The 57056-nt window shown below is 67.7% G+C and carries 55 protein-coding genes, 3 tRNA genes and 2 pseudogenes (1 of these 60 running past the window's edge); 34 read left to right on the top strand and 26 right to left on the bottom strand.

Annotation, left to right across the window (positions count from 1 at the left end; translation table 11 throughout):
- The 6 genes and pseudogenes from LI92_RS00845 to LI92_RS00870 all read left to right on the top strand — a co-directional run.
- Positions 1 to 1227 (top strand): annotated as a pseudogene (locus tag LI92_RS00845) (murein biosynthesis protein MurJ); the annotation flags it as partial.
- A 90-nt stretch (positions 1228 to 1317) separates the two neighbouring features.
- Positions 1318 to 1890 carry an RNA polymerase sigma factor SigM gene (gene sigM, locus LI92_RS00850; protein WP_046314989.1) on the top strand — a complete coding sequence of 191 codons (573 nt, stop codon included), beginning with the start codon at positions 1318 to 1320 and terminating at the stop codon, positions 1888 to 1890.
- Positions 1891 to 1966: 76 nt separating this feature from the next.
- Positions 1967 to 2476, top strand: a complete 510-nt coding sequence (locus tag LI92_RS00855) for an RsmA family anti-sigma factor (RefSeq protein ID WP_052740669.1) — start codon at positions 1967 to 1969, stop codon at positions 2474 to 2476.
- A gap of 85 nt (positions 2477 to 2561) precedes the next feature.
- Positions 2562 to 3563 carry a thioredoxin-disulfide reductase gene (gene trxB / locus LI92_RS00860; RefSeq protein WP_046314990.1) on the top strand — a complete coding sequence of 334 codons (1002 nt, stop codon included), beginning with the start codon at positions 2562 to 2564 and terminating at the stop codon, positions 3561 to 3563.
- Positions 3560 to 3889 carry a thioredoxin gene (gene trxA, locus LI92_RS00865; RefSeq protein WP_046314991.1) on the top strand — a complete coding sequence of 110 codons (330 nt, stop codon included), beginning with the start codon at positions 3560 to 3562 and terminating at the stop codon, positions 3887 to 3889. Before trxB ends, trxA begins: the two co-directional genes overlap by 4 nt.
- A gap of 167 nt (positions 3890 to 4056) precedes the next feature.
- On the top strand, positions 4057 to 5277 hold the full coding sequence (locus LI92_RS00870) for an N-acetylmuramoyl-L-alanine amidase (protein WP_046314992.1): 1221 nt from the start codon (positions 4057 to 4059) through the stop codon (positions 5275 to 5277).
- A gap of 1 nt (position 5278) precedes the next feature.
- On the opposite strand, the gene LI92_RS00875 is transcribed toward LI92_RS00870, so the two are convergent.
- From LI92_RS00875 to rpmH, 9 genes are all read right to left on the bottom strand, one after another.
- Positions 5279 to 6016 carry a hypothetical protein gene (locus LI92_RS00875; protein ID WP_046314993.1) on the bottom strand — a complete coding sequence of 246 codons (738 nt, stop codon included), beginning with the start codon at positions 6014 to 6016 and terminating at the stop codon, positions 5279 to 5281.
- Positions 6017 to 6240: 224 nt separating this feature from the next.
- Positions 6241 to 7239, bottom strand: coding sequence for a ParB/RepB/Spo0J family partition protein (locus tag LI92_RS00880; RefSeq protein WP_046314994.1), 999 nt, complete (start codon positions 7237 to 7239; stop codon positions 6241 to 6243).
- 69 nt (positions 7240 to 7308) lie between these two features.
- Positions 7309 to 8340, bottom strand: a complete 1032-nt coding sequence (locus tag LI92_RS00885; RefSeq protein ID WP_082109476.1) for a ParA family protein — start codon at positions 8338 to 8340, stop codon at positions 7309 to 7311.
- Positions 8337 to 9053 carry a 16S rRNA (guanine(527)-N(7))-methyltransferase RsmG gene (rsmG, locus tag LI92_RS00890; RefSeq protein ID WP_046314996.1) on the bottom strand — a complete coding sequence of 239 codons (717 nt, stop codon included), beginning with the start codon at positions 9051 to 9053 and terminating at the stop codon, positions 8337 to 8339. The genes LI92_RS00885 and rsmG overlap by 4 nt, the downstream gene beginning before the upstream one ends.
- Before the next feature lie 71 nt (positions 9054 to 9124).
- Positions 9125 to 9679, bottom strand: a complete 555-nt coding sequence (locus LI92_RS00895) for a Jag family protein (RefSeq protein WP_046314997.1) — start codon at positions 9677 to 9679, stop codon at positions 9125 to 9127.
- A 56-nt stretch (positions 9680 to 9735) separates the two neighbouring features.
- Positions 9736 to 10761, bottom strand: coding sequence for a membrane protein insertase YidC (gene yidC / locus LI92_RS00900; RefSeq protein WP_046315047.1), 1026 nt, complete (start codon positions 10759 to 10761; stop codon positions 9736 to 9738).
- 43 nt (positions 10762 to 10804) lie between these two features.
- Positions 10805 to 11119 (bottom strand): membrane protein insertion efficiency factor YidD, encoded by a 315-nt coding sequence (gene yidD / locus LI92_RS22095; RefSeq protein ID WP_082109478.1) that lies wholly within the window; start codon positions 11117 to 11119, stop codon positions 10805 to 10807.
- Complete coding sequence (gene rnpA, locus LI92_RS00905) at positions 11119 to 11502, bottom strand: ribonuclease P protein component (RefSeq protein ID WP_046314998.1); 384 nt, start codon at positions 11500 to 11502, stop codon at positions 11119 to 11121. The genes yidD and rnpA overlap by 1 nt, the downstream gene beginning before the upstream one ends.
- Before the next feature lie 17 nt (positions 11503 to 11519).
- A complete protein-coding gene (gene rpmH, locus LI92_RS22100) occupies positions 11520 to 11663 on the bottom strand; it encodes a 50S ribosomal protein L34 (protein ID WP_082109479.1) in 144 nt (47 codons plus the stop codon).
- Positions 11664 to 12281: 618 nt separating this feature from the next.
- Here rpmH and dnaA point away from each other — a divergent pair.
- From dnaA to LI92_RS00950, 9 genes are all read left to right on the top strand, one after another.
- Positions 12282 to 13748 (top strand): chromosomal replication initiator protein DnaA, encoded by a 1467-nt coding sequence (dnaA, locus tag LI92_RS00910; protein ID WP_046314999.1) that lies wholly within the window; start codon positions 12282 to 12284, stop codon positions 13746 to 13748.
- Positions 13749 to 14281: 533 nt separating this feature from the next.
- The gene (gene dnaN / locus LI92_RS00915; RefSeq protein ID WP_046315000.1) at positions 14282 to 15478 is read left to right on the top strand and encodes a DNA polymerase III subunit beta; all 1197 of its coding nucleotides are present in this window, start codon (positions 14282 to 14284) and stop codon (positions 15476 to 15478) included.
- A gap of 28 nt (positions 15479 to 15506) precedes the next feature.
- Positions 15507 to 16667, top strand: a complete 1161-nt coding sequence (gene recF / locus LI92_RS00920; protein ID WP_046315001.1) for a DNA replication/repair protein RecF — start codon at positions 15507 to 15509, stop codon at positions 16665 to 16667.
- Entirely contained in the window at positions 16664 to 17242 is a 579-nt protein-coding gene (locus tag LI92_RS00925; RefSeq protein WP_046315002.1) for a DUF721 family protein, read from the top strand. Before recF ends, LI92_RS00925 begins: the two co-directional genes overlap by 4 nt.
- A gap of 230 nt (positions 17243 to 17472) precedes the next feature.
- Positions 17473 to 19488 (top strand): DNA topoisomerase (ATP-hydrolyzing) subunit B, encoded by a 2016-nt coding sequence (gene gyrB, locus LI92_RS00930; RefSeq protein WP_046315003.1) that lies wholly within the window; start codon positions 17473 to 17475, stop codon positions 19486 to 19488.
- A gap of 69 nt (positions 19489 to 19557) precedes the next feature.
- Positions 19558 to 22053: a DNA gyrase subunit A gene (gyrA, locus tag LI92_RS00935; RefSeq protein WP_046315004.1), complete on the top strand. Its 2496-nt coding sequence runs from the start codon at positions 19558 to 19560 to the stop codon at positions 22051 to 22053.
- A gap of 55 nt (positions 22054 to 22108) precedes the next feature.
- Positions 22109 to 23020, top strand: a complete 912-nt coding sequence (locus tag LI92_RS00940; RefSeq protein WP_046315005.1) for a DUF3566 domain-containing protein — start codon at positions 22109 to 22111, stop codon at positions 23018 to 23020.
- An 85-nt stretch (positions 23021 to 23105) separates the two neighbouring features.
- A tRNA-Ile gene (locus tag LI92_RS00945) sits at positions 23106 to 23179 on the top strand.
- Positions 23180 to 23191: 12 nt separating this feature from the next.
- Positions 23192 to 23264: transfer RNA gene (locus LI92_RS00950), tRNA-Ala, on the top strand.
- 56 nt (positions 23265 to 23320) lie between these two features.
- Here LI92_RS00950 and cwsA read toward each other — a convergent pair.
- The gene (cwsA, locus tag LI92_RS00955) at positions 23321 to 23746 is read right to left on the bottom strand and encodes a cell wall synthesis protein CwsA (RefSeq protein WP_046315006.1); all 426 of its coding nucleotides are present in this window, start codon (positions 23744 to 23746) and stop codon (positions 23321 to 23323) included.
- A gap of 57 nt (positions 23747 to 23803) precedes the next feature.
- Between cwsA and LI92_RS00960 the strand changes: the two genes are divergently transcribed.
- Positions 23804 to 24334 carry a peptidylprolyl isomerase gene (locus LI92_RS00960; protein ID WP_165757896.1) on the top strand — a complete coding sequence of 177 codons (531 nt, stop codon included), beginning with the start codon at positions 23804 to 23806 and terminating at the stop codon, positions 24332 to 24334.
- Between the two features lie 2 nt (positions 24335 to 24336).
- Here the strand turns inward: LI92_RS00960 and LI92_RS00965 are convergent, their stop codons facing one another.
- Positions 24337 to 24786 carry a PH domain-containing protein gene (locus tag LI92_RS00965; RefSeq protein WP_046315007.1) on the bottom strand — a complete coding sequence of 150 codons (450 nt, stop codon included), beginning with the start codon at positions 24784 to 24786 and terminating at the stop codon, positions 24337 to 24339.
- 130 nt (positions 24787 to 24916) lie between these two features.
- The gene (gene crgA / locus LI92_RS00970; protein ID WP_046315008.1) at positions 24917 to 25201 is read right to left on the bottom strand and encodes a cell division protein CrgA; all 285 of its coding nucleotides are present in this window, start codon (positions 25199 to 25201) and stop codon (positions 24917 to 24919) included.
- 92 nt (positions 25202 to 25293) lie between these two features.
- On the opposite strand from crgA, the gene LI92_RS00975 reads away from it, so the two are divergent.
- A complete protein-coding gene (locus LI92_RS00975) occupies positions 25294 to 26055 on the top strand; it encodes a DUF881 domain-containing protein (RefSeq protein WP_046315009.1) in 762 nt (253 codons plus the stop codon).
- 35 nt (positions 26056 to 26090) lie between these two features.
- Positions 26091 to 26774, top strand: a complete 684-nt coding sequence (locus tag LI92_RS00980; protein ID WP_046315010.1) for an aminodeoxychorismate/anthranilate synthase component II — start codon at positions 26091 to 26093, stop codon at positions 26772 to 26774.
- A gap of 36 nt (positions 26775 to 26810) precedes the next feature.
- Here LI92_RS00980 and pknB read toward each other — a convergent pair whose 3' ends face one another.
- From pknB to LI92_RS01015, 7 genes are all read right to left on the bottom strand, one after another.
- Positions 26811 to 28685 carry a Stk1 family PASTA domain-containing Ser/Thr kinase gene (gene pknB, locus LI92_RS00985; protein WP_046315011.1) on the bottom strand — a complete coding sequence of 625 codons (1875 nt, stop codon included), beginning with the start codon at positions 28683 to 28685 and terminating at the stop codon, positions 26811 to 26813.
- Entirely contained in the window at positions 28682 to 29917 is a 1236-nt protein-coding gene (locus tag LI92_RS00990; RefSeq protein WP_046315012.1) for a protein kinase domain-containing protein, read from the bottom strand. Before LI92_RS00990 ends, pknB begins: the two co-directional genes overlap by 4 nt.
- On the bottom strand, positions 29914 to 31392 hold the full coding sequence (gene pbpA, locus LI92_RS00995; protein WP_046315013.1) for a D,D-transpeptidase PbpA: 1479 nt from the start codon (positions 31390 to 31392) through the stop codon (positions 29914 to 29916). Before pbpA ends, LI92_RS00990 begins: the two co-directional genes overlap by 4 nt.
- Positions 31389 to 32804: an FtsW/RodA/SpoVE family cell cycle protein gene (locus tag LI92_RS01000; protein WP_046315049.1), complete on the bottom strand. Its 1416-nt coding sequence runs from the start codon at positions 32802 to 32804 to the stop codon at positions 31389 to 31391. Before LI92_RS01000 ends, pbpA begins: the two co-directional genes overlap by 4 nt.
- A 50-nt stretch (positions 32805 to 32854) precedes the next feature.
- Positions 32855 to 34312, bottom strand: coding sequence for a PP2C family protein-serine/threonine phosphatase (locus LI92_RS01005; RefSeq protein WP_046315014.1), 1458 nt, complete (start codon positions 34310 to 34312; stop codon positions 32855 to 32857).
- A complete protein-coding gene (locus tag LI92_RS01010) occupies positions 34309 to 34776 on the bottom strand; it encodes an FHA domain-containing protein FhaB/FipA (protein ID WP_046315015.1) in 468 nt (155 codons plus the stop codon). Before LI92_RS01010 ends, LI92_RS01005 begins: the two co-directional genes overlap by 4 nt.
- 154 nt (positions 34777 to 34930) lie before the next feature.
- Positions 34931 to 36427, bottom strand: coding sequence for an FhaA domain-containing protein (locus LI92_RS01015; RefSeq protein WP_046315016.1), 1497 nt, complete (start codon positions 36425 to 36427; stop codon positions 34931 to 34933).
- Between the two features lie 268 nt (positions 36428 to 36695).
- On the opposite strand from LI92_RS01015, the gene LI92_RS01020 reads away from it, so the two are divergent.
- The 6 genes and pseudogenes from LI92_RS01020 to LI92_RS01040 all read left to right on the top strand — a co-directional run bounded on the left by LI92_RS01020 (position 36696) and on the right by LI92_RS01040 (position 44248).
- A tRNA-Leu gene (locus LI92_RS01020) sits at positions 36696 to 36778 on the top strand.
- 262 nt (positions 36779 to 37040) lie between these two features.
- On the top strand, positions 37041 to 38495 hold the full coding sequence (locus LI92_RS01025) for a type I restriction-modification system subunit M (RefSeq protein WP_046315017.1): 1455 nt from the start codon (positions 37041 to 37043) through the stop codon (positions 38493 to 38495).
- On the top strand, positions 38492 to 39604 hold the full coding sequence (locus LI92_RS22105; protein WP_082109480.1) for a restriction endonuclease subunit S: 1113 nt from the start codon (positions 38492 to 38494) through the stop codon (positions 39602 to 39604). Before LI92_RS01025 ends, LI92_RS22105 begins: the two co-directional genes overlap by 4 nt.
- A gap of 8 nt (positions 39605 to 39612) precedes the next feature.
- Positions 39613 to 43026 carry a DEAD/DEAH box helicase family protein gene (locus LI92_RS01030; RefSeq protein ID WP_046315018.1) on the top strand — a complete coding sequence of 1138 codons (3414 nt, stop codon included), beginning with the start codon at positions 39613 to 39615 and terminating at the stop codon, positions 43024 to 43026.
- 413 nt (positions 43027 to 43439) lie between these two features.
- Positions 43440 to 43745: pseudogene (locus LI92_RS01035) on the top strand (type II toxin-antitoxin system TacA family antitoxin); the annotation flags it as partial.
- Complete coding sequence (locus LI92_RS01040; protein ID WP_046315019.1) at positions 43742 to 44248, top strand: GNAT family N-acetyltransferase; 507 nt, start codon at positions 43742 to 43744, stop codon at positions 44246 to 44248. The pseudogene LI92_RS01035 and the gene LI92_RS01040, both read left to right, overlap by 4 nt.
- A 45-nt stretch (positions 44249 to 44293) precedes the next feature.
- Here the strand turns inward: LI92_RS01040 and LI92_RS01045 are convergent, their stop codons facing one another.
- Together LI92_RS01045 and LI92_RS01050 are read right to left on the bottom strand one after the other, a co-directional pair.
- The gene (locus LI92_RS01045; protein WP_046315020.1) at positions 44294 to 44716 is read right to left on the bottom strand and encodes a tautomerase family protein; all 423 of its coding nucleotides are present in this window, start codon (positions 44714 to 44716) and stop codon (positions 44294 to 44296) included.
- A gap of 13 nt (positions 44717 to 44729) precedes the next feature.
- Positions 44730 to 45431: an SDR family oxidoreductase gene (locus LI92_RS01050; protein ID WP_046315021.1), complete on the bottom strand. Its 702-nt coding sequence runs from the start codon at positions 45429 to 45431 to the stop codon at positions 44730 to 44732.
- Between the two features lie 94 nt (positions 45432 to 45525).
- Between LI92_RS01050 and LI92_RS01055 the strand changes: the two genes are divergently transcribed.
- Positions 45526 to 46011, top strand: a complete 486-nt coding sequence (locus LI92_RS01055; protein WP_046315022.1) for a winged helix-turn-helix transcriptional regulator — start codon at positions 45526 to 45528, stop codon at positions 46009 to 46011.
- A 16-nt stretch (positions 46012 to 46027) separates the two neighbouring features.
- On the opposite strand, the gene LI92_RS01060 is transcribed toward LI92_RS01055, so the two are convergent.
- Positions 46028 to 46879: an LLM class flavin-dependent oxidoreductase gene (locus LI92_RS01060; protein WP_046315023.1), complete on the bottom strand. Its 852-nt coding sequence runs from the start codon at positions 46877 to 46879 to the stop codon at positions 46028 to 46030.
- A complete protein-coding gene (locus LI92_RS01065; RefSeq protein ID WP_046315024.1) occupies positions 46876 to 47505 on the bottom strand; it encodes a TetR/AcrR family transcriptional regulator in 630 nt (209 codons plus the stop codon). The genes LI92_RS01060 and LI92_RS01065 overlap by 4 nt, the downstream gene beginning before the upstream one ends.
- Positions 47506 to 47604: 99 nt before the next feature.
- On the opposite strand from LI92_RS01065, the gene fadD1 reads away from it, so the two are divergent.
- From fadD1 to LI92_RS01080, 3 genes are read left to right on the top strand one after another with little or no spacing between them, the layout of a single operon-like run.
- A complete protein-coding gene (gene fadD1 / locus LI92_RS01070) occupies positions 47605 to 49209 on the top strand; it encodes a fatty-acid--CoA ligase FadD1 (protein WP_082109481.1) in 1605 nt (534 codons plus the stop codon).
- A 2-nt stretch (positions 49210 to 49211) separates the two neighbouring features.
- A complete protein-coding gene (locus tag LI92_RS01075; protein WP_192829951.1) occupies positions 49212 to 49988 on the top strand; it encodes an SDR family NAD(P)-dependent oxidoreductase in 777 nt (258 codons plus the stop codon).
- Between the two features lie 4 nt (positions 49989 to 49992).
- A complete protein-coding gene (locus LI92_RS01080; RefSeq protein WP_046315025.1) occupies positions 49993 to 51018 on the top strand; it encodes an alcohol dehydrogenase catalytic domain-containing protein in 1026 nt (341 codons plus the stop codon).
- A gap of 34 nt (positions 51019 to 51052) precedes the next feature.
- Here the strand turns inward: LI92_RS01080 and LI92_RS01085 are convergent, their stop codons facing one another.
- Positions 51053 to 52033: a pirin family protein gene (locus LI92_RS01085; RefSeq protein ID WP_046315026.1), complete on the bottom strand. Its 981-nt coding sequence runs from the start codon at positions 52031 to 52033 to the stop codon at positions 51053 to 51055.
- Positions 52034 to 52094: 61 nt separating this feature from the next.
- Entirely contained in the window at positions 52095 to 52511 is a 417-nt protein-coding gene (locus LI92_RS01090) for a WhiB family transcriptional regulator (protein ID WP_046315027.1), read from the bottom strand.
- A gap of 145 nt (positions 52512 to 52656) precedes the next feature.
- Here LI92_RS01090 and LI92_RS01095 point away from each other — a divergent pair, with 145 nt between their 5' ends.
- The 5 genes from LI92_RS01095 (at position 52657) to LI92_RS01115 (ending at position 56359) form a co-directional block, all read left to right on the top strand.
- Positions 52657 to 53424, top strand: a complete 768-nt coding sequence (locus LI92_RS01095) for a helix-turn-helix domain-containing protein (RefSeq protein WP_046315028.1) — start codon at positions 52657 to 52659, stop codon at positions 53422 to 53424.
- Positions 53421 to 54260, top strand: a complete 840-nt coding sequence (locus tag LI92_RS01100; protein WP_046315029.1) for a C40 family peptidase — start codon at positions 53421 to 53423, stop codon at positions 54258 to 54260. The genes LI92_RS01095 and LI92_RS01100 overlap by 4 nt, the downstream gene beginning before the upstream one ends.
- 126 nt (positions 54261 to 54386) lie before the next feature.
- Positions 54387 to 55727, top strand: a complete 1341-nt coding sequence (locus LI92_RS01105; RefSeq protein WP_046315030.1) for a DUF4226 domain-containing protein — start codon at positions 54387 to 54389, stop codon at positions 55725 to 55727.
- 3 nt (positions 55728 to 55730) lie between these two features.
- Positions 55731 to 56048 (top strand): type VII secretion target, encoded by a 318-nt coding sequence (locus LI92_RS01110; RefSeq protein ID WP_046315031.1) that lies wholly within the window; start codon positions 55731 to 55733, stop codon positions 56046 to 56048.
- On the top strand, positions 56045 to 56359 hold the full coding sequence (locus tag LI92_RS01115; RefSeq protein WP_046315032.1) for a DUF2694 family protein: 315 nt from the start codon (positions 56045 to 56047) through the stop codon (positions 56357 to 56359). The genes LI92_RS01110 and LI92_RS01115 overlap by 4 nt, the downstream gene beginning before the upstream one ends.
- On the opposite strand, the gene LI92_RS23630 is transcribed toward LI92_RS01115, so the two are convergent.
- On the bottom strand, positions 56356 to 56523 hold the full coding sequence (locus LI92_RS23630) for a hypothetical protein (RefSeq protein ID WP_192829952.1): 168 nt from the start codon (positions 56521 to 56523) through the stop codon (positions 56356 to 56358). The two genes, LI92_RS01115 and LI92_RS23630, sit on opposite strands and share 4 nt — an antisense overlap.
- A 138-nt stretch (positions 56524 to 56661) precedes the next feature.
- On the opposite strand from LI92_RS23630, the gene LI92_RS01120 reads away from it, so the two are divergent.
- Positions 56662 to 57056, top strand: the start of a protein-coding gene (locus tag LI92_RS01120) for a DUF5631 domain-containing protein (RefSeq protein WP_046315033.1). 967 nt of this gene lie beyond the right edge of the window; 395 of the gene's 1362 nt are visible here — the first part of the coding sequence; its start codon is at positions 56662 to 56664; its stop codon lies off the right edge, out of view.

Raw genomic sequence — 57056 nt, forward strand, 5'->3', positions numbered from 1 at the left:
GACGTGGTGCGCGTCGGTGCGGGCGGACTGGTGGTCTCCGAATGGGTGCGGGGCGCCTCGCTGCAGGAGGTCGCGGGTACGGCGCCGTCACCGGTCGGCGCGGGCCGCGCGATCCGATCGTTGGCCGGCGCCGCCGAAGCCGCCCACCACAACGGCGTGGCCCTGTCCATCGACAACCCGGCGCGGGTGCGGGTCAGCATCGACGGCGACGTCACCCTGGCCTTCCCTGCCACCCTGCCCGACACCAAACCCGAGGACGACATTCGCGGAATCGGGGCCACCCTCTACGCACTGCTGGTCAACCGTTGGCCGTTGGCCGACGCCGGGACGGGTTCCGAAGGCGGCCTGCAACCGGCCGACCGTGACGAGCACGGCAACCCGATCCCGCCGGACGCGATCAACCCGGACATCCCCTTCCAGATCGCCGCGGCCGCCAGTCATGCCATCGCACCCGACGGCGGGATCCGTGGCGCTTCGACGCTGTCCAACCTGCTGCAGCAGGCCACGGCCCTGCACGAGCAGACCGAGCTGCTGGGCCCGGTCGCCGACGAGCCGCCCCGCCCGGCCCCCGCGCCGCCGGACGACGAGACCCGCGCCGACCGGCGCCGGCGGGTGCTGATCGGACTGGGCATCGGTGGCGCCGTCATCCTGGTGGCGCTGCTGGTGCTGGCCTCGGTGCTCAACCGCATCTTCGGTGACGTCAACGGCTTGGACAAGACCGAACTGGGCCTGAGCAGCCCGTCGGCGTCGGCCCTGCCCGGCGCAGCCGGGCCCAGTGGTGTGGTGAAGCCGATACAGGCGACGGTGTTCTCGCCCGGCGGCGAGGCCGACCGGCCCCAGGACGCCGGTCTGGCGATCGACGGGGACCCGGCCACCGCCTGGTCCACCGACACCTACTCCGATCCGGTGCCCTTCCCGAACTTCAAGAACGGCGTGGGCCTGATCCTGCAGCTGCCCAGCCCCACGGTGATCGGCAGCGTCTCGCTGTACGTGTCCAGCACCGGCACCCGGGTCGAGCTGCGCTCGGCATCGACACCCAAACCGTCGCGGCTGGAGGACACCACCCTGCTGGCGCCGGCGAAGACGCTGCACCCCGGTTCCAACAAGATCACCGCCGACTCGGCCACCCCGACGTCGAACCTGCTGGTCTGGATCACCACGATGGGCAACACCGGTGGGGAGAGCCGCACGCAGATCTCCGAGATCACCGTGCAGGCGGCGTCCTAGCCGGTCGCCGTCCGCGCCCCCACCCGGTGCCTGTGGACAAGGTGATCGGGTGAAGTGCCGACCGGGTCGCCGCTGATTACTGTCCGGCCCATGGGCCACCCGGAGCGCAGTGACGCCGAACTGCTGGCCGCGCATGTCGCCGGGGACCCGTACGCCTTCGGCGAGCTCTACGGGCGCCACCATCGGCGGCTGCGCCGCCTGGCCCGGCTCACCACCGGCTGCCCCGAGGAGGCCGAGGACGCCCTGCAGGAGGCCATGCTCTCCGCGCACCGGGCGGCCGGGTCGTTTCGCCACCACGCCGCCGTGGGCAGCTGGCTGCACCGCATCGTGGTCAACGCCTGCCTGGACCGGCTGCGCCGGCACCCCGTGACCCACATCGAACTGCTCGCCGGCCACGCCACCGTCGGCGATGGCACCGCACAGGTCGATACCGCGCTGCTGGTGCGTGCCGCGTTGCGCCGGCTGCCGGCCGCCCAGCGGGCCGCGGTGATCGCGGTGGACATGCACGGCTATTCGGTGGCCGACGCCGCGCAGGCGTTCGGGGTGGCTCCGGGAACGGTCAAGAGTCGCTGCGCCCGCGGACGGGCCCGGCTGGCCGCGCTGCTGGAACGGTCCGCCCCGCTGGACCCGGCGCTGCGGTGCGCAGGCCCGACGGGCGGATAACCTTGGCGCCCGAGGGGGTCAGCAGGTCGGCGCGACGACGGTGCGCGACGACACGACAACGAGCGGAAGCCGCGGCATGCCAGTCGAAGCGGGTGAGGAACAGCCCCGGGGCCACAGTGGACCACCGGCGCACGCGAGCCGGCCCCTGCCCCGGTTCAACCGGATCGCCGCCTGGGTCGGCGGCATCGCTGCGGTGCTTGCCGTCGGGCTCGGCACGGCCGCCCTGGTGCGGTTCCCCGGCGACACCACCAGCGGGCGCCGCTCGTTCGACGCCATCACGGTGGAGTCCGCACCCACCGCGGTCCTGCCGCTGTCGGAACCGGAGATCCTCGAACTGCTGGACCGCCGCCCCGAGTACGGTCCGCTTGCCGATCCGGCGCGCCGGGCGGGCTGCCTGACCGGTTTGGGCTATCCGGCTTCCACCCCGGTGCTGGGCGCCCGCGAGATCACCATCAACGGTCGCCCCGGGGTGGTGCTGCTGCTTGCGGGTACAGCACCCGGCACGATCAACGCGCTGGCGGTGGCGCCGCACTGCAGTTCGGTCGACACCGGCCTGCTGGCCGACACCACCGTGCGGCGCCCCTAGGCCCGGCCCCAGCGGTTCGGGAACAATCGCCGCCTACGCTGACGTTGCAAGCCCGTGAAACCCGATCCCAGCGGAAAGGCCATCGATGTCTGAGACACCCTCCACCCACCAGGTGATCATCATCGGCTCGGGTCCGGCCGGGTACACCGCCGCGATCTACGCCGCCCGCGCGCAGCTGGCCCCGGTGGTGTTTGAGGGGACCGCGTTCGGCGGCGCCCTGATGACCACGACCGAAGTGGAGAACTTCCCCGGCTTCCGCAACGGAATCATGGGCCCGGAGTTGATGGACGAGATGCGTGAGCAGGCCCTGCGCTTCGGCGCCGACCTGCGGATGGAGGACATCGAGTCGGTCGATCTGGAGGGTCCGGTCAAGACCGTCGTCACCGCCGACGGCGAGACCCTGCAGGCCCGGGCTGTCATCTTGGCCATGGGCGCCGCCGCCCGCTACCTCAACATCCCCGGCGAGCAGGAGCTGCTGGGCCGCGGGGTGAGCTCGTGTGCCACCTGCGACGGCTTCTTCTTCCGTGACCAGGACATCGCCGTGATCGGCGGCGGTGACTCGGCGATGGAGGAGGCCACCTTCTTGACCCGCTTCGCCCGCAGTGTGACCCTGGTGCACCGCCGCGACGAGTTCCGCGCCTCGAAGATCATGCTCGCCCGCGCCCGCGAGAACGACAAGATCCGGTTCCTGACCAACAGCGTTCCCGTCGCGGTGGAAGGCGAGCAGACCGTGACCGGCCTGCGGGTGCGCGACACCCTCAGCGGTGCGGAGACCACCCTGCCGGTGACCGGCGTGTTCGTCGCTATCGGCCACGACCCCCGCTCGGCGCTGGTGCGTGACACCGTCGAGCTGGACGCGGACGGCTACGTCCTGGTCCAGCAGCCCGGCACGCGCACCTCGGTGGAGGGCGTGTTTGCGGCCGGCGACCTGGTGGACCGTACCTACCGGCAGGCGATCACCGCCGCCGGAACGGGCTGCGCGGCCGCCATCGACGCCGAACGTTGGCTGGCAGAATCGCATGACGACACCGACGCAGCAGATGCCCACGACACCGGTACCGAGACCCTGACGGGAGCAACACGATGACCGACCACAGCACGGTAACCGTCTCCGACGCCACTTTCTCCGCCGATGTGCTGGCCAGCACCAAACCGGTGCTGGTGGACTTCTGGGCCACCTGGTGCGGTCCCTGCAAGATGGTGGCCCCGGTACTCGAGGAGATCGCCGCCGAGCAGGCCGGCCAGCTCACCGTCGCCAAACTCGACGTGGACGCCAACCCCAACACCGCGCGGGACTTCAACGTGGTGTCGATCCCCACCCTGATCCTGTTCAAGGACGGCCAGCCGGTGAAGCGGATCGTCGGCGCCAAGGGCAAGGCCGCGCTGCTGCGGGAGCTTGCCGACGCCACCTAGCGACGTCGGGCACTGCCCGGCCTGCTTGTGAGGCTGCGCTCTGTAGGCCCGTTTGTGGCCGCTCCGTTTTCGAAAATTGCCCGGGGATCTGAGACAATTTTCGCTAACGTGCTGGCAACATGAGCGGCGGCTCCAGTGCCAACAGCGACAACCGGAGGGTCTCAGTAATGTCGGGTCGGCATCGCGGCGCCCAAGAGGGCCTGCGTCGTGGCGACCGTAGCGGCGCGGTGGTGGAGATCCGGGCGGCGCTTGCCGCCCTGGGCCTCGTGGACAGCCCCGACGCGGACCTGAGCACCGGCAAGCATGTGGCGCTCGACGTCTTCGACGCCGAACTCGACCAGGCGGTGCGGGCCTTCCAGCAACAGCGCGGTCTGCTGGTGGACGGGGTGATCGGCGAGGCCACCTACCGGGCACTCAAGGAGGCGTCCTACCGCCTGGGTGCACGCATCCTCAATCATCAGTTCGGGGCTCCGATGTACGGCGACGATGTCGCCACGCTGCAAGCCCGGCTGCAGGATCTGGGTTTCTACACCGGTCTGGTGGACGGCTATTTCGGCATCCAGACGCACAACGCCCTGATGTCCTACCAGCGTGAGTACGGCCTGTACGCCGACGGCATCTGCGGGCCGGAGACGTTGCGCTCCTTGAACTTCCTGGCTTCCCGGGTGAGTGGCGGTTCGCCGCATGCAATCCGTGAAGAGGAACTGGTGCGACGCTCGGGCCCCCGGCTGTCCGGGAAGCGGATCGTGATCGACCCGGGCCGCGGCGGCCGGGATCACGGGCTGATCACCCAGACGCCGTCGGGTCCGATCAGTGAAGCAGATATCTTGTGGGACTTGGCAAGCCGTTTGGAAGGCCGGATGACGGCCATCGGGATGGACACTTTCCTGTCCCGCCCCAGCGGCCGCAATCCCTCCGACGCCGAGCGCGCGGCCACCGCCAACGCCGTGGGCGCCGACCTCATGATCAGCCTGCGCTGTGGCACCCACGTCAGCCCGGCGGCCAACGGGGTGGCGTCTTTCCACTTCGGCAACTCGCATGGTTCGGTGTCCACCATCGGCCGTAATCTGGCTGACTTCATTCAGCGAGAGATCGTGGCCCGCACCGGGTTACAAGACTGCCGCGCGCACGGCCGGACATGGGACCTGCTGCGGTTGACCCGGATGCCCACCGTCGAGCTGGACGTCGGCTACATCACCAGTCCCGGTGATCGCGCGATGCTGGCCTCCCCCGCCACCCGCGACGCCATCGCCGAAGGCATCCTGGCCGCGGTCAAGCGACTGTATCTGCTCGGCAAGAACGACCGGCCCACCGGAACCTTCACCTTCGCCGAGTTACTGGCCCACGAGCTGTCGGTGGAGCGGACCGGCCAACTCGGCGGTTCCTGACCTAAACCGCACTCCCCGACGCCGGCGCGCACGCGCCGATCGGTGCCTCGAGCCGCGCGCTTTCCAGCAACCGCTCGAGCGCGGCTTCGACTTCCGCCTTCCAACCCAGGCCCTTGTCGAGTTCCAAGCGAAGCCGGGGAAAGTACCGGTGCGGCGCCACCACGGTGAAGCCGACATCGGTCAGGAAATCCGCGGCGATGATGCAGTGTTCGACTGAGCAGTCACCGACCGCTTCCAACACCGGCGCCACGTCGGGCGGTGCGCTCGCGGTGTCCAGCAGCTCCGAGACCTCCGGCGTCCGGCCGAAGGCCTCCAGTGCGCGGACCCCTCGCCGCATCAGCTCCTCGACCACCCGGGCGATCAGTTCCCGGGGCAGCCCGTCGGCCAGCGGAGCCGGATCGACCCCGATCGATGTCAGCAGCACCGCGTCGGCGGAAACCGGCCCGGTGGGAAACCGGTGCGCACGCGGGACGGCGCGCGGGGGCGCGTAGAGCGCGTAGCCCAGACATGCGGGGTCGGCGATGCCGCGTGCGGCGGCCGAAGGGGTGGCCACCTGGCCGCAGGTCCCCCACTCCAGCATCACCATCGACAACCAGGCTTCCTTCTCGAACTCCGGGTCCGACAGGTGCTCGTCGCCGCCGAGGGTCGCCGGATCCACCTCCCAGAAGACGCAGCGCCGTGCGTGCTTGGGAAGCTGCTCGAAACCCTCCAGCTTCAGGGGTGCGATTCGGACAGACACTGGACTCCCGGTCTCAACCCGTGCTGTCGCCCACGACAGCCCTTTAAGGATAGGAGGGACGAGCCGCCGGATGCCACCCTCGGTGCCCTTTGGCCGGCCGCCCCCTGGAAAAATCGAAAGCTGCTGTCCTTCAACATCATTGGAAGCCACCTCGGTTCCGGGATCGCCGTACCGTCACAGTGACGTAACGGCCCGGTAGCCCTGCACGTTGGCGGATCACGGCCTTAAGAGGTTTTCCGGTCCATCATCTCGACAATGCGCTGCAGGTCGTCGACCGACCCGAACTCGACCACGATCTTGCCCTTGCGCTTGCCCAAACTGACCATCACCCGGGTGTCGAAGGTCGTCGACAGCCGCTCGGCGATGTCCTGCAGGCCGGGCATCTGGATCGGCTTGCGCCGCGGCGCGACCGGGTTCGCGGGCCCCGCACGGTTGGCCAGGGTGACGGCCTCCTCGGTGGCGCGCACCGACAGCCCCTCGGCCACGATCCTCGCCGCGAGCTCCTCCTGAGCCTCGGCTCCCCCCTCCAGGGAGAGCAACGCCCGCGCGTGCCCGGCCGACAGCACCCCGGCGGCGACTCTGCGCTGCACCGCGATGGGCAGCCGCAGCAGCCGGATCATGTTCGTCACCAAGGGACGAGAGCGTCCGATGCGTGTCGCCAACTCGTCGTGGGTGACCCCGAACTCGTCCAGCAATTGCTGATAGGCCGCCGCCTCTTCCAAGGGGTTGAGCTGGACGCGGTGGATGTTCTCCAGCAGCGCGTCGCGCAGGAGGTTGTCGTCCTCGGTCTCCCGCACGATAGCCGGGATGGTCTCCAGACCTGCCTGTTGCGACGCACGCCAGCGCCGCTCCCCCATCACCAGCTGGTAGCGCGACGAGCCCGGTACCTCCCGGACCACGATCGGCTGCATCAAGCCGAATTCCCGGATGGAGTGCACCAGTTCCGCGAGCGCCTCGTCGTCGAACACCTGCCGGGGCTGGCGCGGGTTGGGCTCGATGTCGGCCGGCCTGATCTCCCGGTAGACCGCTCCCACATCCGGCGCTGCCGACGGCGCTGCGGTGCCCAGGCCGCCGAGGACGACGTCCGCGGCCGCATCGCCCATACGCGGGCCCAGGCCTGCTGCCCGGTCGCCCGGTGCGTCGCTGCCCTCGCCCGGTCCCGTCGGGATCAGCGAGGCCAGGCCGCGGCCCAGGCCGCCTTTCTTACGCGACGGTCCGGTCATCGGTGGCGCTCCTCCCTATCCCTGTGCCCACGGTGGCTGACTCCTCGGTGGCTCGGTCCAGCAGGCGGGTCACTGCCTGCCCCCGCCGTGGCCGTCCGCCAGATCCCGCTCGACCAACTCCCGGCTGGCGTCCAGGTAGCTCATGGCTCCCCTTGAGCCGGGGTCGTACTCGATGATCGTCTGGCTGTATCCCGGTGCCTCCGAGACCTTGACGCTGCGCGGGATCACCGTGCGCAGCACCCGGTCTCCGAAGTACCGGCGGACCTCGTCGGCAACTTGATCCGCCAGTTTGGTCCGCCCGTCGTACATGGTCAGCAGCACGGTGGTCACCGCCAGCCGTGGGTTGAGGTGTGCCTTGACCATCTCGATGTTGCGCATCAACTGCGAGACCCCCTCCAGCGCGTAGTACTCGCACTGGATGGGGATCAGCACCTCCGGCGCCGCGACCAACGCGTTGACGGTCAGCAGGCCCAGGGAGGGCGGGCAGTCGATGAAGACGTAGTCGAAGTCGAAGCGGTCGAGGTCGGCCAGGGCGTTGCGGAGGCGGTTCTCCCGCGCCACCATGCTCACCAGTTCGATCTCCGCGCCGGCCAGGTCGATCGTGGCGGGGATGCAGTACAGCAGTTCGTTGTGCGGACTCTGCTGCAGTGCGGTGGCTGCCGGGATGGCGCCGATCAACACTTCGTAGGAGGACGGCGTGCCGGACTTGCGGTCCGCAATGCCCAGGGCGGTGCTGGCGTTGCCCTGCGGGTCGAGATCGATCACCAGGGTTTTGATTCCCTGCACCGCCAGGGCGGAGGCGAGGTTGACGGCCGTGGTGGTCTTGCCGACGCCGCCCTTCTGGTTTGCAACGGTGAACACCCGCCGACGCCGGGGCCGGGGCAATCTGTTGTTGGTGTGCAGCACCTGCATGGCGCGCTCGGCAGCGGCTCCGATCGGGGTGTCGACGAAGTCCGACGATGTTTCACGTGAAACCGCGGCGCCCGATGTTTCACGTGAAACCGCGGCGCCCGATGTTTCACGTGAAACCGCGGCGGGGGCGGGCCGCGCGCCCTTGGCGGACGGCCGCGGCGTGACATCCGGCGGGACTGGTCTGCTCATATCTGCCTCCTGGTTCCCCGTCGCGTCGCGCCCCTCCGAGCCCGGGTGGGCTCGCCCCGCAGCGCCACCACTACGGTCGCGGGCGGGGTTAAATAGTTCACGCCACATCTCACCACCCTTACGTCCTTCGCGCCTAGTCCCGCCATGGTCGCACGGTGCTCGTCCACCTCGGCTTGGGCTCGCTCCCCCTTCATCGCGAGCATTCGCCCGCCGCCGCGCAACAGCGGAAAGCTCCATCGGCTGATCTTGTCGAGACTCGCGACCGCCCGCGACAAGACGGCGTCGCGATCGCCGGCCTCGTCCCGAACGGACCGGTCCTCGGCGCGGCCACGCACGACGTCGACGTTGGCCAAATCCAGCTCGGCGACGGCCTCCCGGAGAAACTCGCTGCGGCGCAGCAGGGGCTCCACCAACGTCATCGCGATATCGGGACGCACGATCGCCACCGGGATTCCCGGCAACCCGGCGCCGCTCCCGATGTCCGCAACGCGCTCCCCCGCCTCGAGGAGCTCGCCGACCGCCGCGCAGTTCAGCAGATGCCGATCCCACAACCGCTCCACTTCGCGGGGACCGATGAGGCCCCGTTCGACACCGGCGCCGGCCAGCAGCGCCGCGTATCGGCGGGCCAGGGGCAGGCGGTCGCCGAAGACTTCGGCCGCCGCCGGGGGTGGTTCCGGTGCCGGTGCTCCCTCGACATGTTTCACGTGAAACATTCCTCCGGCTTCCCGGGAATGAACCGCGGGCAGGGAATCACACGGATGTGATTCCCTGCCCTGAAGCCTCGTCAGTCGCGCCGAACCACGACCCGGCGCGACGGCTCGACACCCTGACTCTCGCTGTGCACGCCGGCAACGGCGGCCACCGCATCGTGGACGATCTTACGTTCGAACGGGCTCATCGGGGCCAGTTCCTCATCGGCTCCGGTCTCCAAGACCCGCCGCGCCACCTCGTCGCCGAGTGCCGTCAAGTCGTCCCGGCGCCGGCGCCGCCAACCGGCGATGTCGAGCATCAGCCGGCTGCGCTCGCCGGTCTTCTGGTGCACCGCCAAGCGGGTCAGCTCCTGCAGGGCGTCGAGCACTTCGCCCTTGCGCCCCACCAGCTTGGTCAGATCCGCGCCGCCGTCGATGCTGACCACCGCACGCCGGCCCTCCACATCGAGGTCGATGTCGCCGTCGAAGTCCAGGAGGTCGAGCAGCTCCTCCAGGTAGTCACCGGCGATCTCGCCTTCGGCCACCAGGCGGTCCTCCAGGTCCACCGCGGGGGCGGCGTTACCCTCCTGGGCCTCGGTCTCCGGCGTCGCCTCGCGCTCCGTGGTGTCCGAATCCGTCGTGTCAGTCATCTCGTCTCCCTCCGTGTCCGGCGGCTCATCTGCACCGGTTGGCTTGTTGCGGTGGTTTACCGCTTGCGTTTCTTCGGCTTGGCTCCTGCGCCGGGGCGTCCGCCCCGTGCAGCGGGGCGGCCCGGGTTGCGTTTCACCGCATCCGCGCTGCCACCGGTTTTCGGCTCGGGCACATCGGACTCAGGCGCTTCGGCTTCAAGGGCATCGGCAGTTGCCGCCCGGGCCGTCCGCTTCGGCTTAGCTCCGGGAGCCGGGGCGTTGGCGGCACGCCGGCGCAACGCCTCCTCCTTCTTGGCCTCGTCTTCCTTGGCGATCAACCCGAAGACGTAGTGCTGCTGCGCGAAGGTCCAGATGTTGTTGGAGAACCAGTACAAGATGATCGCCAGGGGCAGGAACGGGCCGCCGACCACCACGCCGAGCGGGAACACGTACAGCGCCAGCTTGTTCATCATCGCGGTCTGCGGATTGGCCGCGGCTTCCGGACTCTGCCGGGCCACCGAGGCCCGGCTGTTGAAGTAGGTGGCGATGCCGGCGGCGAGCATGATCGGCACCCCGACGGCGATCACCGACACCCGGTTGAATTCGGCGAAGGCGTCCAGGCCGGTCCGCTGAATCATCGTCGCGCCCAGTGGTGCCCCGAACAGGTTCGCGTCCAGGAAGTTGCCCACGTCCTCGGCGCTGAAGAAGTAGTTGCCCAGCTGGCGGTTCAGATCCGGCGACAGACCGAGCTGGCCGATCCCGGTGCTGGTGCGGTTGAACGACCGCAACACATGGAACAGACCCAGGAACACCGGGACCTGAGCCAGCATCGGCAGGCAACCCAGGATGGGGTTGAAGCCGTGCTCACGCTGCAGCTTCTGCATCTCCAGCGCCATCTTCTGGCGGTCCTTGCCGTACTTCTTCTGCAGGGCCTTGATCTGGGGTTGCAGCTCCTGCATCTGCCGGGTGGTCCGGATCTGTTTCACGAACGGCTTGTACAGCAGTGCCCGCAGCGTGAACACCAGGAACACCACCGACAAGGCCCAGGTAAAGAAGTTCGCCGGTCCCAGCAGAAGGCCAAAAGCCTTGTACCACAACCACATAATGCCCGACACCGGGTAGTAAACGTAGTCCAGGCTGCCCGGATCAAAGGACACCGTATTCACCCTCCGCTCGTTCTTGAGAGGCGTTCTCGCCAGGGCAGCAGCCCTCGCCAGCGCCCTGGGAGCGCTCGGGAATAGGGTCCCAACCGCCTTGATGCCACGGCCCGCACTTGGCCAGCCGTACCACTGCCAACCAGCTTCCCCGAATCAATCCATATTCGCTCAGGGCGTCCACCGCATATTGGCTGCAGGTCGGCATGAATCGGCAGCTCGGCAGACGCAGCGGCGAGACCATATTGCGGTACAGCTGGATGAGGAAGATCAGTCCGCGTACCGGCGCAACCGCGATCCCGTGCATCAGCGCACCGTCCCGGCGGTCCGGCGGATCGATTGCAGGCCGGCGCGCAGCTGGGCACCCAGCGTCGCCGAAGTCGCATCCCTGCTGCCGGGCAGTGCCCGGATCACCAGCCGCTCGTCGGGTTGCAGGTCCGCCAACAGCGTGCGGGCCACATGGCGCAGACGCCGCGCCACCCGGTGCCGCTCGACGGCGGACCCGACCGTCTTGGCGATGATCAAGCCCACCTGGGGCGGAGTTGGGGTGGCGGCATCCGGCGTCGACGTCTCGGTAGGTTCGGTCCGCCGGTCATAGATCACCAGGTCGGGCTGTACTGCCCGTCGGCCATGTTTGACCGTCGCACCGAAGTCGGCCGATCGTCTCATCCGGTGTTGAGCCGGGAGCACCGCCGAACTGCCTGTGCTCAGGCAGTCAGCGAGCTGCGGCCCTTGCGACGCCGGGCGGTGACGATGGCCCGGCCGGCACGGGTCCGCATCCGCAGACGGAACCCGTGGACACGGGCCCGACGACGGTTGTTGGGCTGGAAGGTCCGCTTGCCCTTGGCCACGGCACACTCTCCTTGTTGCGTCTTGCGTCGCGCCTGCCCGACACACCGGAATCCCGATGTGCCTGCCGCACGCGACGCACTCGGTAAGCTCGGTGAACTTCTGCGTCTTGCTCGTAACCGGCGCGGGCTCCGGCCAGTGGCCGATCGCTGCCGTATCGCCGACGTTCGGGCGACTGTTCGAGGGTACTGATGCGCGTTCGCCGGGTCAAACCCTGCCCTGTGGCATCCCCGGCCGCCAGTTCGGCCCGACATTTCAGCGGCCCAATATTCACAGTGGTCACACGCGTATCGACTCGCCGCGAGACAGCAATTTTCCTTTGAATCATCTGACTGAAAGGAGTAGTCCTACACTCCGAAACCTGTTAACTTGCTTGCCAGCGCCGTTTCGCTACCGGAGCGGTTTTTCGACCACGAACCGAAGATCAAGAAGCGGATCACGCTTCAGATATCGCGTCTGTTGTCTGGAGTGTCCGTTGCTGAGCAACCGGCCCAGGGGGCCTCACCGCGGAATGCGCACCTCATCCACATCTGTGGATAACTGTGTGGATAGCATGACCCGGTACGGCACCCGCGCACCACGGTGCCAACCGGACGGCGTCGAACCAGGGGGATGGGGCTTTGAGTGAGGACCCCGGATCTGCGTTCCTCAGTCTCTGGGACGAGGTGGTAGCCGAACTCAACGGCGACGCGCCCTCATCCAACGGTTCCGCACCGGCGCTGACTCCCCAGCAGAAGGCCTGGCTCAAACTGGTCCACCCGCTGGCCATCGTCGAGGGCTTCGCGCTGTTGGCCGTTCCCAACAGCTTCGTGCAGAACGAGATCGAACGGCATCTGCGCACGCAGATCACCGACGCGCTCTGCCGGCGTCTGGGCCACGAGGTCGAGCTCGGTGTGCGGATCGCGCCGCAGCCGGTCGAGGATCCGACTCCTGCCGCATCCGACACCGGCACCGAAACCCGGACCGAGGACGAAGACGACGACACCACCGACGTCGAATACGACTGGCCCAACTACTTCACCGAACGCCCCAGCGACGACTCCCCGACCGCTGACGGGGCCAGCCTCAACCGGCGTTACACCTTCGACACGTTCGTTATCGGTACCTCCAACCGCTTCGCGCACGCCGCCGCCCTGGCCATTGCCGAAGCCCCGGCCCGCGCCTACAACCCCCTGTTCATCTGGGGCGAGTCCGGACTGGGCAAGACCCACCTGCTGCACGCGGCCGGCAACTACACCCAGCGGCTCTTCCCCGGAATGCGCGTTAAGTACGTCTCCACCGAAGAGTTCACCAACGACTTCATCAACTCGCTTCGCGACGATCGCAAAGTTGCGTTCAAGCGCAGCTACCGCGACATCGATGTGCTGCTCGTCGACGACATCCAGTTCATCGAGGGTAAAGAAGGTATCCAGGAGGAGTTCTTCCATACCTTCAACACCCTGCACAACGCCAACAAGCAGATTGTGATCACGTCCGACCGCGCGCCCAAACAGCTCGCCACGCTCGAGGATCGGCTGCGAACCCGATTCGAATGGGGCTTGATCACCGACGTTCAGCCCCCGGACCTCGAGACCCGGATCGCCATTTTGCGCAAGAAGGCCCAGATGGACCGCCTCGACGTGCCCGGCGACGTGCTCGAACTCATCGCCACCAGCATCGAGCGCAATATTCGCGAGCTCGAAGGGGCGCTGATCCGCGTCACCGCGTTCGCCTCCCTGAACAAGACCCCGATCGACCGGGCCCTTGCCGAGATCGTCCTGCGCGACCTGATCGCCGATGCCAGCACCATGCAGATCAGCGCCGCGATCATCATGGCCGTCATAGCCGAGTACTTCGACACCTCCGTGGAGGAACTGCGCGGCCCGGGTAAGACCCGTCCCCTGGCCCAGTCGCGCCAGATCGCCATGTATCTGTGCCGCGAACTGACCGACTTGTCGCTACCGAAGATCGGCCAGGCTTTCGGCCGCGACCACACCACGGTGATGTACGCCGAGCGCAAGATCCGCGGTGAGATGGCCGAGCGTCGTGAGGTCTTCGATCAAGTCAAAGAGCTCACCACCCGGATCCGGCAACGCGCCAAGCGCTGATCTGCCCGTTCTCGTCACTCCGCTTACAAAAAACTTTGGACCCTTGCGTACCAGCTGTCACGCTCCGAGCCTGTGGATACAGCTGCGGACAACATGTCCATCGTCGGCCCACTGATGCTCGGTAACTACACAACGTCGCCGTCATCCACAGTCGCGGCGCCGGCGCCGGGCGTGTCATTCACCGCTGTTCCCCAGCCCGCCGCCCCCGCCCAGCAGCACCGATGCCCGGCTGTACCCACTATCCACAGGACTTACTACTAATACTGGGAGTTATCTCTGGTTTCTCTTTCAAAACAGGTCGTTGGGGATTCGGCATCAGCGGGCCTGTTCACAACGGGAGTGATGTCGGCGCCAGCACGTCCCTGCCCGGTGCACCAACTGTCGATGTTTAACTTTCAAGAAGGCGCGCCAGGCTCTACGGTTGTGGCCTACCGCTCTATCGCTTCGGCATGGGGCGTTACACGGCCGCGGGTGGGAGTGTTCACCAGACAGGCGCAGGGTAGAGCTCGATATCGGGATGACGAGAGGACGCTATGGACGCGGCGACCACGAACGCGGGTCTGACCGACTTGAAGTTCCGCCTGGACCGGGATGACTTCGCTGACGCGGTGGCGTGGGTAGCGAAATCCCTGCCGGCCCGGCCCACCGTGCCGCTGCTGGCCGGGGTGCTGCTGACCGGCACCGACAATGGACTGACCGTGTCCGGATTCGACTACGAAGTGTCCGCGGAAGTTCAGTTGGCCGCTGAAATCGCTTCTCCCGGAGCTGTTTTGGTCTCCGGACGGTTGTTGTCCGATATCACCAGGGCGCTGCCCGCCAAGCCGGTCGAAGTCAGTGTCGAGTCCACCCGGGTGGCGTTGACCTGCGGAAATTCGCGATTCTCGCTGCCCACGATGACGGTCGAGGATTACCCCACGCTGCCGACCCTGCCCGAGGAGACCGGGGTGTTGTCGGCCGACGTGTTCGCCGAGGCCATCAGCCAGGTGGCCGTTGCCGCCGGCCGCGACGACACCCTGCCGATGCTGACCGGTATCCGCGTCGAAATTTCCGGTAACACAGTTGTTTTGGCTGCTACCGACCGGTTCCGGTTGGCGGTGCGCGAGCTGACCTGGTCGGCCGCGCCGGGGACCGAAGCCGCGGTGCTGGTTCCGGCGAAGACCCTGGCCGAAGCGGCCAAGGCCAGTACCGACGGCAACGAGGTGCACCTGGCACTGGGGGCCGGCTCGGCTGTGGGCAACGAAGGCCTGCTGGGCATCACCAGTGGCGGAAAGCGCAGCACAACGCGGCTGCTCGATGCCGAGTTCCCGAAGTTCCGCCAGCTGTTGCCCTCCGAACATCTGGCTGTCGCCACGATCGGTGTGGCAGAGCTCACCGAGGCCATCAAGCGTGTGGCTCTGGTCGCCGACCGCGGTGCCCAGGTGCGCATGGAACTCTCCGAGGGCACGCTGCGGCTGTCGGCCGGTGCCGAGGACGTGGGCCGCGCCGAGGAAGACCTGCCGATCGACTTCGTGGGCGAACCGTTGACCATCGCGTTCAACCCCACCTACCTCACGGACGGCCTGAGTTCGCTGCACAGCGAAAAGGTGTCGATGGGTTTCACCGATCCGAAGAAGCCGGCAGTGCTGCGCCCGGCCAGCGCCGACGACCCGGCACTGATCGGCTCCGGCCCGTTCCCGGCGGTGCCCTCGGATTACGTATACCTGTTGATGCCGGTCCGCCTGCCCGGCTGATTCGGCGACGGGAGGGGTTGGTTTCTCGGTGTATGTCCGCCATCTGGGCCTGCGGGATTTCCGGTCCTGGGCGCACGTCGATCTCGAATTGGAACCGGGTGCGACGGTGCTGGTCGGACCCAACGGCTTCGGGAAGACCAATCTCGTTGAAGCACTCTGGTATTCGTCCACATTGGGTTCGCATCGGGTGGCCACCGACGCACCCCTGATCCGCTCGGGCGCCACGCGCGCCGTGGTCTCGACCATCGTGGTCAACGAGGGCCGCGAACTGGCTGTCGATCTGGAGATCGCCGCCGGTCGCGCCAACAAGGTGCGCCTGAACCGGGCACCGGTGCGCCACGCCCGCGAGGTGGTGGGCGTCTTGCGTGCCGTGTTGTTCGCACCCGAAGACCTGGCCCTGGTGCGCGGCGACCCCGGCGAGCGTCGTCGCTACCTCGACGAACTCGCCAGTGTGCGCCGCCCGCGGATCGCCGGGGTGCGCGCGGACTACGACAAAGTGCTGCGTCAGCGCACCGCACTGCTCAAGAGCGCGCCGGGTGCGCTGCACCGCGGCGACCGGGCGGTGCTCGACACCCTCGATGTGTGGGATTCCCAGCTGGCACTGCACGGCGCCGAACTCATGGCCGCGCGTATCGAGCTGGTCAATCAATTGGCGCCCGAAGTCGAAAAGGCCTACCAACTGCTGGCACCCGGAACCCGCAGCGCTGCGGTGGCCTACCGGCCGAAACTCGAGGTGAACCTCGGCGAACAGCTGCTGACTCCGGCCGACCTGCAAGAGGCATTGCTGGCCGAGCTCGCTCGCCGGCGCAGTGCCGAGCTGGACCGTGGCGTGTGCCTGGTCGGGCCGCACCGCGACGAGCTGGAGTTGCGCCTGGGCGAAAGCCCGGTGAAAGGCTTTGCCAGCCATGGGGAGTCATGGTCGATGGCGTTGGCCCTACGGTTGGCCTCTTATGAGCTGCTGCGCGGCGAAGGGGCAGAACCCGTCCTGTTACTCGACGATGTCTTCGCCGAGTTGGACACCGCACGGCGCCGCGCGCTGGCCGGTGTCGCCGCCGGCGCCGAACAGGTCTTGATCACCGCGGCCGTTGCCGATGACATTCCGGCCGACTGGCAGGCGCGTCAGATCCGCATCGAGGTCACCGAAGGCGATGAGGGCAGGATGTCCGGGTTGATCGGACAGGGCCAATGACCGCCGGCGAGGGGACGCCCGAGGACGCGGAGGTGTCACCACCGGCGCACCTGGCCGGGCTCAAGGGAATGGATCTGGTGCGCCGGACCCTGGCCGAAGCCCGGGAAGCGGCCCGCAGCCAGGGCAAAGACGTGGGTCAGGGCCGCCGCGCGCCACTGCGCCGCAGCTCGTCGGGCCCCGCCCGGGGCCGGCGCAGCTGGTCCGGGCCCGGGCCCGATGTTCGCGATCCGCAGGTCCTGGGTGCGGCCACCCGCGACCTGGCGCAGTCTCGAGGCTGGTCGGCCCAGGTGGCCGAGGGCACCGTGCTCGGCCAGTGGCGCTCGGTGGTCGGCGACGACATCGCCTCGCACGCGACACCGACGCGGCTGGCCGACGGGGTGCTCAGCGTCTCCGCCGAGTCCACCGCCTGGGCGACCCAGTTACGCCTGGTCCAGGCCCAATTGCTGGCCAAGATCGCCGCGGCGGTGGGCGACGGCGTGGTCAAGACCTTGAAGATAACCGGGCCGACCGCGCCCTCGTGGCGCAAGGGTCCGTTACACGTTTCGGGCCGCGGACCCCGCGACACCTACGGCTGAGACCAGGTCAGAATCCGCGGCCTGAGCGCCGCTACAAGCAAAAAATTGGCTCCGGCCAGCGGCCGGACACGCCGCAAACCGCGTTCTGGACGCCACGGCGCAATCAGGTGGGCAGAAACACCCCGAGAAAATGCTCGCCGTCGCTGGTCCACGGTAGACTGGCTCGGTATCGGCGCGCACGCGCCTGCGATGCGCCGTGATTTTGCGAACCCGAGGAGAACTCCCCGACCGTGGCTGCCCAAAACAAATATGGTGCCGATTCCATCAAGGTACTCGAAGGCCTCGAAGCAGTCCGTAAACGACCCGGTATGTACATCGGCTCCACCGGTGAACGCGGTCTGCACCACCTGATCTGGGAGGTCGTCGACAACGCCGTCGACGAGGCGATGGCCGGCTACGCCTCCAAAGTCGAGGTCCGCATCCTCGAAGACGGCGGCGTGGAGGTCACCGACGACGGCCGCGGCATTCCGGTGGCGATGCACGCCACCGGCGTCCCGACCGTGGACGTGGTCATGACCGTGCTGCACGCCGGCGGAAAATTCGAAGAGGGCGCCTACAGCGTCTCCGGCGGCCTGCACGGCGTCGGCGTCTCAGTGGTCAATGCGCTGTCGACCCGACTGGAGGCCGACATCTTCCGGGACGGCTACGAGTGGTTCCAGTCCTACGACAAATCGGTGCCGGGAACCCTGCGCAAGGGTGAGAAGACCAAGAAGACCGGCACCACCATTCGCTTCTGGGCGGACCCGGACATCTTCGAGACCACCACCTATGACTTCGAGACCGTCGCGCGGCGCCTGCAGGAGATGGCGTTCCTCAACAAGGGCCTGACCATCGAGCTCACCGACGAGCGGGTGCGGGTCGAAGAGGTCGTCGACGAGGTGGTCAGCGACACCGCGGAGGCGCCGAAGTCCGCGGAAGAACAGGCCGCCGAGGCGGCGGCCCCGCACAAGGTCAAGCACCGCGTCTTCCACTACCCCGGTGGCCTGCGCGACTTCGTCGCGCACATCAACCGCACCAAGACCGCGATCCACCCCACGATCGTCGACTTCGACGGCAAGGGAACCGGCCACGAAGTCGAGATCGCCATGCAGTGGAACGGCGGCTACTCGGAGTCGGTGCACACCTTCGCCAACACCATCAACACCCATGAGGGCGGCACCCATGAAGAGGGCTTCCGTTCGGCGTTGACCAGCGTGGTGAACAAGTACGCCAAAGACAAGAAGCTGCTCAAGGACAAGGACCCCAACCTCACCGGTGACGACATCCGCGAGGGCCTGGCGGCTGTCATCTCGGTGAAGGTCTCCCAGCCCCAGTTCGAGGGCCAGACCAAGACCAAGCTGGGCAACACCGAGGTCAAGTCGTTTGTGCAGAAGGTCTGCAACGAGCAGCTGGGCCACTGGTTTGAGGCCAACCCGGCAGAGGCGAAGACCATCATCAACAAGGCCGTCTCCTCCGCGCAGGCGCGGATGGCGGCGCGTAAGGCCCGGGAGCTGGTGCGGCGCAAGAGCGCCACTGACCTGGGCGGCCTGCCCGGAAAGCTGGCCGACTGCCGGTCCAACGACCCCAGCAAGTCTGAACTCTATGTGGTGGAGGGTGATTCGGCCGGCGGCTCGGCCAAGAGCGGCCGCGACTCGATGTTCCAGGCGATCTTGCCGTTGCGCGGCAAGATCATCAACGTCGAGAAGGCCCGTATCGACCGCGTCCTGAAGAACAACGAGGTCCAGGCGATCATCACCGCGCTGGGCACCGGAATCCACGACGAGTTCGACATCTCCAAGCTGCGGTATCACAAGATCGTGCTGATGGCCGACGCCGACGTCGACGGCCAGCACATCTCCACCCTGTTGCTGACGCTGCTGTTCCGTTTCATGCGGCCATTGGTGGAGCACGGGCACGTCTTCTTGGCGCAGCCCCCGCTGTACAAGCTCAAGTGGCAGCGCGGAAGCGAGGCGGAGTTCGCCTACTCCGACCGCGAGCGCGACGGCCTGCTGGAAGCGGGTAAGGCGGCCGGCAAGAAGATCAACATGGACGACGGCATTCAGCGGTACAAGGGCCTCGGCGAAATGGACGCCAAGGAACTGTGGGAAACCACTATGGACCCCAGCGTTCGGGTGCTGCGGCAGATCACCCTGGACGACGCCGCGGCCGCCGACGAGCTGTTTTCGATCCTGATGGGCGAGGACGTCGAGGCCCGGCGCAGCTTCATCACGCGCAACGCCAAAGACGTTCGCTTCCTGGATGTTTAGGACGCGACCCGGACGCCGGCGAACCACCGCGACATCTGACCGCCTGACTTCTGACAGAACGAGGACCTGATGACAGACACCACGCTGCCACCCGGAGACGATTCGGTGGACCGGATCGAGCCGGTCGACATCCAGCAGGAGATGCAGCGCAGCTACATCGACTACGCGATGAGCGTGATCGTGGGCCGCGCCCTGCCCGAGGTGCGCGACGGCCTCAAGCCGGTGCACCGCCGGGTGCTTTATGCCATGTACGACTCGGGATTCCGGCCAGACCGCAGCCACGCGAAGTCGGCGCGCTCGGTCGCCGAGACCATGGGTAACTACCACCCGCACGGCGACGCCTCGATCTACGACACCCTGGTCCGGATGGCCCAGCCGTGGTCGTTGCGCTACCCGTTGGTCGACGGGCAGGGCAACTTCGGTTCGCCGGGTAACGATCCCGCGGCCGCCATGCGTTACACCGAGGCCCGGTTGACCCCGCTTGCCATGGAGATGCTGCGCGAAATCGACGAGGAGACCGTCGATTTCGTTCCGAACTACGACGGGCGCGTGCAGGAGCCGACCGTGTTGCCCAGCAGGTTCCCGAACCTGCTGGCCAACGGATCCGGCGGTATCGCCGTGGGTATGGCGACCAACATCCCGCCGCACAACCTGCGCGAGCTCGCCGAAGCGGTGTTCTGGTGCCTGGACAACCACGAGGCCGACGAAGAGACCACCCTGGAAGCGGTGATGGAGCGGGTCAAGGGCCCGGACTTCCCCACCTCCGGCTTGATCGTCGGCTCCCAGGGCATCAGCGACGCCTACCGCACCGGCCGCGGTTCCATCCGGATGCGCGGTGTGGTCGAGATCGAGGAAGACTCGCGCGGGCGGTCGCTGCTGGTCATCACCGAGCTGCCCTACCAGGTCAACCACGACAACTTCATCACGTCGATCGCGGAGCAGGTGCGCGACGGGAAGTTGGTGGGAATCGCCAACATTGAGGATCAGAGCAGCGACCGCGTGGGCCTGCGCATCGTCGTTGAGGTCAAGCGCGACGCGGTGGCCAAGGTGGTGCTGAACAACCTCTACAAGCACACCCAGCTGCAGACCAGCTTCGGCGCCAACATGCTCTCGATCGTCGACGGGGTGCCGCGCACGCTGCGCCTGGACCAGATGATCCGCTACTACGTGGCGCATCAGCTGGATGTCATCGTTCGGCGTACCCGGTACCGACTGCGCAAGGCCGAGGAGCGGGCCCACATCCTGCGCGGTCTGGTCAAAGCACTCGACGCCCTCGACGAGGTGATCGCCCTGATCCGGGCATCGCAGACCGTCGACATCGCTCGGCAGGGCCTGATCGAGCTGCTCGACATCGATGAGATTCAGGCGCAGGCGATTCTGGACATGCAGCTGCGCCGGTTGGCCGCGCTGGAACGCCAGAAGATCATCGATGAATTGGCCAAGATCGAGGCCGAGATCGCGGACCTCAAGGACATCCTGGACAAGCCGGAACGGCAGCGCGCGATCGTGCACGACGAGCTCGCCGAGCTGGTCGAGAAGTACGGCGACGACCGCCGGACCCGGATCATCCCCGCCGACGGCGACGTCGCCGACGAGGACCTGATCGCCCGCGAGGACGTGGTGGTCACCATCACCGAGACCGGGTACGCCAAGCGGACCAAGACCGACCTGTACCGCAGCCAGAAGCGCGGCGGTAAGGGTGTGCAGGGCGCCGGCCTCAAGCAGGACGACATCGTGGCGCACTTCTTCGTGTGCTCAACGCACGACTGGATCCTGTTCTTCACCACGCAGGGCCGGGTGTACCGCGCCAAGGCCTACGACCTGCCGGAGGCGCTGCGCACCGCGCGCGGACAGCACGTCGCGAACCTGCTGGCCTTCCAGCCCGAGGAACGCATCGCTCAGGTCATCCAGATCAAGAGCTACGAAGACGCGCCGTACCTGGTGTTGGCCACCCGCAACGGTCTGGTCAAGAAGTCCAAACTCACCGACTTCGACTCCAACCGTTCGGGCGGAATCGTCGCGATCAACCTGCGCGACGGCGACGAACTGGTGGGCGCGGTGCTGTGCTCGGCCGAAGACGACCTGCTGCTGGTCTCGGCCAACGGCCAGTCCATCCGTTTCTCGGCGACCGACGAGGCGCTGCGGCCGATGGGCCGGGCGACCTCGGGCGTGCAGGGTATGCGGTTCAACGCCGATGACCGGCTGCTGTCGCTGAATGTGGTCCGCGACAACACCTATCTGCTGGTGGCGACCGCAGGTGGTTACGCCAAACGGACCGCGATCGAGGAGTACACCGCGCAAGGGCGTGGCGGCAAGGGAATCCTCACCATTCAGTACGACTCGAGGCGGGGCAGGCTGGTGGGGGCCCTGATCGTCGACGACAGCAGCGAGCTTTACGCGATCACCTCTGGGGGCGGAGTGATCCGCACCGCCGCGCGCCAGGTGCGCAAAGCCGGACGGCAGACCAAGGGCGTTCGGTTGATGAACCTGGGCGAGGGCGACACACTGATAGCGATTGCACGCAACGCTGACGAAGACGCCGCTGACGAGGACTCGGGCAGCTGACCCGACTTCACACCCGGCCGCTGCGCGGTGGGGATACGCAGGTAAGGAGCCGTGGGTGAGCGCACCGAACGAGCCCGGCCACCCGGGCAACGGGGGCAAGACGGAGTCGGCCGGAACCGGTCCGGCCGACTCCGGGCAGCGCCCACCGGGCCGCACCGCCCGGATCACCGAGACCGGGGAGACCCCGCCCTGGCAGCGCGCCGGGCAGGCCCGCCCGCCCGCCCCTGCCCGACCGGCAGACGGCGGCGCGGCGGCGCACTCCCCCGGTGTCGACGAGCGGATCCGCCGGTTCGTCTCCGGCACGGCCGCCCCGACGGCACCGCCGGCGCCCGGGGCGCCCCAGCAGCCGCCGAAGGCTCCGCCGGCGCACGCTAAGCCGCCGGCGCCGCTGGCTCAGCAACCCGCCCAGCCGTCGGCACAACCGCCCAAGCCGCCGGCCCAGCAGGCTAAGCCCCCGGTACAGCAGGCCCCTGCGGCGAAGCCGGCAGCGCCCAAGACCGCGTCGCCGGCCAAGCACGGCGACGACGCCTACGGCAGCGAGCTGCCGGACCTGTCTGAACCGGGCCGGCGCTCCCCCGGCCGCCGCCCAGCGGTGACGGCGGGGCCCCGCGGCCCGCTGCGGGCGAGCATGCAGATCCGGCGGATCGATCCCTGGAGTGCGCTCAAGGTGTCGTTGTTGCTGTCCACGGCGCTGTTCTTCGTCTGGATGATCGCCGTGGCGGTGCTCTACGTCGCACTGGGCGCGATGGGAGTGTGGAGCAAGCTGAACAGCAACGTCGGTGATCTGCTCACCAACAACAGCGCTGCCGAGTTAGTCTCTGCCGGTTCGATTTTCGGCGGGGCAACCCTGATCGGATTGGTCAACATCGTGGTTTTGACCGCGATGGCGACCCTCGGTGTGGTGGTCTACAACCTGAGCACCGACGTGGTCGGCGGCGTGGAGGTGACCCTGGCCGACCGGGACTGACCGCGCCGTCTGCCCTGGCTTTTTAGGTGCATTTTGGCCGGGAGGCGTTTGGTGCGGTAATCTCGCTCGGTCGTCAGACGACTACGGGCCTATAGCTCAGGCGGTTAGAGCGCTTCGCTGATAACGAAGAGGTCGGAGGTTCGAGTCCTCCTAGGCCCACGAGTCCCACCAGGGGCCTTAGCTCAGTTGGTAGAGCGCTGCCTTTGCAAGGCAGATGTCAGGAGTTCGAATCTCCTAGGCTCCACAACGCGACGGCGAATGCGTCGCCTTGTGTGTCCCCACGCTTGTCAGTGCCTTCGGTCAGAGGGTGGGTTGTGCATCCACGCTGGGCGGACGCGGCGAGGGCTCCTGCGGCCGGTTGGAGCGGCGAATCAGCACCGCCACCACACCACCGGCCACCAAGGCCGCGCCGACGGCCCCCAGCACCAGCCAGGACCGCCGAATCCGGCGGCGCGGCGGGGCACCCTCGAGCAGCTGCGGAAGACCCGCGACCACCTCCTGAGCGGCCGCCAATTCGCGGGCTGCGGCGTCCGCTACGTCGGCGACCCGGTCCGACAGTTGGCTCTCCCGGTAGCGCCTGCGCAATTCGACGGCTCCCCGGTGCACCGCGGCGCCACCGAGGCCCACGGCGCCGCGGGCCACGTCTATCGGCCCACCGGCGGTATGGGCCAGCCCGCGGGTCAGGCGCTCTCGATGGGTCAGCGGGGTCTCGGCGGCCAGGCGCATGGCTCAACGCTACCCGTGACGCAGAACACCGCGCCGCGAATGGCACACTGTCATGCCATGACCTCCAGCCCCATTGCCACCGCAACCGCCACGCTGCACACCAACCGCGGCGACATCAAGATCGCGCTGTTCGGCAACCACGCGCCCAAGACCGTCGCCAACTTCGTCGGCCTGGCCCAGGGCACCAAGGAGTACTCGACCACCAACGCTTCCGGCGGATCGTCGGGCCCGTTCTACGACGGCGCGGTGTTCCACCGGGTGATCTCCGGTTTCATGATCCAGGGCGGCGACCCGACCGGCACCGGCCGCGGCGGCCCGGGTTACAAGTTCGAGGACGAGTTCCACCCCGAGCTGGTTTTCGACAAGCCCTACCTGCTGGCGATGGCCAACGCCGGTCCCGGCACCAACGGCTCGCAGTTCTTCATCACGGTGGGCCAGACCCCGCACCTGAACCGCAAGCACACCATCTTCGGTGAGGTGGTGGACCCCGACTCGCAGGCTGTCGTGGACGCCATCGCCAACACCTCGACCGATCGCGCCGACCGGCCCACCGAGCCCGTCGTGATCGAGTCGATCACGATCGCCTAGCGCTAGCCGGGCACCTCTTCATCACGGCCGGTGTAGCCGGCCGCGTTGAGCACCGCGAGCACGTCGCGGGGATCGGTTCCCAAGTCCCACCGGGACAGGACCAGCATCTGATCGTCGCGCGTCTCGATCTCGAGCAGCCGATTGGTGCGCCCGATCCGCTGATGCTGCGTCACCCGAAGCCGCGTGATGCGCTCGGGGCGCAGCACCGTGGTACGCCACCAGCCGCGCACCGCCAGTCCCTCGACGGTCAGCGCGAGCTTGGGCCGCGACCGCCAGGACATGCCGGCAAATATCAGCAGCCCCACTCCGGCAACGCCGGCCAACACGCGTCCCGGCGGGTCGGTCGCGACCGTGACGGTGCAGATCGCCAACACCGCTCCGATGACGGCGCAACCGGCTATGCCGCCGGCGGGCGGAGACCACTGGGTTGTTGCGGGCGCGTTATGCGTCATGTCGACCTGCGGCTTCGAAAGTTATCAACAGGAGTTGTCCACAGTGGGGATAAATCACATCGATGTGATTGAGCACGTCGTGGGGGTTTTCGACTCCGAAACGCCGGTGTCGGTGTCCCCCGTGCGGCCTTTAGTGCCAGCGCATGGTGAGCAACAGCCCGGCGATCATGAAGGCAAACGCGATCGCGTAGTTCCACGGGCCCAGTTCGGCCATCCAGTTCAGCGCCGCGGGAGCGTCGAGCCCGGTGGCACCGAGCTGGTAGACCATCAGCCACACCAAGCCCAGCAACATGAGCCCGAGGAACAGCGCCACGAACCAGCCGCTGGACGGGCCGCCCTTGACCTTGACCGGGGTACGGCTCACCGCCGAGGGGGTGAAGCTGGTGGTCTTCTTGCGAACCTTAGACTTGGGCATCGGTACCTCGGGATGGTGCGGCGTGAAGCTGCGAGTATGGGTCGGTACGAGATTAGCCCAGTAGGCTAACCCAGCCGAGAACGGGAGAGCCCATGAAGCGCAACGGGCCACCGTCCGGCGACCGCCGCTCACCGTGGCGGCTCGGAGTTCCGCTGGTGTGTCTTGCGGCCGGATTGTTGTTGGCGGCCACCCACGGCGTCTCGGGCGGAAAGGAGATCCGCCGCGGCGACGCACCCCGGCTGGTTGATCTGGTTCGCTCGGCCCAGACCACGGTGGAAGAGCTGACCCAGCAGCGCGACACCCTGGCCCACGAGGTCGGCTCGATGCACGGCCGCAGCTCCGGTGTCGCGCTCTCGGCCATGCGGCACCGCACCGAACAATTGGTGCAGACTGCCGGCTTGGAGGCCATGCACGGTCCCGGCCTGGTGGTGACGCTCGCCGACGCGCAGCGCGACGCCAACGGCCGGTTCCCCCGCGACGCCTCTCCGGATGATCTGGTGGTGCACCAACAGGACATCTCCGCGGTGCTCAACGCCTTGTGGTCCGCGGGCGCCGAAGCGGTGCAGATGCAGGACCAGCGGATCACCGCCTCCTCGGCCCCGCGCTGCGTGGGCAACACCCTGCTGCTGGAGGGCCGAACCTACAGCCCCCCCTATGTGGTGACCGCGATCGGGGATCCGGCCGCCATGCAGGAGGCGCTGGCCGCCGATCCGCTGATCGGCCTGTACAAGCAGTACGTGATCCGGTTCGGCCTGGGCTACAGCGAGCAGGTGTCCGCGGACTTGGTGGTGGCCGAGACCCCGCCACTCGCCCGGATGCGCTATGCCGTGCCGGCCGGGCCGGTTGACTACTGACAGCGCCCGCACCGGGCGGCGGTAGCCTGTTGGACGTGCGGATTCTCGTCGTCGACAATTACGACAGCTTTGTGTTCAACCTGGTCCAGTACCTGGGCCAGTTGGGTGTGCAGGCTGACGTCTGGCGCAACGACGATCCCCGGCTGGCCGACCCGGCTGCTGCGATAGCCGACTTCGACGGGGTGCTGCTCAGCCCGGGACCGGGCACGCCGGAGCGCGCCGGCGCCTCGATCGCGCTGGTGGGTGCGTGTGCGGCGGCGCGGGTTCCGGTGCTCGGGGTGTGCCTGGGCCACCAGGCGATCGGCGTGGCCTTCGGCGGCACGGTGGGCCGGGCCCCCGAGCTGCTGCACGGCAAGACCAGCACCGTGTTTCACACCGACGCCGGGGTGCTGCAGGGTTTGCCGGATCCGTTCACCGCCACCCGGTATCACTCGCTGACCATCCTGCCCGAGACGGTGCCCGACGTGCTGGAGGTCACCGCGCGTACCAGCGGCGGGGTGATCATGGCGGTGCGCCACACCGAGCTGCCCATCCACGGCGTGCAGTTCCACCCGGAGTCCATCCTCACCGAGGGCGGTCACCGGATGCTGGCCAACTGGCTGGGCTACTGCGGCTACCCCTGCGACGACGCCCTGGTGCGCCGGCTCGAGGAGGAGATCGCCGCGACGGTTCAGACCGCCCGGTCCAGCCGCAGCGCGGCGATCGCCAGCGCGCAGTAGTTGTGCTGACGGGCCGCTCCCGGCCCGCACCGGCCCCTACTGGCCGAAGCGCAGCGTGATGTTGCCGTCGGTGTTCACACCCTGACCCGCTGCCGGGCTCTGGTAGAGCACCCGATTGTGGCCGGCGCTGCCGGCGTCGACGTCGGCGCCCTTGACCAGAATCCCGGTCCAGCCCAGCGCCCGCAACTGCGGCTCGGCGTCGGTCCAGAACATCCCGGTGACGTCCGGCATCACAAACTGGTTGCCGCGCGACACCCGCAGTTCGATGACCGCGTCCAGCGGTATGGCCTCCCCGCTGGGCGGGCTGGTGGCGATCACCTCACCGGCCGGACGCGGGCTGTCCACGGTCACCTCGGTGATCTTGGTGAATCCGTACACGGTCAGGTTCTTCTGGGCCACCTCGAGGGTCTGACCGATGACGTCGGGCAGCGGTTTGGTGGCCGGGCCGCTGCCGATCACGATGATGATCTCGTTGGTGACGGCGGTGGTCTGGTTCGCCGGCGGGTTGGTGCCGACCACCTTGTCCTTGAGTTCCGGGGTGGACGGGGAGTTGACCTGCTTGAACTTGCCGAAGCCGGCGGCGGTCAACTTCTTGACGGCGTCGGCGTAGCTCAACGTGGCCACATCGGGGAGCTGGCGCTGCTCGGGTCCGTAGGACACGTCGACGGTGATCTTGTCGCCCTTGTTCGCCGGGGCGCCGGCGGGCGGGTCGGTCCCGATCACGTGATCGGGCGGCACGGTGGAATCGGCGCGCTGCTCGGTGCGGGTCTTGAAGCCCTTGTTCTGCAGTTCGGCGATCGCGTCCACCGAGGCTCGGCCGCTCACGTCGGGCACCTGGATCTGGTGGGTGCTGCCGCCGAAGGTGTTGATCGACACCGTGGCGATGACGGTCAGCACCGCGAGCACGATGGCGGCGATCAGCCACCGTCCCACCGAACCCTGCCGGTCGTTGGTGAAGTTGAGTTCCTGGCGGGGCAACGGGTCGGTCTGCGCTCCGGAAGGGTCGCCGGCGCGCGGGGTCATGATCGAGGCACGGTCGGCCGCGGTGAGCACCCGCGGAGCCTCCGGAGTCTCGCCGCTGTGCACCCGGACCAGATCGGCGCGCATCTCCGCGGCGGTCTGGTAGCGATTGTCGGGGTTTTTCGCCAGCGCTTTGAGCACCACCGCGTCGAGGTCCGCCGGCAGGCCGGGGAGCCGCTGCGACGGCGGGACCGGGTCTTCGCGGACGTGCTGGTATGCCACCGCCACCGGGGAGTCTCCGATGAAAGGTGGTTCGCCGGTGAGGATTTCGTAGAGCACGCAGCCCAGCGAGTACACGTCCGAGCGGGCGTCCACGGTGTCGCCGCGGGCCTGTTCGGGCGACAGATACTGGGCGGTGCCGATCACCGCGGCGGTCTGGGTGACGCTGTTGCCGGCGTCGGCGACCGCACGGGCGATGCCGAAGTCCATGACCTTCACCGCGTTGTGCTGGTCGATCATGATGTTGGCCGGCTTGACGTCACGGTGGATGATGCCGTGCTGGTGGCTGAAGTTCAGCGCCTGGCAGGCGTCGGCGATCACCTCGATGGCCCGCTGCGGCGGCATCGGGCCGTCGTTGTGCACGATGTCGCGAAGCGTGACCCCTTCGACCAGCTCCATCACGATGTAGGGCAGCGGCCCGGCCGGGGTGTCGGCCTCGCCGGTGTCATAGACGGCCACGATCGCCGGGTGATTCAAGGCGGCGGCATTTTGGGCCTCGCGCCGGAAGCGCAGGTAGAAGCTGGGGTCGCGGGCCAAGTCGGCCCGCAGCACCTTCACCGCCACCTCGCGGTGCAGGCGGGTGTCGACGGCGCGATGCACCTCCGACATCCCGCCGAAGCCGAGGATCTCGCCGAGTTCGTAGCGGTCGGAGAGCCGCTGGGGTGTGGTCATGGCGTGGTCCTGTGCCAGATCCAGCCGGACGACTGCGCGGGTGGTGCCGACGAAGACCCTTCCGGACTCGACGAACTGCTCAGTGGCGCCCCGGTGTCGGTGACGGTGGCCGGGGCCAGCGAGCCGCCCGGGCTCTTGGCGTTGACCACGATGAGCACCGCGATGATGATCGCCAGCGTGCCCAGCACCCCGGCGGCCCACAGCAGGGCGCGCTGACCGGCGGTGAAGGTGCGCCGCGGCGGGGGCGTGCGATGGCTGCCGGCACTGGGTCGGGCACGGCGTGCCGCGGTGGCCCGGGCTGACACCGGCGCGACGGCGCGGGTGGGGGCCGCACCCGAGGGGATCGCCGAGGGTGCGGCGCGTCCGGCGGGCAGCGACTGGCTGGGCCGGGTGGGGCGCCGGCCGGAGCGCACCGCGGCCACCGCGTCGGCGAACGGGCCGCCGCTGCGGTAGCGCATGGCCGGATTCTTGGCCAGGGTGATCTCGATCAGTTCGCGCACATTGGGCGGCAGCTCGGCCGGCAGCGGCGGCGGCGGCTCCTTGATGTGCTTCATCGCCACGGTCAGCGCACCGTCGCCGGTGAACGGCCGACGGCCCGAGAGCACCTCGTAGCCCACCACGCCCAGCGAGTACACGTCGCTGGCGGCGGTGGCGTCTTGCCCCAGCGCCTGCTCGGGCGCGATGTACTGCGCGGTGCCCATCACCATGCCGGTCTGGGTGACCGGCGCGGCGTCCACGGCCTTGGCGATGCCGAAGTCGGTGATCTTCACCTGGCCGGTGGGCGTGATCATGATGTTGCCGGGCTTGACGTCACGGTGCACCAGCCCGGTGCTGTGCGCCACCTGCAATGCCCGCCCGGTCTGCTCGAGCATGTCCAGGGCGTGCCGCAACGACAGGCGCCCGGTGCGCTTGAGCACCGAGTTCAGCGGCTCGCCGTTGACCAGCTCCATGACCAGGAATGCCGTGCGGCCCTCGCCGTCGAGCTCGGTCTCGCCGTAGTCGTGCACGCTGGCGATGCCCGGATGGTTGAGCATGGCGGTGTTGCGGGCTTCGGCGCGGAACCGCTCGATGAACTCCGGGTCGGAGGAGAACTCGGGCTTGAGCACCTTGACCGCGACGCGCCGGCCCAGCCGGTTGTCGACGGCCTCCCACACCTGGCCCATGCCGCCGGTGGCGATGAGCCGCTGCAACCGATAGCGCCCGGCCAGTGCGGCGCCCACCTGCGGACTCACGATCGCCCCTGCAGGGCAGCTTGGATGACGGCCCGTCCGATGGGTGCGGCCACCGATCCGCCGGTGGCGGACAGCCGGTCGCCACCGTCTTCCACCACGACGGCGACGGCCACCTTCGGGGCGCTGGCCGGGGCGAAGGCGATGTACCACGCGTGCGGCGGAGTGTTCCGCGGATCGGGACCGTGTTCGGCGGTGCCGGTCTTCGACGCAATCTGTACGCCCGGGATGGCCCCCTCCTGCTGGGTCACTCGTTCGGCCTCGATCATGAGTTCAGTCAGCTTAGCTGCGACCTGCGAGGACACTGCACGGCGCTGCTCGTGGGGCAACGTGGTGGCGATGCCCGCCAAGTCCGGACCCTCCAGCCCGTCGACCAGATACGGCTGCATGGTCAGACCACCGTTGGCGATGGACGCCGCGACCATCGCATTCGTCAGCGGAGTGACGGCGACGTCCTTCTGGCCGATGCTGGTCATGCCCAGCGCGGCGGCGTCGCCGATCCGGCCGACGGTGGACTCGGCGACCTGCAGCGGTATGGGTTCGGAGGCGACATCGAATCCGAAACCCTCGGCGGCGTTGCGCAAGGCGTCCACGCCGGTACGAATACCCAGCTGAACGAAGGCTGTATTGCACGACCGGGCGAAAGCCGTCCGCAGCGGAACGGTGGCCTCGGAGCCGTCGCAGGTGTTGCCGCCGAAGTTCTCCAGGGCGGCGGTGCTGTTGGGCAGGGCAATGCGTGCCGCGTTGGTCAGCTGCTCGTTCTCGCTGACACCGGCCTGCAGCGCGGCCGCCGTGGTGATGACCTTGAACGTCGAGCCGGGCGGGTAGGTCTCGCTGATGGCGCGGTTGGTCAGCGGGGACTCGGGGTCGTCGCGAAGCTCCTGCCACGCCTGGCCCTGCTGCGTCGCATCGTGCGACGACAGCAGATTGGGGTCATACGACGGTGCGGAGACCATGGCCAGCACCTTGCCGGTGGCCGGTTCCAGGGCGACCACCGCACCGCGGCATCCGCCGGCGCAGCCCCGTCGCATCGCGTCCCAGCCGGCTTGCTGCACCCGGGGGCGGATGGTGGTCTGCACGGTGCCGCCGCGTGGGCTGCGACCGGTGAAGAAGTCGGCCAACCTCAGCCCGAACAGCCGCGGATCGGATCCGTTGAGCACGGTGTCCTCGGCGCGTTCGAGGCCGCTGCTGGAGTAGCGCAGCGAATAGAACCCGGTGACCGGCGCATACACCTCCGGCTCGGGGTAGACGCGCTGGTATTTGATCCGGTCGTCGGTGGCCACCGAGTAGGCCAGCAGCTGGCCGGCCGCGGTGATCTGCCCCCGCTGCCGGGAGTACTCGTCGAGCAGCACCCGCTGATTGCGGGGGTCGGCGCGCAACCCGTCGGCGGCGAACACCTGGGTCAAGGTGGCGTTGGCCAGCAGCAGCACGATCAGCGCCATCAGGGTCATCGTGACGCGGCGCAGTGAGGTGTTCATACGCGCTCGATCACCGCCGTACCGGTATCGCCGATCGGGGCCGGGCGGTGGGGCTGGGGATGCGGACTCAGCGGCCGGCGGGCGGCGTGCGAGACCCGCAGCAGGATCGCCAGCAGCACATAGTTGGCCAGCAGCGACGAACCGCCGTAGGACAGCCACGGGGTGGTCAGCCCGGTCAGCGGGATCAGTTTCGTCACTCCCCCGACCACGATGAACAGCTGGATGCCCAAGGTGGCTGCCAGGCCGGCGGCCAGCAGTTTGCCGAAGCTGTCCCGGACGGCGATCGCCGTCCGCATGCCGCGCACGATCACGATGGTGTAGAGAATCAGAACCCCGGCCAGCCCGACCAGACCCAGCTCCTCGCCGAACGCGGCAATGATGAAGTCGGTGGACGCCGCGGGCACATAACCGGGCTGCCCGTTGCCCAGCCCGGTGCCGAAGATCCCGCCGGTGGCGAAGCTGAACAGCGACTGCACCATCTGGTAGCCGGTGCCTTCGGGGTCGGCGAACGGGTCCAGCCAGGTCTGCACCCGCACCCGGACATGGCTGAACAGGAAGTAGGCGGCGACGCTGCCGGCGGCGAACAGCAGCATCCCGATCACCATCCAGCTGAACCGGCGGGTGGCCAGGTACACCACGACCAGGAAGGACGCATACAGCAGCAGGGAGGTGCCCAGGTCCTTCTCGAAGGCCATGACGCCCACGGAGATCACCCAGGCGGCCAGCAGCGGCGCCAGGTCGCGCGGCCGGGGAAGGTTCATGCCCAGCACGTGCTTGCCGGCACTGGTGAACAGCCGCCGCTTGGACACCAGGACCGCGGCAAAAAAGATCAGCAACAAGATCTTGGAGAACTCAGCGGGCTGAATGGAGAAGCCGGGCAACCGAATCCAGATCTTGGCACCCTGACGCTCGGACAGCGAAGCCGGCAGCAGCGCCGGGATCACCAGCAGCACCAGGCCCGTCAGGCCGCAGATGTAGCCGCTGCCCGCGAGCTGACGGTGGTCCTTGAGGGCCACCAACACCACGGCGAAGACGACGACGCCCACCAAGGTCCACAGCATCTGAGCGCTGGCACCGGGCCGGGCCTCGGCGCCGTCGACCCCGACCCCGAGATCGATACGGTGGATCATCACCAGGCCCAGGCCGTTGAGCAGGGCGACCACCGGAAGCAGCAGCGGGTCGGCGTACCGCGCCGAACGCCGGATCACCAAGTGCGCGAAGACGAACAGCGCCAGAAACGCCAGCCCGTAGCCGACCAGGTCCCAGCGCAGGCCCTGCTCGTGGCCGGCCTCGACGATCAGCATCGCCACCGCCACGATGGTGGCCGCGAAGAACAGCAGCAGCAGCTCGGCGTTGCGTCGATCCGACAGCGCCGGGGTCAGCGTCACCGGCGGCTGCGGTTCGGTGCTCACGTCGGGCCGCTTCTGGGCATCGCTGCGCGCGGCGTCGTCGCCGGCGCGGGTCATGACGCCGCCCGGCAGTCGGTCCCCGGTTCTGGAGGTGCCGGAGGCAGGCTGGTCAAGGTGGGCAGGTGCGGCTTTCCGGAGGCCTTCGGGGGCGGGGGCGGCCCGGGCCGCGGACCGGTGGGCACAAGCCCCGGGGACGGGGTGCGCGAGGACGTGGTGGGCGCGGGAGGGTCCGGGTTTCCGTGCGGGCACGGCGGCAGCAGCGAATCGCGGGCCAGGTTGCGCAGTTGGGTGATGGCGTCATCCAGGGTGCCGGCGGGCAGGCCGTTGCTGACCTGCTGGCGGGCCGGGGGCCGAAGGTCCTGCAGGGTCATCAGCCGGCAGCCCAGCTTGTCGCCGGACTGGCTGAAGCTGATCTGCACCAGCGCTCCCCGACTGTCCAGGCAGCCCAACAGATAGGGCTCCTGCAGCGGAACACCCAGGAAGGAGCCCTGCACCCCGCGCATGATGGCCACGGTGCCGCCGTAGGCGGTGACGTAGTAGTTGGTGCGCACCACCGCGCGCCCCACCAGCAGGGCAGCCACCAGCAAGGCGAGCAGCAGGGCCGCGACGACGACCATGCGCTTGCGAGACCGCGGGGGTGCGTCCGGCGTGTCGATGCGCGGCAGGACGCGTTTGGCGACGGTCTTGCGCGGGGAGATCGCCGAAGCCCGCCCGGCGGCGGTGTCGAGCGAGATCAGGTGGTCGTCGTCGCTGTCGGAGACCGCCCCGGCCAGGATCGGCTGGGTCTGGCCGTAGTCCACGTCGACGACGTCGGCCACCACCACCGTCACGTTGTCGGGGCCGCCGCCGCGCAGCGCCAGCTCGATGAGCCGCAACGCGCAGTCGTTGACGTCGGGGATCTGCAGCGCCTCACGGATGGTCTCGGTGCTCACCGGGTCCGACAGACCGTCCGAGCACAGCAGGTAGCGATCCCCGGCCTGGGCTTCCCGCATGATCAGCGTGGGCTCGACCTCGTGGCCGGTCAGCGCCCGCATGATCAGGGAGCGCTGGGGATGGCTGTGCGCCTCCTCCAGGGTGATCCGGCCTTCGTCGACCAGGGTCTGGACGAAGGTGTCGTCCTTGGTGATCTGGGTGAGCTCGCCGTCGCGCAGCAGGTAGCCGCGCGAGTCGCCGATATGGGCCAGGCCCAGGCGGGGCCCGGCGAACAGGATGGTGGTCAGCGTGGTGCCCATGCCTTCGAGCTCGGGATGCTCTTCGACGTAGGCCGCGATGGCGGCGTTGCCCTCCTGCACCGCGCTTTCCAGCTTCGCCAGCAGGTCGCCGCCGGGCTCGTCGTCGTCGAGGTGCGCCAGCGCGGCGATCACCAGCTGCGAGGCGACTTCGCCGGCCGCGTGCCCGCCCATGCCGTCGGCCAGTGCCAGCAGGCGTGCACCGGCGTAGACGGAATCCTCGTTGTTGGAGCGCACCAGACCGCGGTCGCTGCGGGCGGCGTACCGCAGAACCAGGCTCACCGGCGGAGCTCGATCGCGGTCTTGCCGATACGTATCGGCGTGCCTACCGGAACCCGTACCGCAGTGGTCACCTTCACCCTGTCAAGGTAGGTGCCGTTGGTCGATCCCAGGTCTTCGACATACCATTCCGCGCCCCGCTGAGACAGCCGGGCGTGCCGTGTGGAGGCGTAGTCGTCGGTGAGCACCAGTGTCGAATCGTCTGCGCGGCCGATCAGAACCGGCTGATCGCTCAGTGTGATGCGTGCCCCGGTCAAGGGTCCCTCCGTCACCACCAGATGCCGCGCGGTGGTGCGTTGCTGGCGCGGAGGCAGCAGCACCCCGCGGATCGACAGGCCCCGGCGCACCATCACCGCACCGGTCGGCGCGTAGATGTCAGTCCGCAACACCCGCAGCACGGACCAGATGAACAGCCACAACAACGTCAAAAAACCGGCTCGCGTCAGCTGCAGCACCAGTCCCTGCATCCGGCGTCCTCTCCGTTGTCTCGCCGCCCATGTTGTGCTTGCCGTGGCAGAGCACATCGGCAAGGTCACGATACTTGGGCGCGGGGGGCCGTAGGGCAAAGCGGCGGCGCTTTGCTGTTCACATTGTCAATAGGTGCGGGTGCAGCCGCCGTCCTCAGTGGACCCGGACGATGATCTCGGAGTGACCCAGCCGGATCACGTCGCCGTCGGCCAGCTGCCACTCCTGGACCGGGGCGTTGTTGACGGTGGTCCCGTTCGTGGAGTTCAGATCCGACAGCAGCGCCACCCGGCCGTCCCAGCGGATCTCCAGGTGCCGGCGCGACACCCCGGTGTCGGGCAACCGGAACTGGGCGTCTTGGCCGCGGCCCACCACGTTGGTGCCTTCGTGCAGCTGGTAAGTGCGGCCGCTGCCGTCATCGAGTTGCAGGGTGACCGACGCCGGGGCGCTGTAGGCGCGCTGGCCGTAGTCGCCGCCCGGGGCCTCGCCGTAGCCGGCGGCCGGGGCCTGCTGGCCGTAGTCGTAGCCGCCCTGGGCGCCTTGCGCCTCGCCGTACCCACCGGCGGGGGGCTGGCCGTAGTCATAACCGGCCTGGGCCGGCGGCGCCTCGCCGTAGCCGTAGCCGGGCTGCCCGTAGTCCTGCCGGCCGTAGGACGGGGCGCCCTGCTCGTAGCCGCCCTGGTCCGGGTAGCCGGGGCGCTGCTCATAGGGGGCCTCGGGGTAGCCGTACTCCTCGTGGCGGGCCGGCGGACGGTCGTACTCGCCGTAGCCGGGCTGGCCGCCGCCGGGGTAAGCCTGCTGCTGGTGCTGCGGGTAGCCCTGCTCGTAGCCGGCGGGGGCGCCGTAACCGCTGGGCGGACGCTGCTCGTAGGACTGGGCCGGCGGGGCGTAACCGCCGCCGGGGCCGGGGTAACCGCCCTGTTCGGGATAGCCGCCCTGCTCGGGGTAACCCCCCTGCTCGGGGTAGCCGCCCTGCTCGGGCCGGCGCGGCGGCGCGTACGCCGACTGGCCGCCCTGCTCGGGGTAGCCGCCGCGCTGCTCCTGGTAGTGGCCGCCTTCGGGGGCGTAGTGGCCACGCGGGTCCTGACCGCCGCGAGCCTCGTCGGCCGGCCGGCCGTAGCGGGGGTCGTAGTAGTCCTCGCCGGGACGATCCTGCCCGTGGGCGCCGCGGTACGGGTTATCGGTCATCGGTGGCACTCCTGATTCTGCGGTAAACGCATGAACTGATTGTGGCGGGCGGGATTCGTTGAGCGTCTCGTGGGGGCGGGCGTCAGGGTTGCCCCCGCCCCGGGCGCGGACTTGGCCGGTGCGCAGGCTCGGCGACTGCTGGAACCGGACAACCACATCACCATACGTTTGCCACCCCTGTTCGCCGATGTAGACGGCCAAGTGCCGGGCGAAGGCTCGCGACGTCAGATCCTGGTCGGCGCCCACCTTGTCGTAGTCGTCCACACCGAGGGTAATGACGTATTCGTTGGGCGCCAAAAGTTGATTTCCGGTCAGCGACCGCACGCCGGCGGCGGCTTCGCGGCGCAGCGCAGCCTCGACCTCTTCGGGGAGCACTTCCCCTCCGAAGACCCGGGCCATCGCATCCTCCACAGCGGATTCGAGTTTGCGCTCGATGCGATGAACCAGCCCGCGCTGGCTGTCCAAGCTGCTACCCGCCTTACTCTCTGCCGCCGTTGGTGGTATCGGGGGCACAGCCGCGGCGTGTCGCTCAGCTGCATCCGACCTGGACATGGTATCGACCCGAGCCGCCACGGCGGCACCCTTCTGCGGCAGAGAATCGGATAAGAGCAGGTCACGAAGGGATCACGGCGCCCCGGCCGGCGGGTAGACGGCCGGTGGACGGCGGGCTGCGAACGCTCCGGGCCGATTTTTTTATGGGCGGGGGACCCGTGATAGGCTCCCCCGGTCGCTCGGGCGAGTGGCGGAATGGCAGACGCGCTGGCTTCAGGTGCCAGTGTCCTTCGGGACGTGGGGGTTCAAGTCCCCCTTCGCCCACAGAGAGCAGTTCTACGAACTGTGACGCATGAGGTCACGAACCAGATTTGGTTCGTGACCTCTGTGTTTTGTGGGAAATGCTCGGGTGAACCTCCCGCCGGCAGTGCCGCGGGAGATTGAGTGCCAAGTCCCCATCTGGATGGTCGCTTGACGCGGGCCGCCCCGATCCGTGAGTCGACCTCAGCGTTGTGCTCCACTTGTCGGCTGGGTCCTATATACAGTTCCGTTCAGTTCAGGACGATGAGTTGAGGGGGCCTCCGCCGTGATCACCGGTGAGTTGAAGAGCAAAGTCGACCGGGTCTGGGATGCATTCTGGTCTGGCGGCATCTCCAACCCGCTGGAGGTCATCGAGCAGATCACCTACCTGTTGTTCATCAGACGCCTCGACGACCTAGAGACCCTGGAGGAGCGCAAAGCGCGCCTCGGCGCAGCCGGTGAACTCCGTTTCGGTTCAGACCAACAAGAGCTCCGGTGGTCGCGCTTCAAGAACGAGGAGCCGGCTGTCATGTTCGCGACGGTCGGGGAGAAGGTCTTCCCGTTCCTCCGGGCCCTTGGCGGCGACGGCTCGACCTATGGCGAGCACATGAAAGACGCCCGATTCACCATACCGACGCCACAACTGCTCTCCAGGGTGGTTGATCTGCTCGACGAGATTCCGATGAACGACCGCGACACCAACGGCGATCTCTACGAGTACCTGTTATCCAAAATCGCAAGTGCCGGCGTCAACGGTCAATTCCGCACGCCTCGCCACATCATCAAGCTGATGGTCGACATGATGGCGCCGAAGCCGACCGATGAGATCTGCGACCCAGCGGCCGGCACCGCTGGGTTCCTGGTAGCCGCCTCTGAGTACATCCGGGAGCAACATCCATCGGTGTTGACCGAGGCGGCGCAGCGTAAGCACTTCCACTCCAATATGTTTCATGGATACGACTTCGACAACACGATGCTCCGGATCGCCAGCATGAACATGCTCATGCACGGCATCGAATCACCGGACATCCGCTACCGGGACTCGTTGTCCGAAGGTGCATCTGAGGACGCTGAGAAGTACACGCTGATCCTTGCGAATCCTCCTTTCGCCGGCTCGCTGGACTACGAGTCGACTTCCAAAGACTTGCAGCGAGTGGTCAAGACGAAGAAGACTGAGCTGCTCTTCCTGGCGCTGTTCTTGAAGCTCTTGAAGCCTGGCGGTCGTGCAGCGGTGATTGTTCCTGACGGTGTGCTCTTCCAATCGTCCAAGGCTCATAAAGTCCTGCGACGGGTGTTGGTAGAGGACCAGAAGCTCGACGGCGTAGTCAAGCTTCCTTCAGGGGTATTCAAGCCGTACTCGGGGGTCTCAACCGCAATCCTGCTGTTCACCAGGACTGATTCGGGCGGAACGGATCATGTGTGGTTTTACGACGTGACCGCAGACGGATACTCACTCGATGACAGACGAATACAGGTCAAAGACAACGACCTTCCCGATGCACTGAGTAGTTGGCGAGCACGAAGCAATCCTGAGCTCAAGCAGGCGCGTTCAGGGCGATCGTTCTGCGTATCGAAACATGAGATCGCGGAACAGGGCTACGATCTGTCAATTCAGCGCTACAAAGAGACAGTCCACGAGAAGATCGACCATCGGCCAACAGCAGAAATATTGAACGAGCTTGAGATGCTCGAGGATCAAATTCAGGCAGAGCTTGCACAACTGCGGGGGATGCTAGCGTGACCGCGCGAGTCCCGTTTAGCGAAGCGCTAGAGGACATCACAGGCGGAAATATCAAGATTCCTCGCTCTGAGTATCAGTCGTCAGGCGGATTGCCTGTTGTAGACCAGAGCAGGAGTGAGATTGCCGGTTTTACGGACAGACTGTCCAGTGCGTTGAAAGTCGACGAGCCGGTAATCGTCTTTGGGGATCATACCCGGGCGGTGAAGTTCGTCGACTTCCGGTTCGCATTGGGGGCTGATGGAGTGAAAGTGCTTCGTGCTCGCGAAGGTTTTGAGCCGAAGTTCGTCTATCACTATTTGCGGACTACGAAGCTTCCCGATGCGGGATACTCTCGCCACTTCAAATTTCTGAAGAACATCAACTTGCCTAAGCCGCCGCTGAAAGAGCAGCAGCGAGTTGTCGAGGTTCTGGATCGGGCCGATGCAGTGTGTAAGAAGCGCCGAATGTTCCTTGGACACCTTTCGCAACTGCCGCAATCGGTCTTTGGAGAGATGTTTGGCGATCTTTCGACCGAAGCGAAGTCGTACCCCACCGTCCCTCTACAGGACTGGATAGATCCCGATCGACCGGTGACCTACGGAATCCTTATGCCGGGTCCTGTCGTAGAGGGTGGAGTTCCATACGTACGGGTCGCAGATATGACCAACGGAGGTATCAACCTCGCGACAGTCAGGAGGACTACCAGCGAAATTGCACAGTCGTATCGGCGTTCGCAGTTGAAGTCCGGGGATCTGCTCATCTCGATACGCGGACATGTCGGTAGATGTGCTTTTGTCCCGGCTGAACTCGCCGGTGGGAACATCACGCAGGACTCGGCGAGGTTGGCTTTAGCCGAACCGATCTCTGCCCACTACGTACGAGCGGCTCTGGAGGCTCCTGCTTTGCAACGGTGGATGCAGCAGCGAACCAAGGGTGCGGCCGTCCGTGGAATCAACCTAGGTGACCTGAGACAGGCGCCGATCCCGCAACCGCCGTTCGCCCAACAGGCTGCCTTTGCGGCGGCTGCAGAGGCAATTGCCTCGGTCGTGTCGCAAGCACGCAAGAGCCTTGTTGCGGCTGAGGAACTACTTGCATCTCTACAATCGCGCGCCTTTTCAGGTCAGTTGTGAGGTAGCGGATGTCGAACTTCGCCTTCCTGCAATCGGTCGCCTGGCCGGAGATGCATGCCGACTGCGCTAGGGCGGAGAGCTATGCCACCACAGACCCTCGTTCGGCATGCTTCTACAGCCGCCGCACCGCGGAGCACCTGGTCGATTACTTGTATGGCGTTTTGGCTTTGCAGATTCCGTACAAGAACGACCTGGCCGCCAAGATCAATGATCCCAAGTTCAAGTCGAAGGTTGGCCTCGGAATCGCGACCAAGCTCAACCTGATCCGCAAGCTTGGCAACACCGCCGTCCACGAGACCCAGCCCATCCCGCCACGGGTGGCGCTGGATGCGCTTCGCGAACTGCACCACGTCATGCTGTGGGCCGCCTTCCGGTATTCGACTCGGCCGCAGGCAGTTCCGATGAAGGCGGCCTTCGATCCGAACATCGCGGCGAAGGCCGCGCCGCTGTCCCGGCAGGAGGTCGCCCAGCTTGCGGCGAAGTTGGCCGCCCAGGACGAGGCCCACGCCAAGGCGCTGGCCGAGAAGGACGAACTGGCCGCGCAGAAGGAAGCCGAAATCGAGGCACTGCGCGAGGCCGTCAAACAGGCCCAGGCGGCCAACCGGCAGACCGACGACCGGGACTACAACGAAGCCGACACCCGAGATCGGTTCATCGATGTCATGCTCGCCGAAGCCGGCTGGCCCCTGACAGACACCAAGGACCGCGAGTACCCGGTAACCGGCATGCCCAATGGCGACGGCAAGGGGTTCGTCGACTACGTCTTGTGGGGTGCAGACGGTCTCCCGTTGGCGATCGTCGAGGCCAAACGGACGACCAAGAGCCCGCAGGTCGGCCAGCAGCAAGCCAAGCTGTATGCCGACTGCCTGGAGAAGATGACAGGACGACGGCCGGTCATTTTCTACACCAACGGTTTCGAGCACTGGATCTGGGATGACACCGGCGGCTACCCTCCGCGGGAGATCCAGGGCTTTTACACTCGGGACGAGCTGGAGCTTCTAGTCCAGCGCCGGGACACCCGTAAACCGTTGATCGACATGCCGATCGACTCGGCCGTCGTAGAACGGCACTATCAACACCGTGCGATCCGCGCGATCGACGACGCGTTCACCGCCAAGGAACGCGAGGCTCTATTGGTGATGGCCACCGGATCGGGCAAAACCCGCACCGTCATCGCGCTGGTGAAGCAGCTGATGGAAGCCAACTGGGTTAAGCGGGTCTTGTTCCTGGCCGACCGCACCGCCCTGGTCACCCAGGCCGCTAACGCGTTCAAGGCACACCTGCCCGATGCCACCACCGTGAATCTGGTGACCGAGAAGATCACCGACGGCCGGGTGTACGTGTGCACCTACCCGACGATGATGAACCTCATCAACGACACCGACGCTGGCATCAGGAAATTCGGACCCGGCTACTTCGACCTCGTCGTCATTGACGAAGCCCACCGCTCCGTCTACCAGAAGTACCGGGCCATCTTCGACTGGTACGACTCACTCCTCGTCGGCCTGACCGCCACCCCTAAGGACGAAGTCGACCACAACACGTACCGGCTGTTCCACCTCGAAGACGGCGTGCCCACTGACGCCTACAGCCTCGACGACGCGGTCAAGGAAGGCTTCCTGGTGCCCGCGGTTGGGATCTCCGTCGGTACCAAGTTCCTGCGTCAAGGCATCCGCTATGCCGATCTCTCCGAAGAGGAGAAGGACGACTGGGACGCCCTGGACTGGGGCGATGACGATCCGCCCGATGAGGTGAGCTCTGAGGAGATTAACCGGTTCCTGTTTAACGAGGACACCGTCGACAAAGTGCTCGCCGAACTAATGAGCAAGGGCCACCGCGTCGCCGAGGGTGACCGGCTCGGCAAGACCATCATCTTCGCGAAGAACCAGGCGCACGCCGAGTTCATCGCGCGACGCTTCGACGTCCAGTACCCGCAGTACGCCGGAACATTCGCCCGTGTCATCACTCACAGCACTGCCTATGCCCAGTCGCTGATCGACGACTTCTCCGTCACCGACAAGGCGCCACACATCGCCATATCGGTCGACATGCTCGACACCGGCATCGACGTTCCCGACGTCGTCAACCTCGTCTTCTTCAAGCTCGTTCGGTCCAAGACCAAGTTCTGGCAGATGATCGGACGCGGGACCCGCCTACGCCCCGACCTCTTCGGCCCCGGTAAGGACAAGCAGAACTTCTACGTCTTCGACTTCTGCGGCAACCTCGAATTCTTCAGCCAAGACCTGCCCGGATCCGAAGGCGCATTCCAGAAGTCCTTGAACCAGCGGCTGTTCGAAACGCGCCTCGGCCTGATCACCGCCATCGATCACGCTTGGCCACCCTCGCAGCCAGAACCCGAAGAAGGGCAGGGCACCGAGACCGAAAGAGGATTGCGAGTCGATGTTGCGTGGTCGCTCCATCGGGCCGTCACGGGAATGAACCTGGACAACTTCCTGGTGCGACCACACCGAAGGCTGGTCGAGCAATACTCGCAGTGGCCGGCCTGGACATCGCTGACGCCCGAGGTCGCCGCAGATGTAGCCGAACACCTCGCGGGGCTGCCGTCAGCCCACAAGGACGACGACGAGGACGCCAAGCGCTTCGACATGCTCGTCTTACGCCGTCAACTAGCCCAACTTGAAGGCGACGCTGTCGCGGCCGAACGGCTACGCGAACAGATCCAGAACATCGCGACTGGCCTGCTGAGCCAGACCGCGATCCCGTCGGTGAAGGCACAAGAGGCGCTTCTCGAAGAGGTCGGCGGGGATGAGTGGGGGGTCGACGTCACCCTGCCGATGCTCGAATCCGTGAGGCGCAAGTTACGTGGTCTGCTCCGCTTCCTGGAGAAGGTGAAACGGAATCAGGTCTATACCGACTTCGCCGACGAACTCAGCGAAGCCACCCTCGTTGATCTGCCGGGGATCACGCCCGGCACCAACTGGGAACGCTTCCAGGCCAAGGCCCGCGCGTATCTCAGACAGCACCAGGATCACGTTGCGCTGCAACGGTTACGACGCAATAAGCCCTTGACCCCCGATGACCTCACCTCGTTGGAGCAGATGCTCATCGAGAGCGGCACCGGCGAGCAAGCCGACATTGATCTGGCCAAGGAGCAGTCGCATGGCCTGGGGTTATTCGTACGGTCACTGGTCGGGCTGGACCGCGAAGCCGCCGCTGAAGCTTTCGGCGCATACCTGGACGGCACGAAGTTCAATGCCGACCAGATCCGCTTCGTGAACCTCATTGTCACCGAACTGACAGCCAACGGCTTCATGGAACCCGTGCGGCTCTACGAGTCGCCGTACATCGATCACGCGCCGACCGGGCCGGACTATGTGTTCGGCGAGGTGGACGTGGAAAATATCGTTTCGATTCTTAATACCGTGCGAGACAACGCGCTTCCAGAGGGCGGAGCGGCCTGAGCCGCACGGCTAGTTGCAGCCGCCCGATGTAGGCGGGCTACTTGTGCCGACCGGGCGTCCCTCAAGGTCTCGCGAAACGTGCGGCGAAATGCGATTCGACGTAGGTGGCTCGACTAAGGTTTTTACGTGCACACGGTCACTGCGCTTGAAAGAGGCTTCCTGCCGAAGGAATTGCCACCGTGTTTCTCATCAGCGACTTTCGCAGCCAAACCCCACACAGTGAGCGGTTCGACGTACTGCGGCGCATGAGGTCACGCATTGAAAGAGGTCGCGACCTTTATGTTTGTCCACTCGCCGGGCTTAATGCGACGGGACAACCGTGGCCGTTCCCCTCGCGACCCGACTGGCCCCGTAACCCTCTTCACAGGGGAGAAGCGGACCACCGTTGGTCAGGGCCGCGATGAAGTACCCCGTTGCACTGTGTGCCCGATAGGCACACAATGGATGGCATGGCTAGGAAGACGGAGCGGTTCGCGGTGCGCCTGACTGCTGAGCAGGACGCGCTGATTCGCCGTGCCGCCGAAGTGGAGGGGACGGATCTGACCAACTTCACGGTCACTGCGACGTTGGCTCATGCCCGCGACGTCCTCGCCGATCGCCGGCTGTTCACTCTCGACGCGCCGGCCTGGTCGGAGTTCGTGGCGGCGCTGGACCGCCCGGTGTCGCCGAAGCCACGCCTGGAGAAGTTGTTCGCGGAACCCTCGATCTTCGACGAGTGAGGGGCTACAGCGCGCCCCGGCCGATCAGCGAACACGATGCGGTCGCCGACTTCGACAGCGGCGAGCCCACCCTGGACGAGTACCTGCGACGACGGGCTCTGGCCAACCACATCGAGGGAGCCTCCCGGTGCTTTGTGACGTGTCGGGACGGCCACGTCGTCGGGTTCTATGCGCTGGCCTCAGCGGCGGTGGAGCGCAGCGCCGCGCCCGGTCGGGTGCGGCGCAACACGCCGGACCCGGTGCCGGTGATCCTGTTGTCGCGGCTGGCGATCGACCGCGCCGAACAGGGCCAAGGATTGGGTGCCCAGCTGCTGCGGGACGCGATCACCCGCTCGGTGGCCGCCGCCGAGATCATCGGTGTACGGGCCTTGCTGGTGCACGCGCTGCATGAACAGGCCCGCACCTTCTACGCGCACTTCGACTTCGAGCCCTCACCAACGGACCCACTGCACCTATTCCTATCCATCCAAGACGCTCGCGCCCTGATCGAGCCCCAACGGTGATCGGCGCCGGAAAGCCCGACGGCAAGCCCGCCCCCTCGCAAACCCCTAATACGCCGACACCGCGTTCTCCCGTGCCCAGCGCTTCTCCGCCTCCGAGCCCCCCGGCGGGGGCACCAGCCCGTTGATCATCCACATCTCCTCGCTGGTCTCGTCGACGTGGAACTCCCAGTGCAGATCCGGGAACTCCAGACTCGGAATAAGGATCTGGTTGATCCATTCGGCGATCCGCCGGCGGTGTTGCGAGTCGGCGGCGCGCCGGGCGATGTGGTCGATCACGATGCGAACCCCGGCCGCGGTCGGCTCGCCGCCCACGTAGAAGTCCTCGGGCGCGGTCTCGTGGAACAGCGTGACCACATAGAAGCGGGGCAACCCGGCACGCACGTACTGGTCGGTGATGCGGGCGGCCAGCGCCCGCTTGTCTTCGGCGCTGAACAGTCCCGGAGTGTGGTGAATGGTCCACAGCGGCATGGCGGTCCTGCCCTCAGTGCGCCAGCGCCGAGGACAGCTTCTCCACCGGACCCGACAAGGCCGCCTTGACCTCCACGGACAGCTCGTCGGCCAGCACCTCCACGGCACCGGCTTCCAGGCCATCGACGATCCGGCGGGCCACCTCGGCCGGTGTCACCTTGGCCGCCGGGATGTCGGACACCATGTCGGTGTCGATCAGTCCGGCGTGCACGCCCACCACCTGGGTGTGCTGGGCCGCGAGCTCCTCGCGCAGCGAGTTGGTCACCGACCAGGCGGCGGCTTTGGAGGCACCGTAGGCCCCGGAGCCCGCCAGCCAGGACAACACCGAGTGCATGTTGACCAGGGCCCCTCCCCCGTTGGCCGCCAGGATCGGCGCGAACGCCCGCGCCACGCGCAGCGGGCCGAAGACGTTGACGTCGAAGGTGTCGGTGATCCGGTCGAAGGCGCCGGTCAGCAGCGGGTCCGGCAACAGCACGCCGGCGTTGTTGAACACGATCTCGGCGTCGCCGGCCAGCTCCGCCAGCTCGGCCACCGATTCGGCGGAGCGCACCTCCAGCGGGTGGGTCACCACGTTCGGGCGCTCGTCGCTGTAGGCGCTGCGGGCGGTCGCGTACACCTTGCGTGCGCCGCGGGCCAGCACCTCGTCGACCAGCGCGGCGCCCAGCCCGCGCCGTCCCCCCGTGACCACCACAACCTTGTTCGCTACGGCAACCATGTCCCGACCCCTTCCCACTGGCTAACGATGACGTTAGGAAGAGCCAAGCACGGATAGCTGGATAATGCAAGCGTTAGTCAACTAGGATGTCGGCATGGAGTTCGAGCCCCGCCTGCGCGACCGGTCCCGCTGGTCGATCGGCAGCGCCTGCTCGGTGGCCCGGTTACTGGACGTGCTCAGCACCAAGACGGCGTTCCTGGTGGTGCGGGAATGCCTGTTCGGCACAACCCGCTTCGAGGACTTCACCACCCGGATCGGGGCGTCGGCGCCGGCGGTCTCGCGGGCGCTCAAACAGCTCGAGGCCGCCGAGATCGTCTACCGGGTGCCCTACCAGGAGTCCGGCCAGCGCTCCCGCGACGAGTACCGGCTGACCCCGGCCGGGGAAGATCTGCTGCCGGTGTTCTTGGCGCTGATGCAGTGGGGCGACAAGTACCTGCAGGACGGAACGCCGCCGCTGTGTTTCGTCGACGCATCCACCGGTCGCCGGCTGGGAGTGCGGGTCACCGACGAGCTCGACGGGCCGGGCACCGATCCCGACGACATCGAGATCTGCTGGAACGCGCCCGAACCCGCGCACTGACGCGCCCGCGGCCGGCTCAGCCGTCGGAGTCCACCGCACCGATGACGGTCTCGGCGAACTCGGCGATGGACTCCGGCGGCGCGAAGTCGGCGAACCAGACGTAGAAGCGTTGGGCGCCCTGGCCTTTGAGTGTGCGGAAGTGTTCGGTCAACGCCGCCGCGTCACCGCACACCAGCCCCGATCCCAGCCGGCCGAAGCGCCGTTGTGCGGTCGCCGAGACCGCCGCCGGGTCTTGATCGCGGCGGGCGAAACCGACCATCTGCTGTACCGAGGCGCGCGCCGAGCCGATCAACGGCAGCAACTCGGGCAACCGATGCACGTGGGTGGCCGGCAGGTTCCACCAGTCGGCGTGGCGGCGCACCAGGGCGAGCATCCGCGGCCCGACGCCGCCGAGCACCACCGGGATCGGTGCGGTGGGCGCCGGGGCCTGCGCGAGGGGCCCGTCGCTGCTCCAGTACTGACCCAGCAGTTCCAGCGTGTGGCCCAGCGTCTCCACGCGTTGGCGCGGCCCGGCGGAGGGGATGCCGTACTTGAGCAGTTCGTCGGGCATCGAGCCGGACCCCAGGCCCAGCTCGAAGCGACCGCCGGTGGCTTCGGCCAGCGTGGTCGCCTGTTTGGCCAGCAGGGCCGGGTGCCGGAACGCGTCGCACAGCACCACATGGCCGATCGTGAGGCGTTCGGTGCGGGCGCCGACCCAGGCGGCCACGGTCATCGCCTCCCACAGCGGGTCCGCCGGGGCCATCGGGGTGTCGAGGTGGTCGAGGAACGCCACGCCGTCAAAGCCCGCCGCTTCCGCCGCCTGCGCCCGCACCACCAGCTCGCCGATGCCGACCCGGGTCTGCGGAAGGTATAGGAACCACTGCGTCATTGCGTCTCCTCCGGTGTCGCGGGCGTCGGTGCCTGCCGCAGCCCCGGCAACACATACCGGCGGACGTGGCGTCGCACGGCAGCCGGGTCGTCGGGGTTGAAGTGATGTCCCGGCACGCTGCCGAAGCTGATCATCACCCGGGCGATCCATTCACTGGCCTCGGCCAGGTCGGTGTCGGGGTGGATGTCGCCGTCGGCGGCGGCGGCCGCCACGAACGGATACCAGAACGCCGCGAGGTCGGGCACCAGGCCACGCACCCCGGCCCCGGCGCAGGCGGTGAACTCCTCGGGTTCGGCGGTGCGCAGCCGCATCAGCAGCGTGCCCGGATCGTCGTAGGTGCGCCGCCCGATCTGCACGCCGGCCACCAGCCGATCCTCGAAGCCGGCCAGGGTCGACAGCTCGGCGCGGGCCTGGGCCCAGCTGGTCTCGATGAGCCGCATCAAGACGGCGCCCACCAGCGTCGGCTTGTCCGGAAAGATCCGGTACAGCCAGGCCCGTGACACTCCCGCCGCCTGGGCGACGTCGATCATCGTGGTTGCTCGAATCCCCTTGTCGGCCAGTAATTTCTCGGTCACATCGAGCAGCCGGGCGGTTGTCGACGCGGCCGATGCGGATGTCGCGTGCACGGCTCACCTCCTGCGCGGAAAAGCGTCGACAACGTGTAGACACATTAGCGAATCTGTGTACTATTGCCACGCGTCGTGCAGACGGGGTAGGAGGTCGCGGTGGCCGAAACGATGCAGCAACTGCTCGCCGAACGCGCCGGCCACACCGGTCTGGCGGTGCTGCACAACAATGCCGACGGCACCCAGACCCGCTGGAGCTGGGCGCAGTACCTGGACCGGGCGGCCTGCCACGGCGCGGCGGTGCTCGCCCGCGCCGAAACCGACCGGCCCGTGCACGTCGGCGCGCTGCTGGGCAACACCCCCGCGATGCTCACCGCGCTGGCCGCCGCCGGGCTGGGCGGCTATGTCCTGTGCGGGGTCAACGACACCCGCCGCGGCGCGGCACTGGCCGCTGACCTGCGGACCGCCGACGTGCAGATTCTGCTGGTCGATGCCGCGCACCGCGCGCTGCTGACCGGCCTGGAGTTGCCCGGCATCACGATCATCGACGTCGACGACCCGGCCTGGGACGCCGGGTGCGCGGCCGCTGGCCCGCTGCGGCCGCATCGCCAGGTGGCACCGCTGGACCCCTTCATGCTGATCTTCACCTCCGGCACCAGCGGCGACCCGAAAGCCGTTCTGGTCAGCCACTTCATGGTCCTGGTGGCGGGCCAAAGCCTCACCGAACGATTCGGGCTGGGCAGCGATGACGTGATCTACCTGTCCATGCCGCTGTTTCACTCCAACGCGATCGCCGCCGGCTTCGGTCCCGCCGTGGCCGCCGGGGCGGCGATGGCGCCGGCGAAGTTCTCCGCGTCCCGTTTCTTGGCCGACATCCGCGGCTACGGCGCCACGTACATGAACTACGTCGGCAAACCGTTCGCCTATCTGCTGGCGCACCCCGAACAGCCCGACGACGCCGACAACCCACTGCGCGTCGCCTTCGGCAACGAGGCCTCCGAACGCGACATCGGCGAGTTCGCCCGCCGGTTCGGCGTGCACGTGGTGGACGCCTTCGGCTCCACCGAGAACGCCGTCACCATCACCCGCGACGAGGGCACCCCACCCGGTTCGGTGGGCCGCGGCTTCCCCGGGGTCGCCATCTACCACAGCGACACCGGAAAACCCTGTGCACCCGCGGTTTTCGATGAACACGGCGCGCTGACCAACCCCGAAGAGGCGATCGGCGAGCTGGTCAACACCGCCGGGGCGGGATTCTTCTCGGGCTACTACAACAACGACCAGGCCACCGCCGAGCGGATGCGCGACGGCATGTACTGGTCGGGTGATCTGGCCTACGCCGACGCCGACGGCTGGATCTACCTGGCCGGGCGCACCGCCGACTGGATGCGCGTGGACGGCGAGAACCTGGCGGCCGCACCGGTGGAACGCATCCTGATGCGCCACCCGGCGATCAACCAGGCGGCCGTCTACGCGGTGCCCGATCCCCACGTGGGCGATCAGGTGATGGCGGCACTGGTACTGCGCGGCGATGCGCCGCTGACCGAGGACGGCTTCGCCGAATTCCTGGCCGCCCAAGACGACCTCTCCCCCAAGGCGTGGCCGCGCTATGTCCGGGTGAGCACGCAGCTGCCCGCCACGGCCACCAACAAGATCCTCAAACGACTGCTGGTGGCCGAGGGCACCGACGTCGGCGCCGACACCTTGTGGGTGCGCCCCGAACGCCAGCGCACCTACCGCACCGCAACCACGACGGGAGTATGACCATGGCCGACCAGACACCGGTGGCCCTGATATTCGGCGGCGCGTCCGGGATCGGTCTGGCCAGCGCCCGCGCCCTGGTCGAGCGCGGCGATCGTGTGGTGATCGCCGACATCGACGAGGCGGCCGCGCACGCCCGCGCGGCGGAGCTGGGCGAGAGCGCCAGCGCCGTCGCCGCCGACGTCACCGACGAGGCCAGTGTCGCAGCGGCATTCGCGGCCGCCCAGCACGTCGGACCGATCCGCTCGGTGGTCAGCTGCGCGGGCCTGTCGGTGATCGGTCCGATCGCCGATATCGATCTGGCCGGCTGGCAGACCACCATCGACGTCTGCCTCACCGGCACCATGCTGGTAATCAAACACGCCGCGCGCGCCCTGCAAGACGGCGGCGCCGTGGTGGCCATCTCCTCGCTCAACGGGCGCCAGCCGGGCACCTCGATGGCGGCGTACTGCAGCGCCAAAGCCGGGGTGCTGATGCTGGTGCAGGTGGCCGCCCTGGAGCTGGGCCCGCGCGGCATCCGGGTCAACGCCGTCTCCCCCGGCCTGGTGGACACTCCCCTGGTCGCCGGCCTGGCGATGGTGCCCGGACTGACCGCGGAATACATCGAGAACACCCCGCTCGGGAGATCCGGTGTGCCCGAGGACATCGCGCACACCGTGGAGTTCCTGACCTCGCCGCGCGCGGCCTGGATCACCGGATCAGCATTCGACGTCAACGGCGGCGCGCACCTCAAGCGCTATCCCGACGTGCTCGGCAAAGTACAGGCACTAGCACAAGGATGAGGGCATGCGCACTGTCGTAATCGATGCGCCCGGATCGGTGCGGGTCGACACCCGCCCGGATCCCGTACTGCCCGGGCCCGACGGCGCCGTCGTGCAGGTGACGGCGACCGCCATCTGCGGCTCCGATCTGCACTTCTATGAGGGGGACTACCCGATCCTCGAGCCGGTGGCGCTGGGTCACGAAGCGATCGGCATCGTGGTCGAAGCGGGCCCGCAGGTGCACTCGGTGCGGCCCGGGGACCGGGTCATGGTCTCTTCGGTCGCCGGCTGCGGGCACTGCGCCGGGTGCGGCACCCTGGACCCCATCCGGTGTCATTCAGGCCCGCAGATCTTCGGATCGGGGCTACTGGGCGGCGCCCAGTCGGAACTGCTGGCGGTACCGGGCGCAGACTTTCAGCTCGCCGCCATTCCCGAGGGCATCTGTGACGCCGAAGCCCTGCTGCTCACCGACAACCTGCCCACCGGCTGGGCGGCGGCACTGCGCGCCGACATCCCGGTGGGCGGCACCGTCGCGGTGATCGGGTTGGGCGCGGTGGGGTTGTGCGCCGCCCGCAGCGCGCTGTTCCTCGGTGCGGCAACGGTTCTGGGTATCGATCCGGTGCGCCGGCGCCGCGAGCGGGCGGCGCTGATGGGCGTGACCCCGGCCGAGCCGCCGACCACCGCCGCCGCCATGGAGCTCAGCGACGGCCGCGGCATAGACGCCGTGATCGACGCCGTCGGCTCCGACACCACCATGGCCGATGCGCTCAACGCGGTGCGGCCGGGCGGGACGGTGTCGGTGGTCGGAGTCCATGACCTGCAACCCTTTCCGTTCCCGGCGCTGCCGGCGCTGTTGCGCAGCATCACCCTGCGCATGACCACCGCGCCCGTGCAGCAGACCTGGCCGCAACTGGTGCCGCTGCTGCAGTCCGGCCGGCTGTCGGTGGACGGGATCTTCACCACCGAGATGGCCCTGGCCGATGCCGCCGACGCCTACCGCGCGGTTGCCGCACGGTCGGGGGAGGTGGTGAAGGTCCTGCTCACCCCCTGAGCCGGGCGGGCCGAGCCCCGGAGCGGGCCGTGCGCTACCCGGCGCCGGGCGGTCGCCGGGGGCGGAGCCGCAGCGGCGGCAGGGTCGGGGCGGGCAACCGCTGCAGCCGACCCCGGTAGCCGCTGACCTGCCCGAACTGTTCATCGCCGGCTTCCCAGCGGCGCCGGAACTCGACGATCTCCTCATGGCTGCGGCCGATGAAGTTCCACCACAGCACCAGCTCTTCGCCGAACGGCACCCCGCCCAGCAGCAGCACCCGGGCGGGGGAGTCGCCGGGGTTGCGCAGCGTCAGCACCGCGGCGCCAGGCCCTTGATAACCCAGGTCGCCGACCGCCAGCGGCGTGTCGCCCAGGACGAGCGGACCCCGGTCACACAGCACGCCATGCTCGAACGCCGGATCGACCTGCAGCGCCAGGTCGCTCTGCGGGTCCAGATCCAGCTGGGCCCCCAGCAGCGGCGTGAAGGACGGGACGGGGGAGCGGTATCCGGCCAGTTCCCCGACGAGCACCAACGCCGACGCTCCGGGCAGGCACACCGGCTCGGGCGCGAAATGGTGCAAGGAGCGCGCGGTGTGGCGGGCTTCCTCGGGCAGTGCCACCCACAGCTGCACGCCGCGCAGCACCGGCGCGGCCTGCGGATCGACGGAGACTTCGGAGTGGGCTATGCCGGCACCGGCGGTCATCAGGTTCAGCTCACCGGGGCGCACCAGCGCGTATGCGCCACCGCTGTCGCGGTGCTCGATGCGCCCGCTGAACAGCCAGCTCGCGGTCTGCAGCCCGGTGTGCGGGTGCGGGGGCACGTCCATACCGCCGTCGGCGGCGACGTCGTGGGGCCCGTAATGGTCGATGAAGCACCAGGCGCCGATCAGCGAGCGGTCCCGCTGGGGCAGCGTGCGCCGGACCGTGATGGCACGCGGCCCGCCCAGCGGCACCTGGCGCGGGCGCAGCACGGCGATCTGAGATCGCGGACTTGCCGCGCAGGCGATCTCATCGGATGTGGCCTCCAGATTGCTCACCTGTCCACCTCCGTTGCGTGCGCCGAGCTCGCCGTGGCGATCCTACCGACGCAGGACCTGGTCAGGCGGCTGATCGCGGGCCGGCCGGCCAGTGCGACAGGTGAAACACCGCCCCGGTAGCCGGGAAGTCGTCACGTTCGTGGGTGACCAGCAGCGCCTGGTTGTCGGGCAGCTCGCGGGTGTTGATCTCACCGGCGGCGATCGCGTGCAGCAGGGCATGGGCCGCCGCGAGCTCCGCCCGCTTGCGGTACTGCCCGCCCGGCAGCTTCACACCAGCCCACACGCCGTACTCCTCGCGGCGTTCGACGGCGAGCGCTGCGCAGCGGCGTTGCTGAGCAAGCGGGCAGCGTCGCAGGCACTGCAGCCGCGCTTCGGTGGCGGACTGCTCGTAGGCCCGGGCCTTGGCGGCGCCGTCGGCTCCATCGGCGTCGGGGTAACCGAACCACAGTTCGGGGTTGGCGGAGCAGGGCGGCGCCATGACGGTCCTCCTCGTCTCAGGACGAATAACGTAGATAGAAACGTATAACGCAAGGACGGTCGGCGCAACAGAAGTTGATAAAAACATATATGTAACTAGTGGGGGACGGGCCTGTGTACTATCCGTCCATGGCCGGGGCGCGACAATGAGCCGCGAGGCGGCAGGCGCTGCCCTCCGGGCGCTGCGCGAGGCCCGCGACTGGTCGTTGGCTGACCTCGCTGCGGCCACCGGGGTCAGCATCATGGGATTGAGCTATCTCGAGCGGGGTGCGCGAAAGCCGCATAAAAGCACAGTTCAAAAGGTTGAAAACGGTCTCGGCCTGCCACCGGGCACGTACTCGAGGCTGCTGAGCGCCGATGACGCCGACACAGAACTGGCACAGCTGATCGCCGCGGTCGCACCGGGGGAGCCGGCTACGCGTCCCGCCGCGGCCATCGTGGTCGACCGCCACAGCGACACCGAAGTGCTCGAGGGATACGCCGAAGCGCAGCTCGACGCGCTGCGTTCGGTGATCGCCCGGCTTCCGCCGAAAACATCAGACGAATACGAGACGTATATTCTTTCCGTGATCGCCCAGTGCGTGAAAGCCGAGATGCTTGCCGCCAGCTCGTGGCGGGTCGCGGTGAACGCTGGTCCCGGTCGTGGTGCCCGACTGATGACACACCTGCAGGACCTCGAGGCGACCCGTGTCGAGCTGCTGCAACGGATGTCTGGCAGCCTGAGCGCTCGTTTCGACCGGGCCTGTGCACAGTCGTCGCTGCCCGAGCCGGTGATCGCGGCGTTGATCGGCGTCAGTCCCGAGGAGATGTGGGACATCCGCAACAGAGGTGTCATTCCGCCGGGAGCGCTGGCCCGAGTCCATGCGTTCGCCGATCCGACGGCGGCGGCAGATGGCGGTGACGGAGGGGGATGACGGTGGATGACACCGAGTTCGAGCTGTTGGCGCGCGCACATAGGTTGTTTGCGGGCAGCCCGGGCCCGGTGTCACTGGAAGCCGGCCTGGACCGCTATGCCCACGCGCTGGAGCGCAACGCCGGCGTGCACACCGGGACGGGCCATGACCGGTACCGGACCGCGGTGCTCGCTCAACGAAACCGGTTGCTGGCCAACGTCAATACCGACACCCACGCCGCAACGCTATTGGGTGCGGCGGTCGCCGACCATTCGCGGGCCCGCCGGCTTACCGGCGGGGTGCTCGCCGCCGCCCAAGCTGACTCGGCGGTTGTCGCCGACACCGCGTTGGCGCATCGGGAGGCCATGCGCCGGCGAGCGGCACGCTTACGGGCCCAACATGCCCACGTGGTGTCGGCGCGGCGCCGCGCACGGACCCACCGGGCGCGGTTGCGGCGGCTGCGCTACCGGGGCGCGCGGCGTCGTCCGGCGGGCCCGGATCTCGCGCACCTGCCCCCTGGCCGTGCCGGCTTGGCCGTACGCGCGGCGCTGTCCCGCCTGGGCAGGCCCTACGTCTGGGGCGCCACCGGACCCGATCGATTCGACTGTTCAGGGCTGACCCAGTGGGCCTACCGTCAAGCCGGCCTGCCGCTGTCGCGAACCACATACACGCAGATCTGTGAGGGAATCCCGGTGACCCGCTCCCAAATCCGGCCCGGCGACCTCGTGTTTCCCAGTACCGGCCATGTTCAGCTTGCCCTCGGCGGGGGCCGGGTGATCGAAGCGCCGCACGCCGGAGCCACCGTGCAGATCAGCCCCCTGGGCGCCCACGTGGCGATCCGCCGCCTGGTGCCATGACCGGCCTGGGTCCGCCGGGATTCCGAGTGAATTGTGGGCGCGGGTGGGCCTGGGTACAGTCACCGGCCATGAAGGCGTGGCCGACTTCCGAGCGCCCTTACGGCGCAGCGCAGTTGGGCTGAGGAGATGGCGACGCGCGACGACGTTCTGGATGCGATCGACCGCATCACGGAGGCCGGTCGCGCCGGTGCGGCGACGCGGGTGGCCCAGGCAGCGCTGACGCTGCCGTTGCCGCCGGCGGGTTACGACAGTGTCTTGGCCCGGTTGCGCGCTGCCTATCCGCTGCTTGACGATCAACAGCGGGGCAGGGCGGCAGAGGCGATGAAGCAGGCGGAATCGGCTCTGGCCAACCAGCTGTCGGTTACGGCGGAGTTCGATCGCCAGTTGGTCGATGCACTGCTGCAAGCCCGCAAGACCACGCGCGGAAGCCGCCGCCGCCTCGACGAACTGGGGGCGGAGATCGCAACCGCTGCCAACTCATGGGACCTCAGCACTGCCGCGGGCGCCCGGGAATTTCAACGCTTCCTGATCACCAGACTGGGGCAGATCCTCAGCGTGGTCGACCAGGCCGACGAGGACGACGCATCCAAGAAAGCGCTTGCCGCGGCGCTGACAGCGCTGTACTCCTCCACAGCAACGGATCGTGGCGACCAGCCGTCCGAACGGTCGCGGGTGAAACCTCCCGACAGTCCCGTTTCGGTGCCGGCGGACACCGTTCCGTGGGAGCCGGACACCGACCCTTACCTGGATATGCCGCTCGACGGCGAGGCGCGGCCGGACATCCCGGTCGGCCCGTACGGGGTGCCACCGTTGCCGATGTCTCTTCCTGGACTGGGCGCGGAGGGGCCGGGCATGGGCGCGATGGCGCCGGGGATTCCGTGGGCCGGCCTGACCTCCGGCTTGGGCCGCGACGACCTGCCCGAGCAGGCCGCTTATCGGCCCGGCGATACGGATGCGCCCGACGAATCCGAGGCCCCGCCCGATGCCGGAGATGCGGATGCATCCGTTTCCGATCCGGGCGCCCCGGGGCCGGTCACCGTACGGCTGCCCGACGGCCACACCACGACGGTGGACGATCCGCACCTTGCCGCGGCGATGCAGGCGGTCGTCGACGGACAACCTGTGGTGGAGGCGTTCCGGAGCCAGGGCATCCCTATCCCGCCCCCCGGTACGCCGGTGGTCGCAGCGGTTGCCGTGGAGAACCTGCGGCCCGGCGATATCGGCGTTTTCACCGATCGGCATGCGCTTGCGGTCGGTGAGGACAAGGCTCTGCTCGACGGCCAGATCCACCTCGTCAAGAACCTGCAGGGCCCCGGATTTCTGGGCTGGCAACATCCGCCGCTTTCCGCCCAGGAGGCCGCCCGGGCCGGGGAGCCGGTTGAGACCAGGCCTGCGACGGCGGTGTCGGGCCGCACGAGCTTGAAAATGCCGGCATTAACCGGCATCGTCGATCTGCCAGGGAGGTAGCACATGGCCGAGAACATCCACGTCAACCGGGACGTGCTGATCAACGCTGCGGGGAATCACCAGGAGGCATCGGATTACCTGGCGACGGTCGCCGCCTCTCACGAGCGTATTCAGGCGACCCTGAACTCGCTCGGCCCCATCTACGGAGACTTTCGCGAGGTCGCCGAGTCGCTACTGGAAGCGCGCGCGAACTGCTACGCAGAACAATCGCGCGAACACTCGGCCGTATCGGCCAACCTGCACCGTGCGGTGGCCATGTGGAACGAGCACGAGGACCAGGCCGCGAGCGCCTTCGGGCGCCTCACCGATGGAAGCCGATGACCGAGCCGAACCCGGCATTCGACACGATGCATCCCAGCGGCGATGTGCTGTTTCGGTCCTGTCGCGGCGGTTATCTGCACAGTGTGGTGCTGTCCGAATCCGTGATGGAGGCGGACGCTCGTCGGCTCGCGGAAGCCATTGTGTTGACTGCCGACGTGTCGTTTCTGAAGGCGGCGTTGGAGATCCGGGGTGAAATCGTCGCGACGGGTCACTCGCCGTCAGTTGCGGTTCCCACCAACGACGATCTGCGGGTGGCCACGGAGCGACTCCTGGCCCACCGACTGCACCCGGGCGCTGACCCCGGTCGCTAGACCACCCATTTCCCCGCGGCATCGACGTCGGGCACGATATCTTCGGGAAGATCGACCACTCTGTCCCCGAACAGGTTTCGAGCGCGCTCCAGCAGCGCGAGGAGTTCGCTCAGTTGCGCTGCGCACCCTGCCCCCGAGAACCCGCCATCAGCCACGATCAGCACGCTACCCACTTGCTCAGGGCCTGACAATTCACCGCCTGACCAGGGGTTGGCAGGACCGCGATCCATGGTTGCGCGGCATGGACGGGGGGAGCGCGAATTCGAGCGAGGGTGCCCGGACCGCAACGGTACGCTTGCGCCGTGGCACTCTTCGGTCGGTGGTCGGCGCGCCAGCGCCTTCGGAGCGCGGCCCGGGACTCGCTGGCGGTCCCGGCGTTCAGCACTCCGGTCGACTGCAGTTCGTGGGTGCTGGGCGGCCTGTGGCCGGCCGAATTGGCGACGATCACCCCCGAGACCGCCCCGCTGGCCGACTACCTGCACGCTGATCTACAGCGAATCGCGCAATCGGCCAACGAGAAGCTCTACGCGCTGGGCCGATCAGAGCTGCCCCCGTCCGCACGCCAGATCGCCCAGGCTCGGGTCATCAACGTGGCCAGGGCCTTCGCCGTCCTGCGCGTGGAGTCCACGGTGCGCCAACTCCACAAGGAAACATTGGATTTCGGCAGCGACTTCGCCCGCCTCAGCCAGGGACCGGT

The sequence above is a fragment of the Mycobacterium sp. UM_Kg1 genome, assembly GCF_000972925.1.
GTDB classification, from domain to species: Bacteria; Actinomycetota; Actinomycetes; order Mycobacteriales; family Mycobacteriaceae; genus Mycobacterium; species Mycobacterium hiberniae.

Bases quoted from the DNA above. Each gene is read 5' to 3' on its own strand.
- LI92_RS01075 (WP_192829951.1), top strand. From the start codon at position 49,212: ATGGCCGACCAGACACCGGTGGCCCTGATATTCGGCGGCGCGTCCGGG.
- LI92_RS01115 (WP_046315032.1), top strand. From the start codon at position 56,045: ATGACCGAGCCGAACCCGGCATTCGACACGATGCATCCCAGCGGCGAT.
- pknB (WP_046315011.1), bottom strand. From the start codon at position 28,685: ATGACCACACCCCAGCGGCTCTCCGACCGCTACGAACTCGGCGAGATC.
- LI92_RS00975 (WP_046315009.1), top strand. From the start codon at position 25,294: ATGAAGCGCAACGGGCCACCGTCCGGCGACCGCCGCTCACCGTGGCGG.
- LI92_RS00965 (WP_046315007.1), bottom strand. From the start codon at position 24,786: ATGACGCATAACGCGCCCGCAACAACCCAGTGGTCTCCGCCCGCCGGC.
- LI92_RS00855 (WP_052740669.1), top strand. From the start codon at position 1,967: ATGCCAGTCGAAGCGGGTGAGGAACAGCCCCGGGGCCACAGTGGACCA.
- LI92_RS00960 (WP_165757896.1), top strand. From the start codon at position 23,804: ATGACCTCCAGCCCCATTGCCACCGCAACCGCCACGCTGCACACCAAC.
- rsmG (WP_046314996.1), bottom strand. From the start codon at position 9,053: ATGTTTCACGTGAAACATGTCGAGGGAGCACCGGCACCGGAACCACCC.
- LI92_RS01060 (WP_046315023.1), bottom strand. From the start codon at position 46,879: ATGACGCAGTGGTTCCTATACCTTCCGCAGACCCGGGTCGGCATCGGC.
- LI92_RS01050 (WP_046315021.1), bottom strand. From the start codon at position 45,431: ATGGTTGCCGTAGCGAACAAGGTTGTGGTGGTCACGGGGGGACGGCGC.
- trxA (WP_046314991.1), top strand. From the start codon at position 3,560: ATGACCGACCACAGCACGGTAACCGTCTCCGACGCCACTTTCTCCGCC.
- crgA (WP_046315008.1), bottom strand. From the start codon at position 25,201: ATGCCCAAGTCTAAGGTTCGCAAGAAGACCACCAGCTTCACCCCCTCG.
- LI92_RS00895 (WP_046314997.1), bottom strand. From the start codon at position 9,679: ATGACTGACACGACGGATTCGGACACCACGGAGCGCGAGGCGACGCCG.
- LI92_RS01045 (WP_046315020.1), bottom strand. From the start codon at position 44,716: ATGCCGCTGTGGACCATTCACCACACTCCGGGACTGTTCAGCGCCGAA.
- LI92_RS01080 (WP_046315025.1), top strand. From the start codon at position 49,993: ATGCGCACTGTCGTAATCGATGCGCCCGGATCGGTGCGGGTCGACACC.
- gyrA (WP_046315004.1), top strand. From the start codon at position 19,558: ATGACAGACACCACGCTGCCACCCGGAGACGATTCGGTGGACCGGATC.
- LI92_RS01105 (WP_046315030.1), top strand. From the start codon at position 54,387: ATGGCGACGCGCGACGACGTTCTGGATGCGATCGACCGCATCACGGAG.
- LI92_RS01010 (WP_046315015.1), bottom strand. From the start codon at position 34,776: ATGCAGGGACTGGTGCTGCAGCTGACGCGAGCCGGTTTTTTGACGTTG.
- LI92_RS01100 (WP_046315029.1), top strand. From the start codon at position 53,421: ATGACGGTGGATGACACCGAGTTCGAGCTGTTGGCGCGCGCACATAGG.
- LI92_RS01030 (WP_046315018.1), top strand. From the start codon at position 39,613: ATGTCGAACTTCGCCTTCCTGCAATCGGTCGCCTGGCCGGAGATGCAT.
- dnaN (WP_046315000.1), top strand. From the start codon at position 14,282: ATGGACGCGGCGACCACGAACGCGGGTCTGACCGACTTGAAGTTCCGC.
- LI92_RS01110 (WP_046315031.1), top strand. From the start codon at position 55,731: ATGGCCGAGAACATCCACGTCAACCGGGACGTGCTGATCAACGCTGCG.
- yidD (WP_082109478.1), bottom strand. From the start codon at position 11,119: ATGCACGGGATCGCGGTTGCGCCGGTACGCGGACTGATCTTCCTCATC.
- LI92_RS00870 (WP_046314992.1), top strand. From the start codon at position 4,057: ATGTCGGGTCGGCATCGCGGCGCCCAAGAGGGCCTGCGTCGTGGCGAC.
- LI92_RS00885 (WP_082109476.1), bottom strand. From the start codon at position 8,340: ATGAGCAGACCAGTCCCGCCGGATGTCACGCCGCGGCCGTCCGCCAAG.
- pbpA (WP_046315013.1), bottom strand. From the start codon at position 31,392: ATGAACACCTCACTGCGCCGCGTCACGATGACCCTGATGGCGCTGATC.
- LI92_RS00925 (WP_046315002.1), top strand. From the start codon at position 16,664: ATGACCGCCGGCGAGGGGACGCCCGAGGACGCGGAGGTGTCACCACCG.
- sigM (WP_046314989.1), top strand. From the start codon at position 1,318: ATGGGCCACCCGGAGCGCAGTGACGCCGAACTGCTGGCCGCGCATGTC.
- yidC (WP_046315047.1), bottom strand. From the start codon at position 10,761: ATGTGGTTGTGGTACAAGGCTTTTGGCCTTCTGCTGGGACCGGCGAAC.
- LI92_RS01055 (WP_046315022.1), top strand. From the start codon at position 45,526: ATGGAGTTCGAGCCCCGCCTGCGCGACCGGTCCCGCTGGTCGATCGGC.
- LI92_RS01095 (WP_046315028.1), top strand. From the start codon at position 52,657: ATGAGCCGCGAGGCGGCAGGCGCTGCCCTCCGGGCGCTGCGCGAGGCC.
- LI92_RS00880 (WP_046314994.1), bottom strand. From the start codon at position 7,239: ATGACCGGACCGTCGCGTAAGAAAGGCGGCCTGGGCCGCGGCCTGGCC.
- cwsA (WP_046315006.1), bottom strand. From the start codon at position 23,746: ATGCGCCTGGCCGCCGAGACCCCGCTGACCCATCGAGAGCGCCTGACC.
- LI92_RS01090 (WP_046315027.1), bottom strand. From the start codon at position 52,511: ATGGCGCCGCCCTGCTCCGCCAACCCCGAACTGTGGTTCGGTTACCCC.
- trxB (WP_046314990.1), top strand. From the start codon at position 2,562: ATGTCTGAGACACCCTCCACCCACCAGGTGATCATCATCGGCTCGGGT.